At 69.4% G+C, this 55,203-nt stretch carries 56 protein-coding genes and 2 pseudogenes (1 of these 58 only partly in view); 26 read left to right on the top strand and 32 right to left on the bottom strand.

All coding sequences use genetic code 11. The annotated features are described in order from the left end of the window. Nucleotides 1-223: the start of a cytochrome c oxidase subunit II gene (locus C469_RS14305; RefSeq protein ID WP_008007838.1), read on the bottom strand. 293 nt of this gene lie to the left of the window's left edge; only the first 223 of its 516 coding nucleotides appear in the window; its start codon is at nucleotides 221-223; its stop codon lies beyond the left edge, outside the window. A 7-nt stretch (nucleotides 224-230) separates the two neighbouring features. Then, nucleotides 231-407: a hypothetical protein gene (locus C469_RS17295; protein WP_008007836.1), complete on the bottom strand. Its 177-nt coding sequence runs from the start codon at nucleotides 405-407 to the stop codon at nucleotides 231-233. A gap of 97 nt (nucleotides 408-504) precedes the next feature. On the opposite strand from C469_RS17295, the gene C469_RS14300 reads away from it, so the two are divergent. Together C469_RS14300 and C469_RS14295 are read left to right on the top strand one after the other, a co-directional pair. Continuing rightward, nucleotides 505-711, top strand: coding sequence for a hypothetical protein (locus C469_RS14300; RefSeq protein ID WP_008007833.1), 207 nt, complete (start codon nucleotides 505-507; stop codon nucleotides 709-711). Between the two features lie 97 nt (nucleotides 712-808). Further along, nucleotides 809-3,277 carry a heavy metal translocating P-type ATPase gene (locus tag C469_RS14295; RefSeq protein WP_008007831.1) on the top strand — a complete coding sequence of 823 codons (2,469 nt, stop codon included), beginning with the start codon at nucleotides 809-811 and terminating at the stop codon, nucleotides 3,275-3,277. Between the two features lie 79 nt (nucleotides 3,278-3,356). On the opposite strand, the gene C469_RS14290 is transcribed toward C469_RS14295, so the two are convergent. From C469_RS14290 to C469_RS14270, 5 genes are all read right to left on the bottom strand, one after another. After that, on the bottom strand, nucleotides 3,357-3,599 hold the full coding sequence (locus C469_RS14290) for a SelT/SelW/SelH family protein (RefSeq protein WP_008007829.1): 243 nt from the start codon (nucleotides 3,597-3,599) through the stop codon (nucleotides 3,357-3,359). A 112-nt stretch (nucleotides 3,600-3,711) separates the two neighbouring features. Beyond that, nucleotides 3,712-4,788 (bottom strand): sensor histidine kinase, encoded by a 1,077-nt coding sequence (locus C469_RS14285; RefSeq protein WP_008007828.1) that lies wholly within the window; start codon nucleotides 4,786-4,788, stop codon nucleotides 3,712-3,714. A 97-nt stretch (nucleotides 4,789-4,885) separates the two neighbouring features. Next, nucleotides 4,886-6,289, bottom strand: coding sequence for a heme o synthase (locus C469_RS14280; protein ID WP_008007826.1), 1,404 nt, complete (start codon nucleotides 6,287-6,289; stop codon nucleotides 4,886-4,888). 67 nt (nucleotides 6,290-6,356) lie between these two features. Next, a complete protein-coding gene (locus C469_RS14275) occupies nucleotides 6,357-6,848 on the bottom strand; it encodes an adenylyltransferase/cytidyltransferase family protein (protein ID WP_008007824.1) in 492 nt (163 codons plus the stop codon). After that, complete coding sequence (locus C469_RS14270) at nucleotides 6,845-7,366, bottom strand: Mov34/MPN/PAD-1 family protein (protein WP_008007822.1); 522 nt, start codon at nucleotides 7,364-7,366, stop codon at nucleotides 6,845-6,847. Before C469_RS14270 ends, C469_RS14275 begins: the two co-directional genes overlap by 4 nt. A 150-nt stretch (nucleotides 7,367-7,516) precedes the next feature. Between C469_RS14270 and C469_RS14265 the strand changes: the two genes are divergently transcribed. Continuing rightward, nucleotides 7,517-9,463 (top strand): DHH family phosphoesterase, encoded by a 1,947-nt coding sequence (locus tag C469_RS14265; RefSeq protein ID WP_008007821.1) that lies wholly within the window; start codon nucleotides 7,517-7,519, stop codon nucleotides 9,461-9,463. Nucleotides 9,464-9,496: 33 nt separating this feature from the next. Here the strand turns inward: C469_RS14265 and C469_RS14260 are convergent, their stop codons facing one another. Then, complete coding sequence (locus C469_RS14260; protein WP_008007819.1) at nucleotides 9,497-11,281, bottom strand: phospholipase D-like domain-containing protein; 1,785 nt, start codon at nucleotides 11,279-11,281, stop codon at nucleotides 9,497-9,499. Nucleotides 11,282-11,423: 142 nt separating this feature from the next. Beyond that, nucleotides 11,424-12,872: a HEAT repeat domain-containing protein gene (locus C469_RS14255; RefSeq protein WP_049911464.1), complete on the bottom strand. Its 1,449-nt coding sequence runs from the start codon at nucleotides 12,870-12,872 to the stop codon at nucleotides 11,424-11,426. A gap of 170 nt (nucleotides 12,873-13,042) precedes the next feature. Between C469_RS14255 and dpsA the strand changes: the two genes are divergently transcribed. Then, nucleotides 13,043-13,591, top strand: a complete 549-nt coding sequence (gene dpsA / locus C469_RS14250) for a DNA starvation/stationary phase protection protein DpsA (protein WP_008007816.1) — start codon at nucleotides 13,043-13,045, stop codon at nucleotides 13,589-13,591. A 482-nt stretch (nucleotides 13,592-14,073) separates the two neighbouring features. Here the strand turns inward: dpsA and C469_RS14245 are convergent, their stop codons facing one another. Together C469_RS14245 and C469_RS14240 are read right to left on the bottom strand one after the other, a co-directional pair. Continuing rightward, nucleotides 14,074-14,511 (bottom strand): DUF5809 family protein, encoded by a 438-nt coding sequence (locus tag C469_RS14245; RefSeq protein WP_008007814.1) that lies wholly within the window; start codon nucleotides 14,509-14,511, stop codon nucleotides 14,074-14,076. 36 nt (nucleotides 14,512-14,547) lie between these two features. Next, nucleotides 14,548-15,024, bottom strand: coding sequence for a DUF5810 domain-containing protein (locus C469_RS14240; RefSeq protein WP_008007813.1), 477 nt, complete (start codon nucleotides 15,022-15,024; stop codon nucleotides 14,548-14,550). 169 nt (nucleotides 15,025-15,193) lie between these two features. Here C469_RS14240 and C469_RS14235 point away from each other — a divergent pair, with 169 nt between their 5' ends. The 5 genes from C469_RS14235 to C469_RS14215 are packed head-to-tail and all read left to right on the top strand — an operon-like array spanning nucleotide 15,194 to nucleotide 18,335. Beyond that, a complete protein-coding gene (locus tag C469_RS14235; RefSeq protein ID WP_008007811.1) occupies nucleotides 15,194-16,438 on the top strand; it encodes a translation initiation factor IF-2 subunit gamma in 1,245 nt (414 codons plus the stop codon). 1 nt (nucleotide 16,439) lies between these two features. Then, nucleotides 16,440-16,928 (top strand): PIN domain-containing protein, encoded by a 489-nt coding sequence (locus tag C469_RS14230; RefSeq protein ID WP_008007808.1) that lies wholly within the window; start codon nucleotides 16,440-16,442, stop codon nucleotides 16,926-16,928. Nucleotides 16,929-16,947: 19 nt separating this feature from the next. After that, on the top strand, nucleotides 16,948-17,523 hold the full coding sequence (locus C469_RS14225; protein WP_008007806.1) for a DNA-directed RNA polymerase: 576 nt from the start codon (nucleotides 16,948-16,950) through the stop codon (nucleotides 17,521-17,523). Continuing rightward, the gene (gene spt4 / locus C469_RS14220) at nucleotides 17,523-17,720 is read left to right on the top strand and encodes a transcription elongation factor subunit Spt4 (RefSeq protein ID WP_008007804.1); all 198 of its coding nucleotides are present in this window, start codon (nucleotides 17,523-17,525) and stop codon (nucleotides 17,718-17,720) included. Before C469_RS14225 ends, spt4 begins: the two co-directional genes overlap by 1 nt. A 36-nt stretch (nucleotides 17,721-17,756) precedes the next feature. Continuing rightward, complete coding sequence (locus tag C469_RS14215; protein WP_049911463.1) at nucleotides 17,757-18,335, top strand: GTP-dependent dephospho-CoA kinase family protein; 579 nt, start codon at nucleotides 17,757-17,759, stop codon at nucleotides 18,333-18,335. A gap of 47 nt (nucleotides 18,336-18,382) precedes the next feature. Here C469_RS14215 and C469_RS14210 read toward each other — a convergent pair whose 3' ends face one another. Further along, nucleotides 18,383-18,970 (bottom strand): hypothetical protein, encoded by a 588-nt coding sequence (locus C469_RS14210; protein ID WP_008007800.1) that lies wholly within the window; start codon nucleotides 18,968-18,970, stop codon nucleotides 18,383-18,385. 158 nt (nucleotides 18,971-19,128) lie between these two features. On the opposite strand from C469_RS14210, the gene C469_RS14205 reads away from it, so the two are divergent. The 4 genes from C469_RS14205 (at nucleotide 19,129) to C469_RS17645 (ending at nucleotide 21,822) form a co-directional block, all read left to right on the top strand. Then, a complete protein-coding gene (locus C469_RS14205; protein ID WP_008007798.1) occupies nucleotides 19,129-19,437 on the top strand; it encodes a 30S ribosomal protein S24e in 309 nt (102 codons plus the stop codon). 10 nt (nucleotides 19,438-19,447) lie between these two features. Continuing rightward, nucleotides 19,448-21,190, top strand: a complete 1,743-nt coding sequence (locus C469_RS14200) for a bifunctional N(6)-L-threonylcarbamoyladenine synthase/serine/threonine protein kinase (RefSeq protein ID WP_008007796.1) — start codon at nucleotides 19,448-19,450, stop codon at nucleotides 21,188-21,190. Between the two features lie 90 nt (nucleotides 21,191-21,280). Further along, on the top strand, nucleotides 21,281-21,574 hold the full coding sequence (locus C469_RS14195) for a DUF5808 domain-containing protein (protein WP_008007794.1): 294 nt from the start codon (nucleotides 21,281-21,283) through the stop codon (nucleotides 21,572-21,574). Nucleotides 21,575-21,687: 113 nt separating this feature from the next. Next, nucleotides 21,688-21,822: a hypothetical protein gene (locus C469_RS17645; RefSeq protein ID WP_008007792.1), complete on the top strand. Its 135-nt coding sequence runs from the start codon at nucleotides 21,688-21,690 to the stop codon at nucleotides 21,820-21,822. Here the strand turns inward: C469_RS17645 and C469_RS14190 are convergent. The 4 genes from C469_RS14190 to pyrH form a co-directional block, all read right to left on the bottom strand. Continuing rightward, on the bottom strand, nucleotides 21,819-22,808 hold the full coding sequence (locus C469_RS14190) for a sensor histidine kinase (RefSeq protein ID WP_008007791.1): 990 nt from the start codon (nucleotides 22,806-22,808) through the stop codon (nucleotides 21,819-21,821). The two genes, C469_RS17645 and C469_RS14190, sit on opposite strands and share 4 nt — an antisense overlap. A gap of 77 nt (nucleotides 22,809-22,885) precedes the next feature. Further along, nucleotides 22,886-23,155, bottom strand: coding sequence for a DUF7573 domain-containing protein (locus C469_RS14185; protein WP_008007788.1), 270 nt, complete (start codon nucleotides 23,153-23,155; stop codon nucleotides 22,886-22,888). After that, entirely contained in the window at nucleotides 23,156-24,901 is a 1,746-nt protein-coding gene (gene lysS / locus C469_RS14180) for a lysine--tRNA ligase (protein WP_008007787.1), read from the bottom strand. Continuing rightward, nucleotides 24,898-25,623 (bottom strand): UMP kinase, encoded by a 726-nt coding sequence (pyrH, locus tag C469_RS14175; RefSeq protein WP_008007785.1) that lies wholly within the window; start codon nucleotides 25,621-25,623, stop codon nucleotides 24,898-24,900. Before pyrH ends, lysS begins: the two co-directional genes overlap by 4 nt. Before the next feature lie 114 nt (nucleotides 25,624-25,737). Between pyrH and C469_RS14170 the strand changes: the two genes are divergently transcribed. From C469_RS14170 to C469_RS14160, 3 genes are all read left to right on the top strand, one after another. After that, nucleotides 25,738-26,625, top strand: a complete 888-nt coding sequence (locus tag C469_RS14170) for a molybdopterin synthase (RefSeq protein ID WP_008007783.1) — start codon at nucleotides 25,738-25,740, stop codon at nucleotides 26,623-26,625. Nucleotides 26,626-26,961: 336 nt separating this feature from the next. Next, nucleotides 26,962-27,222 (top strand): DUF7123 family protein, encoded by a 261-nt coding sequence (locus tag C469_RS14165; RefSeq protein WP_008007782.1) that lies wholly within the window; start codon nucleotides 26,962-26,964, stop codon nucleotides 27,220-27,222. Nucleotides 27,223-27,440: 218 nt separating this feature from the next. Further along, complete coding sequence (locus C469_RS14160) at nucleotides 27,441-28,592, top strand: site-2 protease family protein (protein ID WP_008007780.1); 1,152 nt, start codon at nucleotides 27,441-27,443, stop codon at nucleotides 28,590-28,592. 32 nt (nucleotides 28,593-28,624) lie between these two features. On the opposite strand, the gene C469_RS14155 is transcribed toward C469_RS14160, so the two are convergent. From C469_RS14155 to C469_RS14140, 4 genes are all read right to left on the bottom strand, one after another. Beyond that, entirely contained in the window at nucleotides 28,625-30,298 is a 1,674-nt protein-coding gene (locus C469_RS14155; protein WP_008007778.1) for an ABC1 kinase family protein, read from the bottom strand. 3 nt (nucleotides 30,299-30,301) lie between these two features. Next, complete coding sequence (locus tag C469_RS14150) at nucleotides 30,302-30,721, bottom strand: Hsp20/alpha crystallin family protein (protein ID WP_008007777.1); 420 nt, start codon at nucleotides 30,719-30,721, stop codon at nucleotides 30,302-30,304. A gap of 66 nt (nucleotides 30,722-30,787) precedes the next feature. Next, a complete protein-coding gene (locus tag C469_RS14145; protein WP_008007775.1) occupies nucleotides 30,788-31,513 on the bottom strand; it encodes a hypothetical protein in 726 nt (241 codons plus the stop codon). 301 nt (nucleotides 31,514-31,814) lie between these two features. Continuing rightward, nucleotides 31,815-32,657, bottom strand: coding sequence for an alpha/beta fold hydrolase (locus tag C469_RS14140; RefSeq protein WP_008007773.1), 843 nt, complete (start codon nucleotides 32,655-32,657; stop codon nucleotides 31,815-31,817). A gap of 223 nt (nucleotides 32,658-32,880) precedes the next feature. Here C469_RS14140 and C469_RS14135 point away from each other — a divergent pair, with 223 nt between their 5' ends. Together C469_RS14135 and C469_RS14130 are read left to right on the top strand one after the other, a co-directional pair. Beyond that, nucleotides 32,881-33,132 carry a DUF7127 family protein gene (locus tag C469_RS14135; RefSeq protein WP_008007771.1) on the top strand — a complete coding sequence of 84 codons (252 nt, stop codon included), beginning with the start codon at nucleotides 32,881-32,883 and terminating at the stop codon, nucleotides 33,130-33,132. Further along, a complete protein-coding gene (locus C469_RS14130; protein ID WP_008007768.1) occupies nucleotides 33,129-35,396 on the top strand; it encodes a CDC48 family AAA ATPase in 2,268 nt (755 codons plus the stop codon). The genes C469_RS14135 and C469_RS14130 overlap by 4 nt, the downstream gene beginning before the upstream one ends. 31 nt (nucleotides 35,397-35,427) lie before the next feature. Here the strand turns inward: C469_RS14130 and C469_RS14125 are convergent, their stop codons facing one another. Further along, entirely contained in the window at nucleotides 35,428-35,667 is a 240-nt protein-coding gene (locus C469_RS14125; RefSeq protein WP_008007765.1) for a hypothetical protein, read from the bottom strand. A 425-nt stretch (nucleotides 35,668-36,092) separates the two neighbouring features. Here C469_RS14125 and C469_RS14120 point away from each other — a divergent pair, with 425 nt between their 5' ends. Continuing rightward, entirely contained in the window at nucleotides 36,093-39,245 is a 3,153-nt protein-coding gene (locus tag C469_RS14120) for an adenosylcobalamin-dependent ribonucleoside-diphosphate reductase (protein ID WP_008007764.1), read from the top strand. Between the two features lie 765 nt (nucleotides 39,246-40,010). Here the strand turns inward: C469_RS14120 and C469_RS14115 are convergent. The 4 genes and pseudogenes from C469_RS14115 to C469_RS14105 all read right to left on the bottom strand — a co-directional run bounded on the left by C469_RS14115 (nucleotide 40,011) and on the right by C469_RS14105 (nucleotide 41,878). Beyond that, complete coding sequence (locus C469_RS14115) at nucleotides 40,011-40,463, bottom strand: hypothetical protein (protein ID WP_008007762.1); 453 nt, start codon at nucleotides 40,461-40,463, stop codon at nucleotides 40,011-40,013. A 142-nt stretch (nucleotides 40,464-40,605) separates the two neighbouring features. Beyond that, the gene (locus C469_RS17290) at nucleotides 40,606-40,761 is read right to left on the bottom strand and encodes a hypothetical protein (RefSeq protein WP_008007761.1); all 156 of its coding nucleotides are present in this window, start codon (nucleotides 40,759-40,761) and stop codon (nucleotides 40,606-40,608) included. 98 nt (nucleotides 40,762-40,859) lie between these two features. Further along, nucleotides 40,860-41,579: pseudogene (locus C469_RS14110) on the bottom strand (aldo/keto reductase); the annotation flags it as partial. A 101-nt stretch (nucleotides 41,580-41,680) separates the two neighbouring features. After that, complete coding sequence (locus tag C469_RS14105; RefSeq protein ID WP_008007757.1) at nucleotides 41,681-41,878, bottom strand: hypothetical protein; 198 nt, start codon at nucleotides 41,876-41,878, stop codon at nucleotides 41,681-41,683. 102 nt (nucleotides 41,879-41,980) lie between these two features. On the opposite strand from C469_RS14105, the gene C469_RS14100 reads away from it, so the two are divergent. Continuing rightward, on the top strand, nucleotides 41,981-43,615 hold the full coding sequence (locus C469_RS14100; RefSeq protein ID WP_008007754.1) for a cryptochrome/photolyase family protein: 1,635 nt from the start codon (nucleotides 41,981-41,983) through the stop codon (nucleotides 43,613-43,615). A 35-nt stretch (nucleotides 43,616-43,650) separates the two neighbouring features. On the opposite strand, the gene C469_RS14095 is transcribed toward C469_RS14100, so the two are convergent. Further along, complete coding sequence (locus C469_RS14095; protein WP_008007752.1) at nucleotides 43,651-43,896, bottom strand: hypothetical protein; 246 nt, start codon at nucleotides 43,894-43,896, stop codon at nucleotides 43,651-43,653. A gap of 90 nt (nucleotides 43,897-43,986) precedes the next feature. Beyond that, nucleotides 43,987-44,166, bottom strand: coding sequence for a DUF7470 family protein (locus tag C469_RS14090; RefSeq protein WP_008007750.1), 180 nt, complete (start codon nucleotides 44,164-44,166; stop codon nucleotides 43,987-43,989). Between the two features lie 91 nt (nucleotides 44,167-44,257). On the opposite strand from C469_RS14090, the gene eif1A reads away from it, so the two are divergent. Beyond that, nucleotides 44,258-44,548: a translation initiation factor eIF-1A gene (eif1A, locus tag C469_RS14085; protein WP_008007748.1), complete on the top strand. Its 291-nt coding sequence runs from the start codon at nucleotides 44,258-44,260 to the stop codon at nucleotides 44,546-44,548. 56 nt (nucleotides 44,549-44,604) lie between these two features. Further along, nucleotides 44,605-45,519 (top strand): ATP-grasp domain-containing protein, encoded by a 915-nt coding sequence (locus C469_RS14080; RefSeq protein ID WP_008007746.1) that lies wholly within the window; start codon nucleotides 44,605-44,607, stop codon nucleotides 45,517-45,519. A gap of 15 nt (nucleotides 45,520-45,534) precedes the next feature. On the opposite strand, the gene C469_RS14075 is transcribed toward C469_RS14080, so the two are convergent. Then, nucleotides 45,535-45,912, bottom strand: coding sequence for an Hsp20/alpha crystallin family protein (locus tag C469_RS14075; protein ID WP_008007745.1), 378 nt, complete (start codon nucleotides 45,910-45,912; stop codon nucleotides 45,535-45,537). Between the two features lie 321 nt (nucleotides 45,913-46,233). Here C469_RS14075 and gap point away from each other — a divergent pair, with 321 nt between their 5' ends. Then, nucleotides 46,234-47,286, top strand: a complete 1,053-nt coding sequence (gene gap, locus C469_RS14070) for a type I glyceraldehyde-3-phosphate dehydrogenase (protein WP_049911462.1) — start codon at nucleotides 46,234-46,236, stop codon at nucleotides 47,284-47,286. A gap of 145 nt (nucleotides 47,287-47,431) precedes the next feature. After that, nucleotides 47,432-48,655, top strand: coding sequence for a phosphoglycerate kinase (locus C469_RS14065; RefSeq protein WP_008007742.1), 1,224 nt, complete (start codon nucleotides 47,432-47,434; stop codon nucleotides 48,653-48,655). A 35-nt stretch (nucleotides 48,656-48,690) separates the two neighbouring features. On the opposite strand, the gene lrp is transcribed toward C469_RS14065, so the two are convergent. Then, nucleotides 48,691-49,152 carry an HTH-type transcriptional regulator Lrp gene (gene lrp / locus C469_RS14060; protein WP_008007741.1) on the bottom strand — a complete coding sequence of 154 codons (462 nt, stop codon included), beginning with the start codon at nucleotides 49,150-49,152 and terminating at the stop codon, nucleotides 48,691-48,693. Nucleotides 49,153-49,278: 126 nt separating this feature from the next. Between lrp and glnA the strand changes: the two genes are divergently transcribed. Further along, entirely contained in the window at nucleotides 49,279-50,649 is a 1,371-nt protein-coding gene (glnA, locus tag C469_RS14055; protein ID WP_008007738.1) for a type I glutamate--ammonia ligase, read from the top strand. 612 nt (nucleotides 50,650-51,261) lie between these two features. On the opposite strand, the gene C469_RS14050 is transcribed toward glnA, so the two are convergent. The 3 genes from C469_RS14050 to C469_RS14040 all read right to left on the bottom strand — a co-directional run bounded on the left by C469_RS14050 (nucleotide 51,262) and on the right by C469_RS14040 (nucleotide 54,769). Next, the gene (locus C469_RS14050; RefSeq protein WP_008007736.1) at nucleotides 51,262-52,248 is read right to left on the bottom strand and encodes a phosphatase PAP2 family protein; all 987 of its coding nucleotides are present in this window, start codon (nucleotides 52,246-52,248) and stop codon (nucleotides 51,262-51,264) included. A gap of 15 nt (nucleotides 52,249-52,263) precedes the next feature. Beyond that, a complete protein-coding gene (locus C469_RS14045; protein WP_049911461.1) occupies nucleotides 52,264-53,550 on the bottom strand; it encodes a YihY/virulence factor BrkB family protein in 1,287 nt (428 codons plus the stop codon). A 91-nt stretch (nucleotides 53,551-53,641) separates the two neighbouring features. Then, nucleotides 53,642-54,769 (bottom strand): tRNA (guanine(26)-N(2))-dimethyltransferase, encoded by a 1,128-nt coding sequence (locus C469_RS14040; RefSeq protein ID WP_008007732.1) that lies wholly within the window; start codon nucleotides 54,767-54,769, stop codon nucleotides 53,642-53,644. 207 nt (nucleotides 54,770-54,976) lie between these two features. Here C469_RS14040 and C469_RS14035 point away from each other — a divergent pair. Further along, nucleotides 54,977-55,203, top strand: a pseudogene (locus C469_RS14035) (hypothetical protein); the annotation flags it as partial.

Here is a 55,203-nt window from a genome sequence, read left to right as displayed (position 1 = left end):
AGGCGACGACGTACGCCTCGTACTCATTTTCGCCGACCTGTTCGACGCGGGGCTCCGAGAACCGCTCGTCCTCGTCGAGCCCGCCGGCGTCGATCGCCGGCTCGCTGTCGCTCACCATCGCCACGCCGGGACCGACGGCGCCGTACGTGACCGATCCGAGGAGGAGCAGTATTAACAGCACCGACGCCGCAAGCCAGAGCTTCTCGTAGGCGTGTATATGCATGTCGTGATCACCCCACGACGACGAGATCACGGCCGAGGAACTCGATGTAGTAGATGTACACCCACGCGAGCACCAGGATCACGAAGTAGATCCCGATGAGCGTGAGAGTGCCGATCGGATCGAACTCTTCTGTGTCACCGCTCACGTCGTCCGCGGGCGCGTGTGCGGTCTCGTTCCGGCCCATAGAGCGCATTATTGATAAACAACCATATAATGTCTACCCGTTCTCGAACCCTGAAAACACGGGTGTTATATATGCCCAGCGGGCCGTTTGTTACGGCATGAACTTCTCGCTTCAACAGGCCGTGCTCTTAGTGCTCGGCGGACTCGTCCCCGCGGCGGTGTTCATCGCGGACCGAGCGGAGGTCTTCGTTGCGATCACGCTAGTGAACGTGCTGCTCATCTGGGCGAGTCTCCGGATCGCGACCGGCGGAAGCCTGCCGGGGATCGGCGGCGACGACGACGCGCCGGACCACGAACACGCGTAGTCGCTCGAACTGACGCCGCGCCGACGGAACTCCCCCGATCGAGACTCGGGGACTCGAGACGCGGACCGTCCCCGCGAACCCCCGGACGCGAATCCACATGCCACCCTGTACACTCTGTGACCTGCCGACCGGGGACGACCCCCACACGGCCCCGGACGTCGACGGCGAGTTCTGCTGTCGGGGCTGTCTCGCGGTCGCGCGGTCGCTCGGCGACGCCGAGGGGCTCGACGGCCTCGACGAGGTCGAGGAACGCCGCCCGGACGCGGAGCCGGACGACGAGTTCGACGGCGAGACGGCGTTCCTCCACGTCGACGGGATGCACTGCGCGACCTGCGAGTCGTTCCTGGAGATGACCGCGGGCGAACAGCCCGGGGTCGCGGCCGCGGAGGCGAGCTACGCCACCGACACGATCCGGGTCGACTACGATCCGGACGCCGTCGGCGCAGACGAGCTCCCCGAGCGCCTCTCGGTCGCCGGGTACTCGGCGAGCAACCGGGCCGACCCGGACTCGGAGAGCGACGACGCCGTCGTCCGGTTCCTGATCGGCGGCGGCTTCTTCGGGATGATGGCGATGCTGTGGTACGTCGTCTTCCTCTACCCCACCTACTTCGGCTACGACCCCTTCCTCGATCTGGGCGGGGTCTCGGGGCTGTACCTGTTCACGCAGATCTGGGTGTTCGCCTCCATCGTCCTGTTTTACACGGGATACCCGATCCTGCGAGGCGCCTACGTGAGCCTCCGCGCGCGACAGCCGAACATGGATCTGTTGGTGTCGCTCGCGGCGGTGAGCTCGTACGCGTACAGCACCCTCGCGATGTTTCTCGGTCGGACCGACCTCTACTTCGACGTGACGATCGCCGTCATCCTGGTAGTCACCGCCGGGAACCACTACGAGTCGCTGATAAAACGCCGCGCGACCGGCGCGCTGTCGGAGCTGACGACCGCGGCGGACCGGGAGGTCCGGACCGAGGCCGGCGAGACGGTCGCGGCCGACGCGGTCGACCCGGGGGACCGCCTGCTCGTGCGCCCCGGCGAGCGCGTCCCGTTCGACGGGACCGTCGTCGAGGGGAGCGCCGCGGTCGACGAGGCCCTGGTCACCGGCGAGTCGCTCCCGGCGACGAAACGGGAGGGCGACGCGGTCCGCGGCGGCACCGTCGTCACCGACGCACCGGTGGTCGTCGCGGTGGGCGAGGACGCCGAGAGCACCCTCGACACGCTCGTGCGGATGCTGTGGGAGATCCAGAGCTCGCGGTCGGGGATCCAGCGGCTCGTCGACAAGCTGGCGACGGTGTTCGTCCCCCTCGTCGTCGCCGTCGCGGTCCTCGCGGCCGGCGCGACGCTCGCGCTCGGCGCCGCGCCCGTCGAGGCGGCGCTGGTCGGGCTCACGGTGCTCATCGTCTCGTGCCCCTGCGCGCTCGGGCTCGCGACTCCCCTCGCGGTCGCGGCCGGGATCCGGGACGCGGCCCGGCGGGGGATCGTGATCGTCTCGGACGCCGTCTTCGAGGAGGCCGCCGACGTCGACACGGTCGTGCTCGACAAGACCGGTACCCTCACCGACGGAGAGATGCGGCTGCTCGACACCGAGACGGACGGGTCTGACCCGGAGACCGTCCGGACGCGGGCCGCGGCGCTGGAGCGCGCCTCGGTCCACCCGATCGCCGAGGCGATCGTGGACGGGGTGTACGGTGATGCGCCGGACCGCGACGCCCCCGCCGCCCGCCCGGCTTCGGCGACCGACGGCGGCGCGGTGGTCGACGAGGGACCGTCACCCGACGACGGTACCACGACCGACGGCGACGCGGCGACCCCGACCGAGCCGTCCCCCGCCGCCGCGGACGTGACGGTCACGGACAGGGGGGTCTCCGGGCGGATCGACGGCGACGAGGTCGTCGTCGGGCACCGCTCGCTGTTCGGGGGGGACGCGTGGAGCGTTCCCGAGCGGCTCGACGCGGCCGGTACGGATGCCCGCGAGGCGGGTCTCGTCCCCGCGTACGTGGGCTGGGGAGGAGCCGTCAGGGGCGTGCTCGTCGTCGGCGACGAGGTGCGGGACGGCTGGGAGTCGGTCGTCGACGAGCTGGCGGCGGACGGGCGCCGGGTCGTCGTGCTCACCGGCGACTCGCCGGCCGCGGCCCGGCAGTTCGAGGAGCACCCGGCCATCGACGAGACGTTCGCGGAGGTCCCGCCGGAGGCGAAGGCCGAGACGGTCCGGCGGCTGACCGCGACCGAGCGCGTCGCCATGGTCGGCGACGGGAGCAACGACGCGCCGGCGCTCGCGGCGGCCGACATCGGGATCTCCGTCGCGAGCGGGACCGACCTGGCCGCCGACGCCGCCGACGCCGTCCTGCTGGAGGACCGCCTCTCGGCGATCCCGGAGCTGTTCGCGGTCACCCGCGGGACGAACCGCCGGCTCAAGCAGAACCTCGGGTGGGCGTTCGTCTACAACGCGGTCGCGATCCCGATGGCCGTCTCGGGTGTCCTCAACCCGCTCTTTGCCGCGGTCGCGATGGCGACGAGCAGCCTTCTCGTGGTGTCGAACTCCGCGCGAGCCGTTTATAAAGGCAAGTAGCGGAAGGAGGCGACTGCGAGGGCGTCGCCCCGTTACAGCGATTCGAGGGGAAAGCCCACGAGTTCAGTCGAGGGAGAAGTCACGCCGCCGCGCCGACGTACGGCTTGACCGCGCGGACGATGGCGTCCACGTCGTACTCGTCTTCCGTCTTGTCGAAGACGACCTCGCCGTCGGCGCGCACGACGAACACGCCGTCGTCGCCGGTCACTAACGCGACTTCGTCGATCTCCTCGCCGAACTGCTTGAGGACCGCCTCCGAGACGTCTTGCGCGCGATTCAACATGCCACACGGGACGCAGTACTCGACTTCGATGCGGGTCATACGGCCTCGTGTTCGCACCGAACGAACTTAAAAACGCACCGCTGCGCGCCGTCGTTGACTCCTCCCCTCGCCGGTCCTCCGCCCGCTCCCCTCCGTTTGCCGGTCCCTATCCTCACCGATCGATGCCGCGAATCACGAACCGCGCGCCCCCCTCGTCTCCATCCTCGACCCGCAGCTTCCACCCGTGTGCCTCGGCGATCCGGTCCGCGATCGCGAGTCCGAACCCCGTCCCGTCGGGCGACGACGTGAACCCGGTCTCACGCACCCGATCGACATCCGACTCCGGGATTCCGGCGCCGTCGTCCTCGACGTAGAAGCCGTCTTCGCCGTCGAGCGCGCCCACGCGGACGGTCACGTCTCGGCCGCCGTGTTCCACGCTGTTCCGGAAGAGGTTCTCGAAGACGTGCGACAGCCGGTCGCGGTCGGCTCGAACCGTGACCGAGCGGTCCACGCGGAGCGTCGCGTCCGCCGTGTCCACGCGCGACCAGCACTCGCGCGCACACTCGGCGAGGTCGACGTCCTCGACCTCGTCGACGCTCTTTCCCTCGCGGGCGAGCGTGAGCGTCTCCTCGATGATCTCGTCCATGCGATCGAGCGCGGGCTCGATCTCGGCCAAGTGTTCGTCGTCCGGGTGCGCCCGCGCGGCGAGGTCGGCGCGACCGCGGACGACGCTGAGCGGGTTCCGGAGGTCGTGCGACACGACGCTCGCGAACTCCTCGAGCCGGTCCCGCTCGCGGCGGAGCTCGGCCTGTCGGACGCGACTCCGCTCCGCCGTGACCTCGCGTTCGATCGCTCTCGCCTCGAACAGCCCGATGAGCAGTCCGATCCCGCCGCCGAACCCGACCGCCCAGCGGGCCCAGCCGAACACTTGAAACGTCGACTCCGTCGGTAGCGTCGCCATGAATCCGACGTTGATGAGCAGGAATACGCTCCCGCCAGCGAAACACCACTGGTTGAGCCGGGGATACCGCGCGGCCGAGAGTTCGGACGCGGGGATCCAGCGGACGACGTACCCGAACCCGAACACGACGAGGACCGACGAGAGATATCCCACCCAGTAGCCGCTGGGAACGGGAACCGTCCCGAGCGAGACGGTCGCGAGTTCCGCGACGAGCGAGACGGTGAGCACGACGCCGAGAGTCCAGACGGGCCACAGCGATCGAGTGGCCGCTCTCGGCGATACGTCCATTCGATTACCACGGCTTTCTCGCGGAGCTATATAAACGGCACACGATCGGGTATCACGCCCGAGAAATCGACGGCACTCGATGACGGTCGCGCCGCGATCAGACCACGAGCGCGTCGAACACGACGGCGAACAGCAGGAGGCCGAGGTAGGCGTTCGACGCGTGGAACGCGCGGAACGCCGCGGCCTCGGTCTGCTCGTAGTGAAGCCGGACGACCATCCAGAGGAACAGGGCGCCGACGGCGACGCCCACGGCGGCGTAGAGCGCGCCGAGCGGCTCGGCGACCGCCGCGAGCGCGACCGCGGCGACGAGCGTCGCGCCGAGGTACCAGACGATGTGCCGGCGCGTCGTCGTCTCTCCGCGGACCACGGGCATCATCGGGAAGCCGCCGCGCTCGTAGTCGTCCTTGTAGGCCAGCGCGAGGTTGTAGAAGTGCGCGGGCGTCCACAGGAAGATGACCAGCGCGAGCAACAGCCCGCCGCCGCCGACCTCACCGGTCACGGCGGCCCAACCGATGAGGGCCGGGAGCGCGCCGGCGGCCCCGCCGATAACGGTGTTCTGCACTGTGTTCGGCTTCAGGATGAGGGTGTACACGACGCTGTAGAACACGATCGCGACGAGGCCGAGCGCCGCCGTCAGGAGATTGACCGTCCAGAACAGGCCGACGGAGACGAACGTCAGGAGCCCGCCGAACGCGAGCGCGTTCGGGACCGGCACGAGGTCGGTCGCCAGCGGGCGGTCGTTCGTGCGCTGCATCCGCTTGTCAACGTCGCGTTCGAGCACGTGGTTGAACGTCCCGGAGGCGCCGATCGAGAGCGCGCCGCCGACGAGCGTCGCGGCGACCGCGTACGGCGTGAACCCGGGGCCGCCGGCCAGCGCCATCGCGGCGGCGGCGACCAGACAGAGCAGCCACATCAGCCGCGGCTTCATCAGCCGGAAGTACGCCGCGGCGGTCGCCTTCAACCGGGGAACCGTCGCAGTCGGCACGTCCGGATCCGGCGCCTCCTCGACCGGCGGGAGGTCGTCGGTCCCGGGCTGGAAATCGACCGGGGCGTCGTCCGGGTCGCCGGTCTCGGCCTCCAGCCACCACGCGAGTCCGGCGAGCACGGCCGCGAAGATTGCCACGCCGAGGAGGAGGTGAAGGGATCCCAGCGCGGCCGGGAGCCCGCCGACGGCGACGAGCGCGCCCACGCCGGCCTGCACCGGGTACACGAGCAGGGCGGCGGTGAGCGCCGCTCGGATCCGGCGGCTCGTCCCGTCTCGCCACGCGAGCGCGGCGGACAGCGCCACGAGGGCCCCCACGACGACCGCGAGCAGGCGGTGGCCGAGCGCCACCCACCCGGCGGTCTCGACGGGGAGCGCGGCCCCGTTGCCGCAGGCGGGCCAGCCCGTGCAGGCCGCGGTCGCCTCCGTGAGCGAGGTGGTGGCGCCGACGACGATGAGCAGGTACACGCCCATCGCCGCCGCCGCGAGAACCGCGGGGAATCGGTCTGGTATCGTCACTTGTACGATTTTAGGAACCGATCCATATAGGTTCCGCGCTTCGCCGCATCGATCGCGGCCGTCGCTGCTACTGCGGTCGCTCTCCCGCCTCGTCGCGGTGGCCGCGGTCGTCGCGGTCGCCGTCGCAGCCGGCTCCGCGCCGCTTCAGGACCCGATCGACGATATCCCCGCTGGAGAGGAGCTCGTCCTCGTACCGGGGATCGCGTCCTGACGCGCGCTCGACCCGGCAGTCGATGCCGCGCTCCGCGAGCGCGTCGGCGATGTCGGCCTCGTCGTGGTGCTGGTCGAACCCCAACACGATCACGTCGGGATCGAGGCGCTCGATGGGAACGAACACGTCCTCGGGGTGACCGAGGTGCGCCTCGTCGACCGCGGCGAGCGCGGCGACCATGTCGCGGCGCTGCTCGGCACAGAGGACCGGCGCCGGCTTGTGCGTGACGTTGGTGCGGCGGGCGACGATGGCGTGGAGCTCGTCGCCGCGCGTCGCCGCGTCTTCCAGGTAGTGAACGTGGCCCGGGTGAAGCAGGTCGAAGGTCCCCTGCGCGACGACCCGAGTCATCGGAACCACGAGAGGAAGCCGCCGCCCTCGCGTCGCTCCTCGCCGATCTCGCGGTCGATGTCCTCCTGCGTGAAGTCGAAGAAGTGCTCGTCGGGGACCTCCACGTCGAGCACGTCGAGGGTCGTCTGGTTCCCCTCGTTGTCGAACGCCTTCCAGTCGCCCCACCCGTACGGAGCGCCGACGATGATGTGGACTTGCCCCTGTCCGAACGTCGCGAGGTCGGCGTCGCTCGGCCGGAGCACGCCGTTCGGGTGGGAGTGAACCGAGCCGACCGCGCGCATGTCGTTCGGCTTCATGTGGGTGCGGACGCTGGCGCTCGTCGGGTTCGACTCCGTGCCCGGGATGACGAGCACGTCGGTGATCACCTGTCCGTCTCGGTCGAGGTCGAGCTTCCGGGCGTCGTCCGCGCGGAGGAACCCCATGTACTCGTTGGGGTGGCTCTCCTCGCTCGCCTCGAGGACGAACTCCATGGTCTCCCGAGCGATCCCGAGGAGTTCGTCCGAGCGGAACAGTCGCATACGCGAGGGAAGGCGCCGTCGCCCCATATGGATTCCGGACCGCGGAGCGGACGACCCCGGACGCTACCGCGGTGCGTCGGCCGCGCATCCGCGACGACTGCGGAGACGCGAGAGAACAGGCTTAACACCGGCCGTTCCCGATGAGCGTCCATGAGCGAGAACACCGCCGGGGATTCCGGCACGCGGGGCGATTCGAGCCTCGAACCCGACGCCGACGCGGCGGAGGGGGCGGCCGACGACCGGCCGACCGTCTACGATCTGGCACCGGACTGCACCCTCGAGGACGCCGAGGTCGACGCGCTGTACCACGCCGAGGTCAACGGCGTCGTCGATTACGGAATTTTCGTCGACGTCTCGGACGCCGTGAGCGGGCTCGTCCACGAGTCGAACCTCGACGGCACCTACGCCGTCGGCGACCGGCTCGTCGTCCGGCTGACCGAGGTGAAAGGGAACGGCGACGTGGCGTTCGACGACGAGGACCTCGACGACTACCGGACCGAGACCGTCGCCCACGAGCCGACGGTCTCCCGCGTCCGCGGGCTTTCGCCCGGCGACGAGGTCACCGTCGAGGGAGAGGTCGTGCAGGCGAAACAGACGGGCGGCCCGACGATATTCGCCGTCGCGGACGCCTCCGGCGTCGTCTCGTGTGCCGCCTTCGAGGAGGCCGGCGTCCGGGCGTACCCCGAGGTCGCGGTCGGCGACATGGTCCACGTCAGCGGGACGATCGAGACCCGCGAGAACGCCCTCCAGCTGGAGGTCGACTCGCTGAAGCGGCTCCCCGAAGAGCGGGCGACCGAGGCCCGCGAGCGCTTCGAGGCGGCCCTCGACGAGCGCGCCGCGCCCGCCGACGTCGACCCCCTCGTCGAGTGGGAGGCGTTCGAGCCGATCCACGACGACCTCCGCGAGCTGGCGCGGCTGCTCCGGCGCACCGTGCTCGCCGGCCGCCCGATCCGCGTCCGTCACCACGCGGACGGCGACGGGATGTGCGCGGCGATCCCGGTTCAGCTCGCCCTGGAGAACTTCGTCCGTGACGTACACGAGGACCCGGACGCGGCCCGCCACCTGTTCAAGCGGCTCCCGAGCAAGGCGCCGTACTACGAGATGGAGGACGTGACCCGCGACCTGAACTTCGCCTTGGAGGGACGCGCCCGCCACGGCCAGAAGCTCCCCTTCCTCCTGATGCTCGACAACGGGTCGACCGAGGAGGACGTGCCCGCCTACGAGAACCTCGCGCACTACGACATCCCCATCGCGGCCGTCGACCACCACCACCCGGACCCCGAGGCCGTCGAACCGCTGCTCGACGCCCACGTCAACCCCTATCTCCACGGCGAGGACTACCGGGTCACGACGGGGATGATGTGCGTCGAGCTCGCCCGACTGATCGACCCGTCGATCACCGAGGAGCTGGAGCACGTCCCGGCCGTCGCCGGGCTCTCCGACCGCTCGAAGGCAGAGGCGATGGACGACTACGTCGCGCTCGCCGAGGAGGCCGGCTACGACAAGTCGGACCTGTTCGACATCGGCGAGGCGCTCGACTACGCCGCCCACTGGCTGCGCTACTCCGAGGGGAAGACCCTCGTCAACGACGCGCTCAACGTCGGCTGCGAGGACGAGGAGCGCCACGAGGAGCTCGTCGAGTTCCTCTCCGAGCGGGCCGACCGCGACGTGCAGCGCCAGCTCGACGCCGTCGACGACCACGTCGAACACGAGCGGCTCGCCTCCGGGGCGCACCTCTACCGCATCGACCTCGACGAGTACGCCCACCGGTTCACCTACCCCGCGCCCGGGAAGACGACGGGCGAGCTCCACGACACTCGGGTCAAGGAGACGGGAGACCCCGTCATCACCATCGGCTACGGTCCCGACTTCTGCGTGCTTCGGTCCGACGGCGTTCGGCTCGACATCCCGAACATGGTGACCGAGCTGAACGAGGAGCTCCCCGAGGCGGGCGTCTCCGGCGGCGGCCACCTCGTCGTCGGCTCGATCAAGTTCGTGAAGGGACGCCGAAGCGCCGTCATCGAGACGCTCGTCGAGAAGATGGCCGAGGCGGAGATCGACGAGGCGCTCTCGTCGACCGCCGCGATCGACGACTAATCTCCGTCTCGCCGACCGATTCACCAACCGTCGCTACGCGAACGTCACCTCCCGTCGCGCGACAGCGCCGGCACCCGCGACGGCGGTCGCCAACCCGCCGAGCAACCCGATCGGCAGGTGGACCCCGCCGCCGCGCCAGTCCGCCGCGTACGCCCGAGCGTAGAAATCGGCGACCGCTTCGTCCTCGACCGCGAGTAACACCTCTCTGTTCTCCGTCGCCGCGCCCTCGTTCCAGTTGAGGCTCCCGACCACGGCGTCGTCGTCGACGACGAGTCCCTTCGCGTGGACTTTTCCGAATCGGCCGCGCGGCTCCGAGATAGTCACCTCGATCGGCTCGTCGTCGAGCTCGTCGACGAGCGCGCGGTTCGTCTCCCGGTCGTACCACGCGCCGGACACCAGGAGGTGGACGTCGACGCCGCGGTCGGCGGCCCGTCGGAGCGCGCGGACGATCCGGTTGTCCGGTCCGCCCGTCTGCGGGACCACGCCCAACACGCGGTCGTCGGCGGCGTCGATCCGCTCGACCAGCCGATCGGCGGCGTTGCCCGGGGTCGTCAGGAGTTCGACGTCCGCCGTCGTCGCCGCCGGCGGCTCGAATCGCGTCGGATACGACCCGTTTGCCGCCCCCGACGCGTGGAACTCGGTCTCGTTTCGGAACGACGACCACGAGCGGGCGTCGGGGGCCGCGGCGTCCTCCCGGAAGAGGGTGGCGAGGTCGTCTGCGGCCGTCTCGTTCGTGGCCGTCTCGTTCGTGGCCGTCTCGTCCGCGGCTGTCTCGTCCCCGCCCGAAGACCGGGGACCCCCGGTAACGACGCCCCACCCGCGGTTGGTTCGCCCGCCCGTCCCGGACGGCTTCCAGTTCTCCGTGAGGACCACCGCGCGGTCGTCGGCCACCGCGTACTTGGCGTGGTGGAAGCGGAACCGCTCGGGGTCGCCGTCGAGCACGCGGACCTCGACGCCGGCGGCCGCGATCCGGTCGAGTAGGCGCGCGCTCCGGGCGGAAAAACCGCCGACCGGCGAGCCCTCGACGAGGACCTGCACGTCGACGCCGCGGTCGGCGGCGGCGACGAGCAGGTCGGCGACGCGCTCCGACCCGAGCGTGTAGCCGGCGAGCAGCAGACGATCGTCGGCCGCGCGCAGCGGATCGACCGGCATCCCCGGACTGTCCGGCAGCACGAACGGTCTCACGGTCGCGTTCTCCGTTTCGGTCGCGGGCCGCGAGTCGTACCCCCGCGGTCGCCACTCGCCCCAGTCCGCGCGCCAGCGGTGTCCCTCTGGCGCGCGGTCGTACTCGACCACGGCGACCGCCGTCCCGTTTCGGCGAAGCTCGATCCGGTCGCCGGACGCGGCGAGCGGGAAGTAGCCGTCGAGCGCGCGGAGCGCCGGTTCCCCGACGCCGCCGCTGCCAGCGATCGCGTTTTCGTCGTCGAGCAGCGCCGTCGTGTTCGCGGGGTCCATCGAGAGCGCGACGACGCCGCTCGCGTTCGCCGGGATCTCCGCCTCGTGGTAGCCGTCCGAGAGCGACCAGTTCCCGCGCTCGGGGAGCCGGACGACGAGGTACTCGCCGCGATTCTCCGCCGCCGTCGGGTTCGGAAAGAGCTCGACGATCCGCGGCTGCATCGCCACGAGCGTCCGGTTCTCCGGCCCGTCGTTCGACTGTGCCACGACGCCTCCGGGATCGGTCCCGGCGAGCGCCCCACCCGTTCCGCCGTCATTCGCGGCCGCGATCGGCGCGGCGCCCGTCAGGAGGAGCAGCGCGAGCGCGACGGCGGCGACGCTCGCGGTCGACTCGCTCGCGGGACGGGGCGAATCAGGCGACACGGGGGGTCTGCCCGCGGCATTAGATAAGAACGATCGGTCGAATGACGGACGGTGTCGGACTGAGCTCGGACGGCCGGTGCCGGACTGAGCTCGGACGGCCGGTGCCGGACTGAGCTCGGACGGCCGGTGTCGGGCCGAGGATTCAGGCGGTCGGTGCCGCCTCGTCGAGCGCGCGCTCGGCCTTCTCGGCCTCGGTGGACACGATGAAGGAGTGCTCGTCGCCGTACTCGGCGACCGCTTCGAGCGCCTCGCGCGTGCCGATCTGGCGGAGCGCCCAGCCGGCGGCGGCGCGGACGTCGTCGGAGTCGTCCCCGGCGAGCGCGTCGGCGAGGGGATCGATCGCGCGGGTGTCGCCGATGAGGCCGAGCGCGCGGGCGGCGTGGGGCCGGACGAGGTCCTCGGTGTCGCCCTCGGGGTCTAACTGGTTCGCGAGCGGCTGGACCGCATCCGCGGCGCCGATCTCGCCGAGGGCCTTGAACACGGTCTTCTGGAGCTGCGGGTTCGAGTCCTCCGGAACGTACTCGACGAGGGTCTCGGTCGCCTCCTCGGCGGCCATCTTGCCGAGGATACGGATGGCCGGTCGGTCGCGCTTCTCGGCGCGGCCGAGCAGCTCTTCGACCGACGCCTCGGTCTTCCCGCGTTTCCCCATGCGTTCGAGGGCCTCGAGGCAGTGGCGCTCCATGAAGTCGGACTGCAGCGAGTCGAGCGCGAGCAGGATCATGTCGACGTTGCCGCGCGCCTCGTGCTCCTTCAGCGCGGCCCACTCGACCGGGAAGTCCTTGTAGTGGCCGAGCACGTCGTAGTACCCCTGCGCGCGGAGCTGCTCGTGGGTCTCGAGGTCGTCCCACTCCTCGGCCTCGTCGAGTCCCGCTTCGAGCTCGTCGGTCGCGTCGAGGAGCGCCGCGATCGTGTCGCTGTCGTCGTCGGGGTCGAGGCCGGCGTCCGCGACCGCCTCGGCCACGGCGTCGAGCGCCGCGACGAGGTCTGCGAGCCGGTCGTCGTCGGTCTCCTCGGCGGCCCCGTCGGGGTCCTCCGCGTCGGTCGCGTCCGTATCGACCGTGTCCGGATCGATCCCGGCCGCGTCGACCTCGTCGTCGACGGCGTCAGCGGCCGCGTCGACGAACGCGACCACCGCGTCGGCGGCGTCGTCGCGCCCGGCGGCGGTCCACTCGGTCTCCTCGAGCGTCGAGGCCGCCGCTTCGATCGCGTCGACAACGTCGTCGGCGTAGGGGCCGCGGGCCTCCTCGACGCCGTCGCGGAGCTCCGCGATCCGGTCTTCGAGGTCGCCGCGCGGGTCGTCGGCGTCCTCGTCGTCCTCGTCCGGTTCGGGGAGATCGGCCTCGTCGAGCCCCGATTCGGCGTCGTCGAGGAGCGCCTCGACGTCGTCGAGATCCGCCTCGGTCTCGGCGTCGTCGAGGCGCTCCGCGATCTCGTCGAGGTACTCGTTCAGGGACTCCTCGGTCGCTTCGTCGGGAAGCGTGGGCGCGGCGGCCGCGTCCGTCGACTCGCCGGCGCCGCCCGCCTCCTCCGCGTCGTCCGCGGCGTCGGCCCCCTCGGAGGCGTCGGCCGGGTCGTCGTCGCCGTTGCTCATACACCACGAACTGCGCGCGTAGTCCATTAAGACGTTTCCCTTCGCGGGCGGAGTCGACGCGGCGACGCCGACCGGCGTTGTAAGCATAGAAAAAATATTTTCGATATTTAGAACATGCCTTGTTATAGTAAAAACCATTAAGTGTCCAGCGCGCGTACGTTCAGGTAGACATGAGCACGCAGAAAGAGGCCCGACAACGGTACGGTGACGTTCACGAGAGCGAAGCGCTTCGTATCCCGGAAGAGAAGGCCGAGCAGCTCGTCGACGCGCTCAATTCCGACCTCGCGGCGACGTACGTCCTCTACCACCAGGTGAAAAAGCACCACTGGCTCGTCGAGGGCGCCGAGTTCCACGACATCCACCTCTACCTCGGTGAGGTGGCCGCCGACCTCGAGGAGGGCGCCGACGTGATCGCCGAGCGCGCGCAGGCGCTCGGCGGCGTGCCCCTCTCGGGCGGCGCGAACTACGAGGAGCACGCGCCGGTGAGCCCCGAGGACGCCGACGCCTACGACATCCGCACCTCGCTGGAGAACGACCTGGAGATCTTCGGCGACATCACCGAGCAGCTCCGCGAGCACATCCGGCTCGCCAACAACCTCGGCGACTACAACACCGAAGAGCAGCTCCGCGAGGTCCTCATGGACGTCGAGGAACACGGCCACCACATCGAGCACTACCTGGAAGACGACACCCTCGTCACGCAGGGCACGCTCGAGTAAGCGTCGGCGACCTTCCGGTAGCCGTATCCCGCGGTTGCGGCCCCGAATCTCCCCGTTTTTTCGTCAGACACAGCCGACTGTCGAAGACCGCTTCTCGATCGATTGCGGGAGCGGGTATAGCGAATTGGTGAAGCGGTTATTTATAAACGATCGAGTAATGTTGCTGGCGGCTGTGTATCGGTGATCGACGCCGCTTCGGTGAACACCTCCAAAGCCCCAGCCTCGTCGGTCGCCTGTGGCGATCGACTCCCTCGAACGGTGCTCTTTCGCGTCCTTCGGGCGCTCGCAGGCGCACGCCACCGCCTCGTTCATTTATAACCGATCGTCGCGCTCGCTCATCCCTTTTTAAATACTGTATCGCCGCTACCGATCTGCAATACCCACTCCCGCTATCGTTCACCGCTGTGTCCGTACTGACCGCAGCCGGGTCTGGACGGATCGTCGACGAAGGATTTCAACGGCTTCCCTTTATATATTCTCGCCTACCGCCCGGACTCGTAGAACTCCTCGCGGTACACCCGTCCGAACGCGTTCCGGCGGAGGGTGCTGGCGGCCGCGTCGGGCTCGTCTTGGAACGTCGCCGCGATCACGGTGTCGGCGAACGGGATCGGGTGCCACACGACGTTGTCGACGTTGTCGGAGCCGATCCGGACCACGTCGTCCGCGTCGAACTCGCTGTCGGCGAGCCACTCGTCGAACTCCCCGTCTTCGCCGACGTGGACCGCGAGCATTTCGGCGAACGTCGCGTCGCGCGCGGTCCGGATCACCTCGGGCGTGACCCGCTCGTCGTACTCGTCGGCGTCGAACGACATCGCCTTCGTCGCCTCGCGGACGACGACCTGCGCGACCGGGCCGACCTCCTCGTAGCGCTCGAGCGCGTCGGCGCGCGTCTCCGGGGCGAACGTGCCTCTGGTGTGCATACCCGCCGTTCGCCGTCGACTGAAAAGGGCGTTCCGTTACGCGGACGGGTCGTCGGGGTCGTCGCTTTCGCTGTCCCCGTCGCCCGCGTCGTCTTCACCGCCTCTCGCCTCCTGCGCCATCTCGCGGGCCTCGCGGATAGCGTCGGCCACTTCCGGACTGGTCTCGCCGGTCACGTCGACGGCGCCGGACCTGCCGTCCGCGGTGTGACCCGCGTGTCCGTGACCGGCGTGGTCGTGACCGCCCGACCCGACGCCGTCGTGCGCCCCGAGGTCGACGTCCGGGCGTCCGCGGTCGACGGTGTCCTCGAACACCTCGTGGTACTCGGCGTCCTCGGCGTGGGGGGTCACCTCGGCGGCGAGCCCCGCGGGCTCCCGGTCGCTCCAGTCGGGGACGCGCTCGTCGAGCCACGCCTCGTGGTCGCCGGCGTGTAGCATCGCCGTGAACGCGAGGTGATGCGCGAGGTGTTCGCCGTCGCGCTGCGGGGTGTCGCAGACGGGGCACGCGTATCCCATTGTGAGCCGGAGTTGGCGCGTGAGGCGTAAATCGGCGTCGGACCGTTTTCACGGAGGCGGCGACGGGCCCGCCGGCGCTCCCGTGAGCCTCCCTCGCACCTATAACAGCAACTTTATCACTCGCACGGGGCGAAATTCGGGTAAGACTACTCCGTTAGGAGGTCCAACAGTGACTGAAGCCAACACACAACCGGAGGTGAACATCGGTCTCGTCGGTCACGTCGACCACGGGAAGACGACGCTCGTGCAGGCGTTGTCCGGCTCGTGGACCGACCAGCACAGCGAGGAAATGAAACGCGGCATCTCGATCCGGCTGGGATACGCGGACGCGACGTTCCGGCGCTGTCCCGGCGTCGACGCGCCCGAGTGTTACACCGTCGACGAGGAGTGCGAGGACGGCTCCGAGAGCGAGCCGGTCCGGACGGTCTCGTTCGTCGACGCCCCCGGCCACGAGACGCTGATGGCGACGATGCTCTCTGGCGCCTCGATCATGGACGGGGCCGTGCTCGTCGTGAGCGCGACCGAGGACGTCCCGCAGGCGCAGACGGAAGAGCACCTGATGGCGCTCGACCTCATCGGGATCGAGAACGTCGTGATCGCGCAGAACAAGGTCGACCTGGTCGACCGCGACCGCGCCGTCGACAACTACCGGCAGATCCAGGCGTTCGTCGAGGGCACCGTCGCGGAGGACGCGCCGATCGTCCCCGTCTCCGCGCAACAGGAGGTCAACATGGACCTCCTCATCGACGCGATCGAGACGGAGATCCCGACCCCGGACCGCGACCCCGGCGAGAACGCCCGGATGTACGCGGCCCGCTCGTTCGACATCAACCGCCCGGGCGCGACCGCGGCGGACCTCAAGGGCGGCGTCGTCGGCGGCTCGCTGGTCAGCGGCGAGCTGTCGGTCGGCGACGGGCTGGAGATCCGACCGGGCCGCGAGGTCGACGAGGAGGGCCAGACGGAGTGGCGCCCCCTCGAAACGACGGTGCGCTCGCTGCAGGCCGGCAGCAACGACGTGGAGTCCGCCCGGCCGGGCGGGCTGCTCGGCGTCGGCACCGGGCTCGACCCGAGCCTGACGAAGGGCGACGCGCTCGCCGGCCAGGTCGCCGGCGAGCCCGGCACGCTCCCGCCGACCCGCAACGAGTTCGAGATGCAGGTCGACCTCCTCGACCGCGTCGTCGGCAAGGAGGACGACGAGAGCGGCGAGAGCGACATCGAGGAGATCAACACCGGCGAGCCGCTGATGCTCACGGTCGGCACCGCGACCACGGTCGGCGCGGTGACGAGCGCGCGCGACGGCGAGTGCGAGGTGAAGCTCAAACGCCCGGTCTGCGCCGAGGAGGGTGCGCAGATCGCGATCAACCGGCGCGTCGGCGCGCGCTGGAGGCTCATCGGCGTCGGGACGCTGTCGTAGCGTGACCGACGACGCCCGCGCGGACGGATCGGACGCCGACCTCAGTGGCGGCGGCACCGAGGCCGACGACGCCCGTCTCGAGGCGCTCACCGGAGACGGCCCCGACGGCGCTCCGGTCGTCGCGCTCGACGCGAGCGCGCTGATGGCGCCGGTCGAGGCGAACCTGCGGCTGTTCGAAGAGCTTGACCGGCTCCTCGGGGGCTACGACGCCGTGGTCCCGACCGCGGTCGTGTCGGAGTTAGACCGGCTGCAGGGCGGGAACGGCGCGGAGGCGACCGCGGCGAGCGTGGGCGCGGACCTCGCGGGGCGGGCGGAGGCGGTGGCAACGGACGAATCGTACGCCGACGACGCGTTAGTCGAGCTGGTCACCGAGGGCCGGATCGACGGCGTCGTCACCAACGATCGACCGCTGGCGAACCGGGTGCTGGAGGCGGGCGCACCAGTAATCGGTTTAAGGGGTCGGAACGCACTGGCGATAACGGAACCCTAGCGGACGCGGACAACCAATCATGTACAAACGAGTTCGACTCAAGGATACGGTCGAGGTACCGCCGAAACACCTGGCGGACGTCACCGACGAGCGGGTGAAAGCCCTGCTGCAGGACAAACTGGAAGGACGAATGGACGAGGACGTGGGGAGCGTCGTGAGCGTCATCGAGGTCCACGACATCGGCGACGGCGCGGTGTTACACAACCGCCCCGGCGTCTACTACGAGGCGGAGTTCGACGCGCTGACGTACGACCCCGACATGCAGGAGGTCGCCGACGGGACGGTCGTCGAGACGGTCGAATTCGGTGCCTTCGTCGGCATCGGCCCGGTCGACGGCCTGCTCCACGTCTCGCAGATCACCGACGAGTACCTCACGTTCGACGGGGCGAACCAGCAGCTCGCCTCCTCGGACTCCGATAAGACCCTCGGCGTCGACGACGCCGTCCGAGTCCGCGTGGTGACCAAGAGCATCGACGAGCGCAACCCGCGCGACTCGAAGATCGGGCTCACCGCGAAACAGCCCGGCCTCGGGAAACACGAGTGGCTGGAGGGCCAGCGACAGCACCGCGAACAGACCGGTGAGGAGGCCGACTGATGGCCGAGGACCGCCTGGCGTGCCGTGAGTGTCACCACGTCAACGACCCGGACTCCCAGACCTGCGAGCACTGCGGGTCGTCGTCGCTCACCGAGGACTGGGCGGGCTACGTCATCATCACCCAGCCCGAGGAGAGCCAGATCGCCGAGGAGATGAACGTCACGAAGGCCGGCTCGTACGCGCTGAAGGTTCGGTAGCGACCCCGAAACGGTAGCGTCGAGGTTTCACATTCCATGCTCACTCTTCCAGACTCCATGCGCGACGCGTTCAAGGAGCCGCTCGGCCCGGTGACGACGGACGCCGACGAACTGCTCGCTGACGCGGCGGAGACCCGCGGCGAGCGGGCCGCGCCCGACGCCCCCGTCATCGCGGTGGGCGACGTGGTCACGTACCACCTGCGGGAGGCGGGTCGCGTCCCCGACGTCGCGCTGATCGACGGGAAGACCGAACGGGAGGCCGTCGACGCGGCGATCGAGTCCGCGCTCGCGGCCGCTGACGACCGCCGGATCCGGGTCGAAAACCCCGCCGCGTCGCTGTCGGCGGACTTACTCGAGGCGCTCGGCGAGGCGCTCTCGGACGCCGACCCCGTCATCATCGAGGTGACCGGCGAGGAGGACCTGGCCGCCCTGCCGGCGATCCTCGCCGCGCCCGACGGCGCGAGCGTCGTCTACGGCCAGCCCGGCGAGGGAATGGTCCGCGTCGCGGTCACGCCCGAGTCACGCGCGAAGGCGCGAGAGCTGTTCGAGGCGCTCGACGGCGACGTCGAGGCGGCCTACGGGTTGCTCGGGCGCGTTCCCGAAGACGGTCGGTAGCCGGTGACCGGGGGCGCCGAGCTCGTCCCGTCCGCTTCCGAGCCGACTCACTGCGAGCCGACGTACACGCTCGACGCGAGGGCGCCGAGGCCGACGACGAGTCCGGCGACGGCGGCGATCCGCGGCGTGGCCGGAATCTGCTCGTAGACGAGGTACGGCTGGATCCCGAGGCCGATCAGTCGCTGGACCGCGGCGGTCCCCCAGTGGCCGCTCGCGAGGAGCGTGCCGCCGCAGACGACGCCCAACGTCCCGGTGACGAAGCCGAATCCGGAAGCCGCGTCTTCGGCGGCTATCAGCGTCCACACCGCCGAATCCGGCGGATCTGGATGGCGGTCGAGGTACAGCGCGACCGCGGTGAGTCCGACGACCGCGGCCGTCAGAGCGGCGGTGCCGACGAGCACGGCCGCGGCGGCCCCGAGCCGAGTCGTCGTCGGGTCTCCCGCGAAGTACGTCTCTCGGACGGGTCCCGGGAGCGTCGCCGCGATCGGTCCGCCGAGCGCCGCCAACAGCGCGATGAGACCGCACAGGCGGAGCTTCCGCTGGAGGGACAGCGGAACGATGACGTGTTTCGACCGCAGCAGGTCGTATCGGGTCCGCTCTGCGGGCTCGACGAACGGATCCGTGTCGCCGGACATCCGATCGACGGTTCGTCCCGGCCGGACTAAACCGTGTCTCCGGTGAGCGATCGGGAGCGACGGATCGGAGATCGCGGCCGTGAGGGAAGCGATCCCGGCCGCACCCCCGCTTCGAAATCCTTTTACAGCTTTCGAGGGGATATACGCCTAACTGAACCATGGACGTCGATATCATCTCCGAGGAGGAGAACCCGATGTTGCACCGCACGGACATCCGTTTCGAGACGACCCACGAGGAGGCGACGCCCTCCCGTCTGTCGGTCCGCGACTCGCTCGCGGCCAAGCTGGACAAGGGCTCGGAGGAGGTCGTCGTCCACGAGCTGGACACGAAGTTCGGCATGCGCAAGACGATCGGCTACGCGAAGGCGTACGACACCGCGGAGGACGCGCTCGACGTCGAGCAGGAGTACATGCTCGAACGTAACAAGATCGGCGGCGAGGGCGACGCGGACGCCGAAGAGGCCTAACGCTCGCTGAATGCGCGTTCTCGGCATCGAGGGGACCGCGTGGTGCGCGAGCGCCGCCCTGTACGACGCCGAGACCGACTCCGTTCTCATCGAATCGAACCCGTACGAGCCGGACAGCGGCGGCATTCATCCGCGCGAGGCCGCCGAACACATGTCCGAGGCGATCCCGGAGGTCGTCGACGCCGTTCTCACGGCGGCCGAGGAGGACCACGGACCGGACGCGATCGACGCGGTCGCGTTCTCTCGAGGACCGGGACTCGGCCCCTGTCTCCGCACCGTCGCCACCGCCGCTCGCTCGCTCGCGGGAGCGCTCGACGTGCCGCTCGTCGGCGTCAACCACATGGTCGCGCACCTGGAGATCGGTCGCCACCGCTCCGGCTTCGAGAACCCGGTGTGTCTGAACGCCTCCGGCGCGAACGCCCACCTGCTCGGCTACCACGACGGGCGCTACCGCGTGCTCGGGGAGACGATGGACGCCGGCGTCGGCAACGCGATCGACAAGTTCACGCGCCACGTCGGCTGGGACCACCCCGGCGGGCCGAAGGTCGAGGCGGCGGCGCGGCGGTACGCGGCGGGGAGCGACGGCCCGGGCGACCTCCTTGACCTCCCGTACGTCGTCAAGGGGATGGACTTCTCCTTCTCCGGGATCAGCTCCGCCGCCAACGACGCGTCCGACGACGGGGTCCCCGTCGAGGAGATCTGCTTTTCGCTCCAGGAGCACGTGTTCGCGATGCTAACGGAGGTCTCGGAGCGCGCCCTCTCGTTGACGGGCGCGGACGAGCTCGTGTTGGGCGGCGGGGTCGCGCAGAACGACCGGCTCCGCGAGATGCTGGCGTCGATGTGCGCGGCCCGCGGCGCGGAGTTCCACGCGCCGGAGCCCCGTTTCCTCCGCGACAACGCCGGGATGATCGCCGTGTTGGGCGCGAAGATGACGGCCGCGGGCGACACGCTCTCGATCCCGGAGTCCGCGATCGACCCGAACTTCCGCCCGGATCAGGTGCCCGTGACGTGGCGGAGCGACGGGTCGGTCGCCCGCGGGCGCGCTCCCGGAGCGAGCGACGGAACCGACGCCGACCGGCGGGGTGCCGAAGCGACGGTGGAGATCGTCGCGGTCGGTGAGGGAGGCGACGGAAGCGGAGGCGGCGATCGGAGCGGCGCCGCGGCCGACCGTCGCGTGATCAAGCGCCGCGTCCGGAAGGCGTACCGCCACCCCGAACTCGACCGGGCGCTCAGGCGCGACCGGACCGTCGCGGAGGCACGGCTGACGAGCGAGGCGCGTCGAGCGGGGGTGCCGACGCCGCTGGTGTACGACGTCGACGTGCCGGAGGCGACGCTGACGCTCCAGCACGTCGGTGACCGCGACCTCGCCGCGGCCCTCGACGGGGGGACCGAACGGGCGGCGTCGGTGGGCCGTCATCTCGCGCGGCTCCACGACGCGGGGATCGTCCACGGCGACCCGACCACGCGGAACGTGCGGGTCGGGTCGGGGGGATCCGACGGGAGATCGACGGTCGCGACCGACGGACCGACCGACGACGACCGAACCTCGCTCATCGACTTCGGACTCGCGTACCACACCGGCCACGTCGAGGACCACGCGATGGACCTCCACGTGTTCGAGGGGTCGGTCCGCGCGACCGCGAGCGACCCGGACCCGCTGATCGAGGCGTTCGAGGCGGGGTACGCGGCCGTCGGCGACGACGACGTTCTCGCCCGACTCCGCGACGTGGAGGGGCGCGGCCGGTACCGGTGAGCCGCTGCAGGGGACGACCGGGGCGTCGGCGGGCCTCGGGCGACGGCGAGTTGCGCCACGCTTTATATGCCCGGCGAGTGATGTACCGGTATGGCAGACAAACCGTCTTCGGGGGAGATCCTGGGGATCCCGTACAACTTCGAGCGGCCGAGCCTCGGCCGGCTGCTCTCGTCGTACTGGCAGCCCGGCAAGGGGATGTTGGTGGAGAAGCCGTTCGGCATCGGCTACACGCTGAACCTCGCGAACTGGCGCTCGTGGATCGTCCTCGCCGTCGCCGGCGGGCTCTACTACCAGCAGACGCAGTCCGGCGGGGCCGCGGGCGCGCCCGACGACGACGCGGACGCGAGCGACGAACCGGTCGAAGTGATCGTCGACGACGACTGAGCGTCGACGACCCACCGCCGGTGACGGCGCTCGTTTCCGACCGCCGCGCCTCGATTTTCAAACGCGATTTCGGGACGGTTTCTTTTAAATACTAGAACCGTGTACTCGGAGTAATGAAAGTCCAGTTCGAGTGCTCGTGCTCGGAGGAGATCTCCGAGTTCACCCGCGGGGAGACGAGCCGCGGGGTCCACGTCGAATGCGGCAGCTGCGGCGCGGTGTACGCGGTGACGATCACGGAGCTCGACTAGGGTCGCGTCCCGGATCGGTCTCGTTTTTCGCCCCGGATTTTCGTTTGGGGCTCGCTTCGCGTCTCTCTTTCCGTGCTGACGGCAGGCGCTGTCGGGCCGTCGGTCGACTCGAATCGGAGCCGGACCGTCGTCCCGTCGTCGGTCGTCTCGAACCCGACCGTCCCGCCCTGCGTCTCGCACATCCACTTGACGAGCCACAGCCCGATACTGCTCGCGTGCGACAGCGGCGTCTCCTCCTCGGCGCGCAACACCGCCCGCTCGTCGTCGGGGATCCCCGGACCGTTGTCACGGACCTCCAAGCAGACCGTCGACCCGTTCTCCGTGACGCGAGCGTCGACCCGGCGCACCGACTCGTCGTTGTGCGTGACGGCGTTTTCGAACACCTCTCGGATCGGGTACTCGATCGACTCGTCCGCGCGGACCCACGCCTCGGCGGGCGCGTCGACGGTGAGAGACACGTCCGCGCGGTCGACGCCCGCGGCCGCCTCGCGGACCGCGTCGACGAGGTCGATCCGCCCGCTCGGCGGGGCCGGCGAAGCGTCCTCGATGACGCGCAGCTTCTCGCTGATCTCGACCACGTCGTCGGTCGTCTCCCGGATTGTCGCCAGACACTCCTGCCCCCGCTCGTCGTCGATCCGGTCGGCGAGCAGGTCCGTGTACCCCTGAATCACGTTGAGGTCGTTCCGCACGTTGTGCCGGAACACCCGGCTCAACACCTGCAACTGCTGGTTCGACGTTTCGAGTTCGCTCCGAGCGGCGACCGCGCGGCGCCGCTGGTACGCCGTCGCGCCGTAGAGGACCAGCGACGAAGCGCCGACGAACACCCACCCGTCGACGGCGTGGATCGGCGTCCACGCCGAGAGCGACCCGACCGCGACCGCGACCGCGAGGTCGGCGACGCCGACGAACAGCGCTCCGAGACAGAGATACGCGACGGCGAGCTGCCGCGGAGACCGGCCGAAGACGAAGTCGGGTTCTAATTTCATTTATATTTCACTAAACGTCACGCGTTCGTTGTCGTAACTAACGACACTCCCCGTTCCGTCTTAAACCTTGACTCGAACTACCACGACTTGCAATCGGGACAGACGCGGTCGCCGTCGTCGAGCCAGCGCCGCTCGGCGCGCTCGCTGCACCGCTCGCAGTCGGCCCCGCCGGCGGTCCACGTCGCCGTCGCCGTCGCGGGGGTCGGGTCGTCGACGGCCGGGATGTCGTCCGGGGCGTCGGCCGGCTCAGATGACGAGCCGGCGCCGTCGGCGTCGGCGGTTGCCTCACCGTCCGCGCCGTCGGCGTCGACCCCACCGAACTCGTCGAGCGAGCGGTCCTCGGGCATCTACGCCTCCCGCCGGAGCCGCGCAACGACGTAGTCGCGCTCCAGTTCGCCGAGGAACTCGCCGAGCCGCGGTCCCTGCGTGTCGTCGAAGAAGAGCCGGTAGCCCGCCGCGAAGAAGTCGCTCACCTCCACGTCGTGCGCGCGCGCCGTCTCGTACATCTCCGCCTGGATCGCGTCGCCGTCGTGGCCCGCGGCGACGAAGTCGGCGAGGTCGTCGAGCGCGGCCGCGACGGCCTCGTCGAACTCCGCGTCGGGCAGCTCCGCTTGGAGCCGATAATCGTACTCGTTTCCGGTGCGCTCCGCCCAGTTTCGCGCCTTCTCGACGCGGGCCAGCGCGGCCGCGACGGTCTCGTCGGAGGCGTCGTCGGGGATGTGTCCCTCGTCGCGGGCGAGCCGCTCGCGGAAGTCGGGGTCGTCGACCATCCCGAGCACGGCCGCGAACGTGTACGGGAGCCGGACGGGCTTCTCGGTGGGCGGGTCGTCCGCACGCCCGACGACGAACGGGTAGGCGCGCTCGGCGAAGGCGGTCAGGTCCTCGTCGTCGACCTCGCCGAAGTAGGCGCGCTCGAACCGGTCGAACCGGTCGACGAGCTGGTCGAGGCGCTCGACGTCGAGGTCGCGGGCCTTCTTCGGGTGGAGCGCGAAGAAGTACCGGAGCACCGCGGGCTCGAGCAGGTCGAGCAGCTCAGGCACGGTGACGATGTTACCGGCCGACGAGGAGAGCGGCTCGCCGTTGAGCGTGAACCACTCGTACACCATCGGAACGGGCGGTTCGATCCCGAGGACGTTCCGGGCCACGTCGACGCCGGAGGGCCACGACCCCTCCGCGTGGTCCTTCCCGAACGGCTCGAAGTCGACGCCGAGCACGTCCCACTGGCCGGGCCACTCCAGCCGCCACGGGAGCTTCCCCTCGCGGAACGTCGCGGTCCCCTCGTGGCCGCACCCCTGGATGACCTCGTCGCCGACCTCCATGTCGGTACAGACGTACTCGACGGTCTCGGCGTCGAGGTCGACGCTCGTCACCGTCTCGGTGATCTTCCCGCACTCGGCGCACACCGGGTTGAAGGGGACGTACTCACCGTCGACCTTGTCCTGGTACGTCGAGAGCACCTCGCGGACGCCGTCGAGGTCCGAGAGGACGGTCCGGGTCACGTCGTCGAAGGCGCCGTCGGCGTACAGCTCCGTGTTCGAGACCATCTCGACCGGAATCTCCAGCCGCTCGGCGTCGGCCTTCAGCAGGGCGGCGAAGTGGGCGGCGTACGAGTCGCGCTCGCCGAACGGGTCCGGGATCGCGGTGTACGGCTTCCCGAGGTTCCGGCCGAGGGCGCCGGCGTCGACCTCGCCGAGCCCGACGATCTCCCCGTCGGCGTTCGCCAGCTTCCGCGGGAGCTTCCGGAGCGGGTCCTTGTCGTCGGAGGTGAACACCTGCCGGACCTCGTGGCCGCGCTCGCGCAGCACCGCCGCGACGAAGTAGCCGCGGATGATCTCGTTGAAGTTCCCGAGGTGCGCGACCCCCGAGGGTGAGACGCCGCCCTTGATCACGATCGGTTCGTCGGGGTCGCGCGCCTCGATCTCGTCGGCGACCACGTCGGCCCAGAAGGCGCGGAACCCCCTGTCTTCGCCCTCGTCGCCCTCGGTTCCGTCGCCCGTCGCGCCGTCGGCCCCGCGTGCCTGTTCGGAGAGGATGTGCGGGGAGTCGTCGGGCGTCGAGTCCGCCGTCGCGTCGGGGGCGTCGCCGGCGCTCACGCGTCGCCCGCCCCCGTCCAGTAGGTCGGCTCCCCGCTCCCGGTCGGAACCACGTCGGTACCGGTGTGCTCGCCGCGCAGCACGGCGTCGACGACCGCGCTCGGATCGGTGCCGTCGAGGACGATCGAGCGGATCCCCGCCCGGTCGATCAGCTTGGCCGCGAGCAGGTCGACGGGGGCGGACGCCCCCGCGTTCCGGCTCATCGGGAGGACGATGTCGACGAGCTCGGAGGGGGACAGCGACGCGAACTGGGTCGCGTCGTCGTCGACGTTGGGATCGGCGTCGTAGACGCCGTCGGCGCTCGTAGCGTACACGAGGAGATCGGCGTCGACCGACTCCGCGAAGGCGGCGGCGACGGCGTCGGTGGTCTGTCCGGGAGTCACGCCGCCCATCACCGCGACCTCTCCGCGGCGGAGCGCCGCCACGGCCTCGTCGTACCCGGCCGCGGGCGAGAGGTTCGCGCGGTCGCCGAGCGCGGCGATCAGCAGCCGGGCGTTGAGTCGGGTCGTCCCGATGCCGAGCTGGTCGAGCTCGACCTCGTTCGCGCCCAGATCGCGCGCCGTCTCGATGTACTCTCGCGCGACGCCGCCCCCGCCGACGACGACGCCGACCTCGCAGCCGTCGGCCGCTAGTCGCTCGATCGCCTCGGCGTAGGCGGCCACCCGGTCGGGGTCCAGATCGGGCGCGAGCACGCTCCCGCCGATAGAAACGACGACTCTCATTACCGTCGAATATCCCTGTCGCGGTCTTAAGGATTATCAAGCGAGACCGGGTCGCTTCCGGCTGCCCCCTGTCTCCCGGGAAACGCCTAAGCCGCTCGCAGCCCGCTCTCGGGTATGCAACCGATATCGATCGTCGGCCCGGGGGCGCCCGACCTCGCGGCGTCGCTCGCGGACCGACTCGACGGGCGGGTGGCGGTCGTCGACTGCGGGGGAACAGCCGACGGCGACGGCGACACCTCCGGACAGACGGCCGATCCCGAGGCGACAGACGGGGGCGTCACGGCGGGACAACGCGGATTCGACGGGGACGGAGGCAGGCCCGACACGACCGCCGACACGGCGATCGCGCTCGACGCCGACGGCTCTTGGACGGGTCGCGGCCGCGTCGACGGGCTCGACGACCTCCTCGACGGACTCGCGCCCGATCACGACTCCCTCGTCGCCGTCGGCGAGTCCCGTCTGCGCCTCCCGACGGTCCTGCTCGGCGCGGGCGCGGAGCGGTCGGACGTGCCAGGCTCGGTCGTCGCCGCCGCGGATACGCCAGACGGCGTCGACCTCGATCGACTCGTCGGGGACCTGGCCGACGCGGAGCCGTGGATCACTCGAGAGGCGTTGGTCCGCCGGGTGGAGGCGTCCGCGGACGCGGACCGCGCCGGCGCTATCGCGACGTTCACCGGACGCGTCCGGGCGCGCGACGCCCCGGACGACGACCGGACGACTCACCTCGCGTTCGAGAAGTACGAGGGGGTCGCCGCGGAGCGGATGGACGCCATCGCGGCCGAGTTAGCGGAGCGCGACGGCGTGTTCGAGGTCCGGATGCACCACCGGACGGGCGTTATCGAGGCGGGCGAGGACATCGTGTTCGTCGTCGTCCTCGCCGGGCACCGTCGGGAGGCGTTCCGGACGGTCGAGGACGGGATCGACCGGCTGAAAGACGAGGTGCCGATATTCAAAAAGGAGGCCACGGAGGCCGAGGAGTTCTGGGTCCATCGCCGGGAATAGGCGGGGCGGACGCGCGGCGGCGGCGCGTCGCGATCGCTCGGAAGGCGGCGTCGAGCGCGCGCGGACGAACGCTTCGGACGCCCAGATGGCGCAATTGTTGCCGGGAAATGGCGGATCTCCGAGCCGACAGCGCCGGATCTGACCGAACGCGAGTAGTCCGAATCGAACTGTTCTCTAGTCGTTATGAAATGTCTACGGCGTTCTGAAACCGTTATGAACGATTCGTCTGACACCTTTTAGCTCCTCGTCGCGGCCTGAAACGCCATGAAAGCCACTGAACACCCTCCAACGGTCGTACCTTTATAACACCCTCCGAGGACAAGCGGTGAGTGTACCATGAGCGCGACTGCAAATCCCTCCACGACCGCGACCGCGACCGACGACCTCAGCAAGGAAGAGCGGCTGAAGCGGTACCTGCTCGACCGCGCCGAGGACGGTGAGATGTACTTCAAAGGGAAGTTCATCTCCGAAGACGTCGAACTCTCGCCGAAAGAGATCGGCGCGCTGATGGTGAAGCTCCGGGACTCCGCCACGGAGCTCACCGTCGAGAAGTGGTCGTACACGGGCGCGACGACCTGGCGCGTCGAGCCCGCCTGACCGCCGGAAGCGCCGCCGCCGAACAGCGCGCTCGCGCGCGTCCCCGCACTGACTGCTAACCCCCTTCGACGTTCTTCCCCCCGCTGGCGACCGGCCCCACCGCTCCGCTATTCGCCTTCTCCTCGATCGGCACGCGCCATTCGGCCCTCCTTTCGAAGCGACGGGCGGACGCCTCGCCCGACGCGGGGTTTATACTCGCCGACCAGCTACGACCGACGATGTCAGAACACGAGGACGGGGAGCCGTCGGGGCCGTCCGACGTTCCGCGTCCGGAGCCGCTTCGGACGTTCTTCCGGATCGACGAGATCCGCCGGGAGGACGGCCGTGTTCGGTACGTCGGGGAGTCGTACATCCCGGAGCGCACGCTGTTGCGGAAGCTGGTCCCGCGGTTCCGCGACGCCGGGTACGACGTCGACGTGGAGGCGGTCGAGGGCGGCCACGTCGTCGTCGCGACCCCGTTCACCCGCGGTCGAGACGGGGTCCCGTGGGTCAACGTGGCCATGTTCGCGGCGACGATTCTGTCGACGCTGTTCGTGGGCGCGTACGGGTGGTACTACATCGGCTGGGAGGCGATCGCGGCGAACCCGCTGGTTATGCTGCGGGCGTGGCCGTTCACGGCCGCGGTGCTCGGCGTCTTGATGACCCACGAGCTCGGCCACTACGTCGCCGGACGATACCACGGCGTCGACGTCTCGCTGCCGTACGTCATCCCATTTATCTTCCCGTTCGGCACCCTCGGAGCCGTCATCCGGATGCGGGGACGGATGCCCTCCCGAAAGGCCCTGTTCGACATCGGGGTCGCCGGCCCGATCGCGGGGCTGGTCGCGACCGTCGCCGTCACCGCGATCGGGCTCTCGCTCGACCCGATCCGCGTCCCGGCCGAGCTCGCGAACGCCTCGGGGTCGGTGATCCGCTTCAACAACCCGCCCCTCCTGGGAATCATCGCCGATCTCGTCGGCCAGCCGACGGCGTACGACGACCCGGGACTCACCGCGCACCCGGTGGTGATCGGCGGCTGGGTCGGGATGTTCTTCACCCTGCTCAACCTCCTGCCGGTCGGCCAGCTCGACGGGGGCCACATGGTCCGGGCGATGCTCGGCCCGCGGCAGGAGACGGTCGCGGCGCTGGTCCCCGGCGCCCTTTTTTCGATCGCCGCGTACCTCTACTTCTGGCGCGGCTTCGGGATCGACCAGTCGGTGGGGCTGTGGGCGTTCTGGGGCGTGTTCTCGCTCGTGATCGCGTTCAACGGTCCCGCGAACCCCGCGGACGAGGAGCGGCTCGGGTGGCTCCGGCTCGCCGTCGGGCTCGGGACCTTCGCCGTCGGGGCGCTCTGTTTCCTCCTCGTTCCGATCGAGGTCATCTCGACGTGAGGAGTCCGTCTCGCTGATCTCGCGCGGTGGAGCTAGTCGTCGCGCCGATTTTTCATCCCCTGTCTGGTGAACTGGGGCGTGGTCCGGAGCCCGCGCTTCTTCCGGAAGGAGCGGTAGAGCGCGATCGCCAGCGGGACCGCGAGCAGTAGCACGACGCCCGCGAGCCGCCACGCGTCGGCGAACGAGTAGAGGATCGTCGCGGAGAGGACGCCGACCGCGAGCAGCACCGAGTAGGCGATCCGCATCGCGAGCTTGTCGAGGACGTTCGAGTCGTCCTCGATCGTGACGTCGACGTGGAGGTCGCCGCGGTTCGCACGCTCGAGGAAGTCGTCCGCCTTCGGCGGGACCGTGAACAGCGCCTCCGCCGTCTTCTGGGCCTGCCGGCCGGCGTCCTCGGCGAGGTCGCGGGCGGTCTGCTCGTAGTACCCCTCCTCCTTGAGGTACTCCGTCGCGGTCGAAATGAAGTCGAACTCGGGGTCGAGCGTGACGCAGACCCCCTCGACGACGGTGGCGACGCGCAACACGAGCGCGAGGTTCGGCGGGAGTCGGAGCGGGAACTCGTAGATGGTCGACTCCACCTGCTCGATGATCTGGTTCACCTGGTACTGCTCGATGTCCTCGCCGCTGGCGTCCGCGATGGCCAGCTCCATCACGTTCCCCATCACCTCGCGGTCGGCCTCCGGCGAGAGGGTGCCCATCGCGATCAGCGTGTCGAGGATGCCGTCGATGTCCTGCCGGGCGACCGCGACGTAGAAGTCGACGATCTTCCCCTGGATGAACGGGTCCACCCGCCCCGCCATCCCGAAGTCGTAGAAGATCACTCGCCCGTCCTCGTCGACGGCGAGGTTCCCCGGATGGGGGTCGGCGTGGAACACGCCGTCCTCGATGATCATCTGGAGGTACACCTCCTGGAGCGTCTCGGCGATGGCGTTCCGGTCTGTCCCCGCCTCGTCGAGGGCGTCGACGTCGCTGATCTTGGTCCCGGGGACGTACTCCATCGTGAGGACGCGCGGGCCGGAGACCGCCTCGAAGGCGGTGGGGATCCGGATCCGGTCCTCGTCGGCGAAGTTGGCGCGGATCTCTTCGAGCATCTCGCGCTCGCGCTTGTAGTCCATCTCCTCGCGGATCGTCTTCGCGAACTCGTCGGCGAGGTTCTCCAGGGAGAACGCCCGCCCGCTACCGATGAACCGCCGGACCAGCGGGATCGACCACCGGATCGTCCGGAGGTCGGCCTCGACGAGCGACTCGATCCCCGGCCGACGGACCTTCACCGCCACGTCGGTCCCCTCGTAGCGGGCGGTGTACACCTGTCCGAGGCTCGCGCCGCTTATCGGCTCCCGGTCGAAGTCGTCGAACGTCTCGTCGACGGGGCCGAACTCGTCTTCGAGGACGACCCTCGACTCCTCCCACGGGGCCGGGGGAACGTCGTCCTGGAGCCCCTCCAACACCTCGATGTACGCCGGCGGGAGGATGTCCGGCCGGGTCGAGAGGATCTGGCCGAGCTTGATGAACGTCGGGCCGAGCGTGAGCAGGATGTCGAGGAGGACGGCGGCGCGCTCGCGCTGCGTCTCGGCGTCGACCTCGCGGCCGCCGCCGAACAGGAAGTATCGCTTTCGGTCTCGCCAGTACGCGACGATCAGCGGCGAGAACTGTCGCATGACGACGACGAACCGCCAGTAGGCGCGGAGGTTCACCAGCGTGACCACCCGTCAGGCGGTGCCGTCGCCGGCCGCCTCGTCGGTATCCGCGTCGGAGCCGGCGTCGACGCCGCCGTCCGCCTCGTCGACCGGGATCGTGCGGGAGGCGCCGTCGGTCCGCTTGGGGATCGTCACTTCGAGGACCCCGCGGTCCATCTCGGCGTCGGCGCCGCTGCCGTCGGCGTCGCCCGGGAGGGGAAGCTCCGCGTCGAGGAACAGCGGCCGGTCCTCGCGCACGTAGCGGAACCCCTCGGGCACCCCCTTCTCCCGGCGCCCCTCGATGACGATCCGGCCGTCCTCCGCGAGGACCTCGGTGGTCTCGGCGGTGGCGCCCGGGAGGTCGACGACGAGCACGTAGCCCTCGTCGGATTCGAGCAGGTCCGCAAACACCGCGTCCGGGAGATCCCGGAGCGCGTCGCGTAACGCTGACATGCACACGGGTACGGTCGCCGCGGCGAAAAAGGTGTGGAAAGGGCGAACGGGTCCGATCGGGCCGGCTCAGTCGAAATCGAGGTCGATCTCGCTGAGGTCCGCGCCCTGTGACTCGCCCGGGAGGATGTCGCCGAGCCCGGCGCCGAACGCGGCGGCCGACCAGACGACCGCCACGCGAGAGACCCGTTCGAGCGCGGTGGGATCCCCCTCGTGGAGCCGGCCCCAGAGGGACAGCATGAACGCGGACGTGACGAGGGAGACGAGCAGGGTCCCGGCGTAGCGCCGCGGGACGACGCCGAGTATCGGGTGGCTGATCTCGATCTGCCGGAAGTCGGCGAAGTACAGCAGCCCGGCGGTCATGACCAGCACGAACCCCACGTGCGCGAGCAGGAAGACCGGCACGCCGCCCGGCGTCACCGCGGCGAACCACGTCGCGATCTCGAAGACGCCCCCCTCGACGAGCAGCGGCAGCGCGAAGAGGACCGAGCCCACGAACGCCTCGGCCATGTCGCGGGAGGTGTACTTCGTGATCCGCGTCGTGAACGCCGAGCTGCCGGGCATCCGCTCGACGAGCGAGATGGTCTGCCGCACCTTCTCGCGCTCGTGTCCCTCGTCGACGGTGTCGCTCAGGGCGTCGAGCTTCGCGAGCAGGTCGTTGATGTCCGGGTCCGCGGGGCCGTGCGTCGGGGCGTCGGAACCGGTGTCGCCCTCGCGGGACCCGGACCCGGAACCGGTGTCGCCCTCGTGGGACCCGGAACGGTCGGAACCGCCGTCGAAACCGGAGCCGTCCATTGGCCACCGATCGCGGCCGGTGTTTAAAAATGGTGCCGGCGGTCGGCGGGGCGCCGAACGATTTAAGTACAGTGCTGTGTTAACGTATAACACGAGGTGAGTACGGACGACATCCGAGACCGAGACCGACGCCAATCGACGATCGAGAGGTATCGCGTCGAGTTCTGTCCAGACGGCTTCCAGGCACAGGCCGCGTCTCCGTCCCGGGGCGCTCCCCGGACGACCGCTTCGCTCGCCGTATCCTTTTAAACCGTAGCGACGACGAGCGCCGCCTCGGTCGCGCGACGCCGGACTCCCCGGCTTACCCCGAGATCCGCGAGCAGAACGCCGCCAGCGCCGCGTTGAACGCGGTCGGCCGTTCGAGCATCGCGAGGTGCGCGGCGTCCTCGATGACCGCGCGCTCGCAGTCGTCGATCCGGTCCGCGAGGTAGTCGTGATACGCCACGGGCGTGAGCGCGTCGTGCTCGCCGACGACCGCGAGCGACGGGACCGCGATCTCGCCGAGCCGGTCGCGGACGTCGAAGGCGTGGCAGGTGCGGAAGTCGCGCTCGGTGACGGCGCGCCCGCACTCGCGCATTCCGGCGCGCGACAGCTCGACGTACTCCGGCGGCGCGTCGTGGAACAGCCGGTCGGGCTCGTGGAGCAGGTCGATCGCCCGGTCGAAATCGGTCGCGAGCGCGTCGCGGAGAGGCTCGGCGACGGCGAGCTTCGCGCCCGTGCCCGCGAGGACGAGGCCGTCGAGCGCGAGGTCGCGCGCCAAGGCGACCCGCAGGGCCGCGGCCCCGCCCAGCGAGTTGCCACAGAGAACGGTCGCGCCCGTCGCCTCGGCGACGGCGACCACGTCGTCCGCGTACGCGTCGAGCGCGTCGGTTCCGGCGGGGCCGTCCGTGCTGTCGTCGCTGTCGTCGCTACCGTCGCCGCCGCTGTCGTCGCCGGCGACATCCCCGCCGTCGATGTCGTCGCTGTCGCCGTGGCCCGACAGATCGAGCGCGACGACCGGAAAGCGGTCGCTCAGGCGTGCCTGCGCCTTCCAGACGTCCTTGCTCCCGCCGCTCCCGTGCACGAGACAGACCGTCGGTCCGTCGCCGCCGCGGTCGGAGACCCGGTAGGCCGTGTCGCGGCCGTGGTGCGTGACCCGCTTCATACCCGTTCTCCCGCGCGGGAGTTCATAAACGTCCGGCGGGCGGCGGCGCCGTCGCGGACGGGCGATCCGACGGCGGACGGCCCCGCCACCGGACGCGGATCGGCAGACGGATCCGGGCGTCGACGACCCCGAACCGCAACACTACCGATGCGCCCGTAATATCTCACGTCATGCGGTTTTTAGCGATATATTTAAATACTCTCGCGCCTAACTTGTAGTTAGCATGAATCACCAACAGACCCGATCGACCGGCGACGGTCCGCTGCTCCGCCGGTTCGAGTACGAGGACGGGTGGATCGTCGCCGCCGATCTGGGCGCCGACGCCGAGGACGTCTCCGTCGACACCGTCGGCGAGACCGCGATCGTCGTGATCGAAGGCGACGGCGAGCCGGTCGAGTCGGAGTTCGAGCTCCCGGGCGACGCCGACTCGGTCACCGTCGAGAACGGCGTGGTCACCGTGGAGGGCCAGCGATGAAACTCACGGTCAGGCCCCTCAAGCAGAAGGACGCCGGGCGTCGCCTCGCGGCGATCGACCGCGTCGCGGCCGAGGAGCTCGGGCTCTCCGGCGGGGACATCGTCCGCGTCGAGGGACAGGACGGCGCCGCGATCGCGCGCGTCTGGCCCGGCTACCCCGAGGACGACGGGACCGGCGTCGTGCGCATCGACGGCCGGCTCCGCCAGGAGGCCGACGTCGGGATCGACGACCGCGTGACCGTCGAGTCGGTCGACGTCTCGCGGGCCGAGTCGGTGACGATCGCGTTCCCGAGCCAGCTCCGCGTCCGCGGACAGATCGCGCCGTTCATCCGCGACAAGCTCTCCGGCCAGCCGGTGACCGAGGGGCAGACGATCCGCACGTCGATGGGCTTCGGCCTGATGGGCGGGCAGTCGCAGGCGGTGCCGATGAAGGTCGCCTCGACGACTCCCTCGGGGACCGTCGTCATCACCGACGACACCGAGATCGAGATCTCGGAGGTCCCCGCCGAGGAGCTGGCCGACCGGAGCGACGGGGGCGACGGCTCGGGCGAGGGCCCCGACGTGACCTACGAGGACATCGGCGGGCTCGACAGCGAGCTCGAACAGGTCCGCGAGATGATCGAGCTGCCGATGCGGCACCCGGAGCTGTTCAAGCGGCTCGGCATCGACCCGCCGAAGGGCGTTCTGCTCCACGGGCCGCCGGGCACCGGGAAGACGCTGATCGCGAAGGCCGTCGCCAACGAGATCGACGCGAACTTCCACACGATCTCCGGCCCGGAGATCATGTCGAAGTACTACGGCGAGTCGGAGGAGAAGCTCCGTGAAGTGTTCGAGGAGGCGTCCGAGGAGTCGCCCGCGATCATCTTCATGGACGAGCTCGACTCGATCGCGCCCAAGCGCGAGGACGCCGGCGGCGACGTGGAGCGCCGCGTCGTGGCCCAGCTGCTCTCGCTGATGGACGGGCTCGAGGAGCGCGGCGAGGTCGTCGTCATCGGGGCGACGAACCGCGTCGACGCCATCGACCCCGCGCTCCGGCGCGGCGGCCGGTTCGACCGCGAGATCGAGGTCGGCGTCCCCGACCGCGACGGCCGCAAGGAGATCCTGCAGGTCCACACGCGGAACATGCCGCTGGTCGACGAGATCGACTTGGACGAGTACGCCGACAACACCCACGGCTTCGTCGGCGCGGACCTGGAGTCGCTGGCGAAGGAGTCGGCGATGCACGCGCTGCGGCGCATCCGCCCCGAGATCGACCTCGAGAGCGACGAGATCGACGCCGACGTGCTGAACTCCATCCAGGTCACGGAGTCCGACTTCAAGGAGGCGATGAAGGGGATCGAGCCCTCCGCGCTCCGCGAGGTGTTCGTCGAGGTCCCCGACGTGAGCTGGGACCAGGTCGGCGGCCTGGAAGAGACCAAAGAGCGGCTCCGCGAGACGATCCAGTGGCCGCTGGAGTACCCCGAGGTGTTCGAGGAGCTCGACATGCAGGCCGCCAAGGGCGTGCTGATGTACGGTCCGCCGGGCACGGGGAAGACCCTGCTCGCGAAGGCCGTCGCCAACGAGGCGGAGTCGAACTTCATCTCGATCAAGGGGCCGGAGCTGCTGAACAAGTTCGTGGGCGAGTCCGAGAAGGGCGTCCGCGAGGTGTTCAGCAAGGCCCGCGAGAACGCGCCGACGATCGTGTTCTTCGACGAGATCGACTCGATCGCGACCGAGCGCGGCAAGAACTCCGGCGACTCCGGCGTCGGCGAGCGCGTCGTCTCCCAGCTGCTGACGGAGCTCGACGGGCTCGAGTCGCTGGAGGACGTGGTCGTCATCGCGACGACGAACCGCCCGGACCTGATCGACTCGGCGCTGCTCCGGCCCGGCCGGCTGGACCGCCACGTGCACGTCCCCGTACCGGACGAGGACGCGCGCCGGAAGATCCTGGAGGTCCACACTCGGGACAAGCCGCTGGCCGACGACGTCGACCTCGACGCGATCGCCCGGAAGACCGAGGGGTACGTCGGCGCCGACATCGAGGCGGTGGCCCGCGAGGCGTCGATGAACGCCTCCCGGGAGTTCATCGGCAGCGTGTCGCGCGAGGAGGTGGGCGAGTCCGTGGGGAACGTCCGCGTGACGATGCAGCACTTCGAGGACGCGCTCGACGAGGTGAACCCGAGCGTCACCCCCGAGACGCGCGAGCGCTACGAGGAGATCGAAAAGCAGTTCCGGCGGTCGGAGGTCGACCGCGCGGAGACCGAGCCCGGCACCGCGTTCCAGTAGTCGGAACGCCGGGTCGTCGGAGCCGCGTTTTTTAGATGAGTCCCGCCGTCGACAGCAGGAAGAACGCGGCGACGACGACGATCCCGATCGTGACGAGCCGCCACGCGAGCTTCAACACGAACTTCCCGACGACGATGATGATGGCGACGGCGACGAGCGCGACGAGCAGTTGCCCCGGTTGACTGGCGAGGAGTCCGGCCTGCACGGGAAGCGACGATGCCAAGGCGGCGAGCGAAGCGGTCATGTCCGGGGCCACGGCGAGGCCGGGCATAAGCTTGTGGGGACGAGACCGACCGATCCGGTTCTGTGATTCTGATAGGTTTGTGGCGAGAACTGCCGTGAAGCCAGACGATCGATCACCGGAGTGGCCGCGGCGAGGCCGCCGACGGACTCCGTTACCGCGAAACTTCTCGGGAAACAACCCCCCTTCTGTTCCGGTGGGAAGACGCCGTCCTGTCGCGCTTTTCTCGAGCACGGTTCAGTTTCACTCCGGTCTAGCTACGCTTATGTGTCCGGAGTCCGTTCCTTGCCGACGTACCGAAATCCGGCGTCAGACGCGCGGAACGAACTTGCATAACGAATCGTACATGAACGCTGTCGGGTCCGAACATCCGAACGTACAAGGGCCCGCCTCGCTAGTACACCAACACTACAGATGATCCATATCTCACACCGACCCAGCGGGGTGGCCGTCGAATGAGCAGCGACGGCGTCGCCGCCGACGAACTCGAACTGCCGATCAAACGCACCACGGGCGAGACGATGGAGGAGCGCCTCACGGCCAACGCCTACCACAACATCCTGCCCGCGCGCTACCTCCGGAAGAACGCGGACGGGGAGCCGATCGAAGACCCCGAGGAGCTGTTCGACCGCGTCGCGCGCAACGTCGCGCTCGCGGAGGCGGTCTTCGAGGCCGAGAACCAGGACGTCGAGGTCACGGTCACGCCCGACCAGCTGAAGCCCGACCACCCGCGCCGCGACGAGCTCGCCGAAGAGGTCTTCGGCGCAGGGACCACGGCCGAGGACAACGCTGAGACGACGCTCACCGCGCACAACGTCAACAAGTTCGCGTACGACACCGTCGTCCCCGAGCTCCCCGAGAGTGTGCGCGAGCACGTCGAGGCGACCGCGGACCGCTTCCGCGACGGGATGGAGCAGCTCTCCTTCATGCCGAACTCGCCGACGCTGATGAACGCGGGCGACGAGCTCCAGCAGCTCTCCGCCTGCTTCGTCGACTCCCCCGGCGACGACATCACCGACATCCACCAGACCGCCAAGGAGGCGGCCGAGGTGTTCCAGTCCGGCGGCGGCATGGGGTACGCGTTCTGGAAGCTCCGCCCCTACGGCGACTCCGTCGGCTCGACGGGCGGCATCGCCTCCGGCCCGATCACGTTCATGCGGACGTTCGACCAGATGTGCGAGACGATCGCGCAGGGCGGCGCGCGCCGCGGCGCCCAGATGGGCGTCATGCGCGTCTCGCACCCGGACGTCATCCAGTTCATCCACTCGAAGAACAAGGACGTCTCGCTGGCCCACTCGCTGCGCCTGAACGACCCCGACGACTTCACGCACAACTCCTTCGCGGACGCCTTGGAGGAGGCCCGCGACCTCATCGACGAGGACGGGAAGGTGCCCGAGCACCTCCGGAACGCCGTCGAGGGCCACCTGTCGAACTTCAACATCAGCGTCGGCGTCACCGACGACTTCATGGAGGCGCTGTACAACGACGAGGAGTTCACCTTCACCAACCCGCGCACGGAGGAGCCGCACGTCGCGACGCCGGAGACGAAGGAGATCTACGACATGTTCGGCCTCGGCGAGCACGTCGAGGTCGGCGAGGTCCTCTCGATCCCGGCCCAGGAGCTGTGGGACGACATGATCGAGGGCGCCCACGAGAACGGCGAGCCGGGCGTCATCTACCTCGAACGGGTGAACAAGGAACACTCGTTCGACGTGGAGGAGAACCCCGACCACAGAATCCTCGCGACGAACCCCTGCGGCGAGCAGCCGCTCGAGGAGTACGAGGCCTGTAACCTCGGTCACATCAACCTCTCGACGCTCGCGGCGCGGGACGCCCCGGACTGGCGCGTCTGGTCTGCCGAGCACGCCGACGAGTACGAGTCGCAGGAGGCGGCGATGTCGGCGTTCCTCGAGGAGGCGATCGACTTCGAGGAGTTCGACGAGCGGATCGATTACGGCACTCGCTTCCTCGAGAACGTCGTGACGATGTCGGACTTCCCGGTCGAGAAGATCGAGCAGAAGGTCCGCGACATGCGGAAGATCGGGCTCGGGGTCATGGGGCTGGCACAGCTGTACATCCAGCTTGGCATCCAGTACGGCACCGAGGAGGGCAACGAGGTCGCCCGCCAGCTGATGACCCACATCAACCACGCGTCGAAACAGACCTCCCACGAGCTCGCGACGGAGCGCGGGACGTTCAACGACTGGGAGGACTCGAAGTACGCGGACCCCACCGAGTACCGCGAGTGGTTCGAGCACTACACCGGGCTCGACGCCGACGAGTGGGAAGACGGCTTCCCGATCCGCAACCACAACACGACGACGATCGCGCCCACGGGCACGACGTCGATGATCGGCAACACCACCGGCGGCTGTGAGCCCATCTACAACGTCGCCTACTACAAGAACGTCTCCGACGACGTGCAGGGCGACGAGATGCTCGTCGAGTTCGACGACTACTTCCTGCGGACCTTAGAGGAGAACGACGTCGACGTCGACGCCGTCAAGCGGGAGGCGCAGGAGCAGATGGCCGCGAACGAGTTCGACGGCGTGGACGGGCTGGAGACGGTCCCGGACGCGATCGGCGAGCTGTTCGTCGTCACCGGCGACCTCTCGGGCAAGCAGCACGCGTCGGTCCAGTGCGCCTGCCAGGAGGGCGTCGACTCCGCCATCTCGAAGACGTGTAACTTCCCGAACGACGCCACCGCCGAGGAGATGGAAGAGGTGTACCGCTACATCTACGACCACGGTGGGAAGGGCGTCACCGTCTACCGCGACGGCACCCGCTCGAAGCAGGTGCTCACGACGCGTGCGAAGAACACGGAGTTCGCCGACGAGAGCGAGGCGGCCGAGGCCATCGTCGAGCAGATCGGCGAGGTGTTCGGCGGCATCGAGGCGTTCCTCGACAACGAAGACGTCCAGCAGGCGATCGACGCGGAGATCGCGGACCTGCTCGAAGCCAGCGAGCAGCCCCGCATCGACTACAGCGAGCGCAGCCCGCGCCCCGACTCCCTGAACGGCGTCACCCAGCGCGTCGAGACGGGGTACGGTAAGCTGTACGTCACCATCAACGAGGACGAGAACGGGCTCCCGTTCGAGCTGTTCGCGAACATCGGCCACTCCGGCGGCTACACCAACTCCTTCACGGAGGCGCTCGCGAAGGTCATCTCGACGGCGCTCCGCTCGGGCGTCGACCCCGAGGAGATCGTCGACGAGCTGCAGGGCACCCGGAGTCCGAAGGTCGCGTGGGACAAGGGCGAGCAGATCCAGTCGATCCCGGACGCGATCGGCACCGCGCTCCGCCGCTACCTCGACGACGAGATCGACAAGGGGATCCCCCAACAGCAGAGCCTCGACGACGTGGAGGGCGCCGCCGAGCCGCCGAGTCAGACCGACGGCGGCGCGGTCGACGCCGATGCCGCGACCGATGTCCCGAGCGCGAACGGCCCCGGTCCGGCGGCCGACGACGACGCGGCCGGCGCGGACGACGCGATGCAGGAGCTCATCGCGGCGGGCGAGTCGCCCGAGTGTCCCGACTGCGGCGGGATGAACCTCTACTACTCCGAGGGCTGCAAGACGTGCGAGTCGTGCGGCTGGTCGGAGTGTTAGACGGATCGGGCCTGCGGTAACGAGCGGTTGACGCCGGGATTTTTTGAGATCTGTGCGGACGCGGACGTGAGAGATAGCGGGAGTGAGTATTGCAGATCGGTGGTGGCAAGATCGTATTTAAAAAGACATGAGCGACGGAAATGATCGTTTATAAATGGCAGGTGCGGNGATAGCGGGAGTGAGTATTGCAGATCGGTGGTGGCAAGATCGTATTTAAAAAGACATGAGCGACGGAAATGATCGTTTATAAATGGCAGGTGCGGTGGCGCGCCCCGGTGAGCGGCCCGGAGGCCGCGAGCCGACGGTGCGAGGGACGCCGCGAGCGCAGCGAGCGGCGAGGCTGGGGAGGTGTGAGGTGCTGTACGGGTGGGATTCAAANGGCCGCGAGCCGACGGTGCGAGGGACGCCGCGAGCGCAGCGAGCGGCGAGGCTGGGGAGGTGTGAGGTGCTGTACGGGTGGGATTCAAAGGGGCAGCCGGCGAGGCGGGCGCAGGCGACGTAAGCACCGCAACGAGGGAGCGCCAGCGACCGAGTGAGGCGCGCAGCGAGCGTGCGCCCGCCTCGTCGGCTGGGGCTTTGGACGTGTTCACCACAGAGTCGTCGATCACATATAAACAGCCGACAGCAACGCCACTCGATCAGTTATAAACAACCGATCAACCGAATTGAGACACATATTCCCGCCGTCAGTCAACTGACGAGCGTACCGCTTCGGCGCGTCGAAAAACGCGGAAGAAATCGCGACCGCAGAGAACCGCCGCCGACTCAGTCGTCTTCGAGCGCCTGCGCGATGCGCTGGAGCTGGCGGGTGGCGTCGCGGACCTCGTCGCGGAGCTGGCGCACCTCGCGCACGAGCTCCTCGTTGCCGCCGTCGTCGCCGCGGCCGCCGCGCTCGCCCTGCGCGCCGGGGCCGCCGCCCATCCCCGGCGGGCCGCCCGCGCCGCCGGGACCGCCGCCGCCCATCATGCCGGACATCATCTGCGCGAAGGGGTTTCCGCCGCCGCCACCGCCCATTCCCGGCGGGCCGCCGCCGCCCATCATCTCCTCGGGGTCGGGCCGGTCGCCCTCCTCGCGCTCCTCCTCGCGTCGCTCGCGGATCTCCTCGACGCGCTCGCGGAAGGACTTCTCCTCGCCGTCGTCGCCTTCAGCGTCTCCGCCGTCGGCCCCAGCGCCGCTGTCGCCCTGTTCTTCGGCGTCGGTGGTCTCGTCGTCTGCCATGGACCTCGGTTCGGTAGCCCGGCCGAAAAGGGTTGTTGCTCCGGCTCTCGACGGTGCGTTTATAAACGAGCATCGAGCTGCGGCGGACAGACGGGCTCGGACGCGCCTCGGCACCGGGTCGGCGCTGGCGCCGGCGCCGGCGTCACGTTCGAACCATGCGGCGGCAGTTCGGACACTCCGCCGTCTCCGCGTCGCGACCCGCCGCCGGGACGTGATCGCCGCAGTTCGGACACCGGGTCCGACTGCGCGCGTACTCGGTGCTCGACCGGACGGCGGAGCGCTCGGTGTCGTCGGCCATACACACTTGTCAACGAGTACCACACAAATAGCTTGTCGATATATTCCTAAAACACCACTTAGGCGGTTGAGAGGGGTCGAACCCGTCGCTCCCGCGACTCACTCGTGGCCGGAGACGCGGACCGGCTCGTACGGCTCCTCCAGCCACTCGACGTCGGAGCCCGACAGATCGATGTCGAGCGCCTCGACGGCGTCTTCGAGGTGGTCGACGCTCGTCGTCCCGACGATGGGCGTGTCGACCCACTCCTTGTGGAACAGCCACGCCAACGCGATCTGCGCCATCTTCACGCCCTTCTCGTCCGCGAGTTCGGCGACGCGCTCGTTGACGGCCGGGCCGCCGCCCTCCCGGTACGGGTGTTCGTAGAGGTGTTCCTCGGTCTCGCCGCGGAGCGTGGCGTCCACCTCCCCGTGCGGGCGCGTGAGGTACCCGCGCGCCAGCGGGCTCCACGGCATCACGCCGATCCCCTCCTTCTCACAGAGGGGGAGCATCTCGCGCTCCTCCTCGCGGTACGCGAGGTTGTAGTGGTTCTGCATGGTGGCGAACCGCTCGTACCCCTCTCGCTCGCTGGTGTGGAGGGCCTCGGCGAACTGGTGGGCCCACATCGAGGAGGCGCCGACGTGGCGGACCTCGCCGCGCCGCACCGCGTCGTCGAGCGCAGCCAGGGTCTCCTCGATCGGCGTCTCGTAATCCCACCGGTGGATCTGGTAGAGATCGATCGTCTCCATGCCGAGCCGGTCGAGGCTGTTCTCCAGCTCCTGTTCGATCGCCTTCCGCGAGAGCCCGCCCGAGTTCGGGTTCGACTCGTCCATCTGGAAGTACNGCCATCAGAGATGTGTATAAGAGACAGCCATACGACGAGCAGACGGAGGGAGACCAAAAAGCTACTCGCGTTCGCCGGATCGGTCGCTCCGAGACCGGCCTACTCGTCCCGGAACGACGCCGTGTACACGAGGAACGCGCCCGTTAGCAGCACGAACGCGAGGAAGGTCACGAGCGCGAGCACGTTCGCGACGGGGGCGAGCGGGGCGAGGAACGGCTCCCCGGTCGAGTCGAGCACGAGCACGGCGAGGAGGGCGGCGATCAGACCGAGGAGCCAGTTCGTGAGGATGTCGTCCATACCCGGCACCTCACCGAGGCCGATTAAAAAGACGGGTGGTGTGGCCCGAGTCGCCGTCGCCCGGCCCGTAGAGCTACGTCGACCGCGCCCGTGGTACGTCGCATGAGCGACGACGCCGTCCTCTGGCTGCTGGGCGACCAGCTCAACCCCGACCTCGACGCCCTCGACGACGCCGATAGGGTGCTGCTGATCGAGGCGCACGGCTTCGCCGATCGGAAGCCGTACCACGCCCACAAACTGACGCTCGTGTTCTCGTCGATGCGCCACTTCCGCGACGCGCTCCGCGACCGCGGCCGCGACGTGACGTACGTGAAAGCGGAGTCGTTCGGTGAGGGCCTCGACGCGTTCTTCGACGACGAGTTCGACGGCGCGCCGGCCGACGCCGACCTCCGGCTCATGCGCCCCGCGAGCCACGGCGCGGGCGACCGACTGCGCGACCTCGTCGCCGAGCGCGGCGGATCGCTCGAACTGCTGGACAACGAGCTGTTCTGGACGACGCCCGCCGACTGGCGCGAGTGGGCGGGCGGGCCGGACGGAGAGGCGCCGGAACCGATCGTCGGCGCGGACGGGAGCGCCGACAGACGCTACCGGCAGGAGAACTGGTACCGCCACGTCCGCCGCGAGACGGGCGTGCTGATGGAGGGCGACGAGCCGGTCGGCGGCGAGTGGAACTACGACGACCTGAACCGGGAGACGCCGCCCGACGGCTGGGAGCCGCCCGAACGGCCGCGGTTCGAGCCCGACGACCTCACCCGCGAGACCCACGCGTGGGTCCGCGAGCGGTTCGACACGTGGGGGACCGACTCGCTCGCCGGCTTCGCGTGGCCGGTCACCCGGGCGGAGGCCCGAGAGGCGCTCGACGCGTTCGTCCGCGACCGACTCCCGTCGTTCGGACGGTACGAGGACGCGATGGTCGAGGGAGAGCCCTTCCTCTCGCACTCGCTGCTCTCGCCCGCGATCAACCTCGGACTGCTCGACCCGCGCGAGCCGGTTCGCGCGGTCGAGGCCGCCTACGCGGAGCGCGGAGTCGAACCGGGCGCGTACGATCCGACGGGCGACGACGCCGGCGGGACCGACCGCTCTCCGGTCCCGCTCAACGCGGCGGAGGGGTTCGTCAGACAGGTGATCGGGTGGCGGGAGTTCACGCGACACGTCTACCGCGAGGCGATGCCGGCGCTGGCGTCGGCGAATCAGCTGGACCAGTCTCGGCCGCTCCCGCCGGCCTACTGGGACGGCGACACGGAGATGCGCTGTCTCTCCGAGGCGGTCGGTCACGTCCGCGAGTACGGCTACGCCCACCACATCGAGCGGCTGATGGTGCTCTCGAACGTCGCGCTGCTCTACGGGACGGACCCGGCCGAGCTGAACGAGTGGTTCCACCTCGGCTTCGTCGACGCCTATCACTGGGTCACGACGCCGAACGTCGTCGCGATGGGGTCGTTCGGGACCGACGTGCTCTCCTCGAAGCCGTACGCCGCCTCCGGGAGCTACGTGAACCGCATGAGCGACTACTGCGCGTCCTGCCCGTACGCGGTCTCGCGGACCACCGGGGAGGGGGCGTGTCCGCTCAACGCGCTCTACTGGGACTTCCTGGCCGAAAAGGAGGAGGCGCTGCGCGGAACCGGGCGGATGGGACTGATGTACTCGCACCTCGACGACAAAGACGAGTCGGAGCTGACCACGATCCGCGAGCGGGCGGTCGCGGTCAGAGAGATGGCAGCGAGCGGAGAGTTATAAAACCAGTTCGCGTTCGACACCCGTGTCGGGTCCGCTCACTCGGCAGCGGCGAGCCGCTGCAGCCGGGGGAGCGCCTGCTCGTAACCGAGCGCGACGACCCCGACGTACAGCGCGAGCAGGCCCATCCCGACCGCCCACGCGCCGAGCACGAGGTCCCCGCCGGTGACTGCGTCGAGTCCGACGCGTTCGAGCACGACGCCGATCGCCGACGCGGCGCCGGCGCCGACGACGACGGCGAGCAGTTCGAGCAGTTCGACGGCGGCCGCGGGTACGTCGACCATACCGAGCCGCGGCGGCCGCGGATTATTACTCTTTCGGGAGCGCGGCGAAGGCGCACGTTCGCGGTGCTCCCCGCGATACGTCGACTGAGGCTACTTGAGGCCGAACGCCCGCATCGTCGAGTCGGCGATCCCCTTCGCGATCAGCGCGAGCCCGGCCAACAGGATCATGACGGCCGCGCCGACGATCGGGTCGTGGACGGTCAGGATCCCCACGGCGACGAGGACGACGGCGACGCCGGCGATGCCTTCGGATCCGAGGGTGTCGCGCATACCCCCGATCGCCGCCGTCGCGATTTAAAAAGGGCGTTTCCGCGCGGAGAGCGGCCCTTTTATTTCGGGGAGCGCGTATCACCGCGTACGCATGAGCAACGGAGACGGCGGCGGTCGAAACGACCTCCGGATGCCCGACGACGACGAGGTGTTCGCGGAGGTCGTCGAGATGCTCGGCGCGAACCGAGTCAGAGTGCGCTGTGCCGACGGGAAAGAGCGGACCGCGCGGATCCCCGGGCGGATGCAGAAGCGCGTCTGGATCCGCGAGGACGACATCGTCCTCGTCGAGCCGTGGGACTGGCAAGACGAGAAGGGCGACATCGCGTGGCGCTACGAGAAGAGCGAGGCCGAACAGCTCCGCGAGGAAGGCCACCTGCAGTGAGCGGGACGCGGCGCGTCCCTCGCGATTCTTAAGTCCGAACGGTCCCGAGCGGGCGTATGCTCCGGCTCGCGATGACGACGGACGCCGAGACGTTCGACCGGGTGCGCGGGCCGCTCGCCGACCGCGGTATCGCGGTCGATCACGTGCAGGCGAAGGAGCGGTCGCTTCGCGTCTCCGGCGGCGGAGACCGCAAGGCGGGCGGAAACGGGGTCGGAGGAGGCGCTGCCGGCGAGTTCGCCGGCTTCGACGCCGGCTTCGTCTACCCCTCGCGGCTCATGGAGGGCGCCGTGGTCGACGCGCGGCTGTCGGTCCCGTGGGTGAACGACCGCGAGGCCGTCCTCACCTCCCGGAACAAGGCCGGCGTGCTCGCCGCCGTCGACGCCGCCGGGCTCCCGACGCCGCGGACGACGCTGGTGTCGAACCCCGTCGACGAGGCGGTCGTCGCCGAGGCCGTCGACTCCTTCTCGTACCCGGTCGTCGTCAAGCCGAACTCCGCGACCCGCGGGGTCGGCGTCGCGACCGCGAACGACCTCGATTCGCTCCTAGGCGTCGTCGACTACCTGAACCTCGTCCACGACTACCGCGCGACCGGCGACAAGTCCTACCTGATACAGGAGTTCCTCCCGGACGCGCGCGACTACCGAGCGATGGTCGTCGACGGCGCGTACGTCGGCGCGGTCGAACGGGAACTCCCCGCGGACGCTGTCGAGGCGGGGCGGTGGAAACACAACGTCCACCGCGGCGCCGAGGCGACGGGAGTCGATCTCCCGGACCGCGCCCGTGAACTCGCCGAACGAACGGCCGGGACGCTCGGGATCGACTACCTCGGCGTCGACCTACTGGAGACGGGCGGGCGGCTGGTCGTCAACGAGACGAACGCGCGACCGACGGTCGACGCCGCGACCAAGTACGAGCCCGACTTCTACGACCGGCTCGCGGGGGTCATCGAGCGGACCGCCGCGGGAGAATAAAAAGGGAGGCCGCGGCTACTCCAGGTCGATCGAGGCGGAGTCGTCGTCGCGGTCGAACGCGACCTCGAGCACCCCGTTGTTGAACGTCGCGTCCGCCGAGTGCTCGTCGACCGGGACGGGGAGCTCGACGGTCTCGTCGTACTCCCGCCGGTCGGACGCCGCGGAGATTGTGAGCGCCTCCCCGTCGCACTGCAGGGAGAGCTCCTCCTTCGAGACGGCCGGGAGGTCGGCGACGAGTCGCACGCCGTCGTCGGTCGTGTACGCGTCCACGTGCGTCGCCGACCCGAAGCCGGCGTCCTCGCTTCCGGGTTCCCCGTTGGCCATCTCGTTCATCATCCGTTCGATCTCCTCGAAGAAGTCCCCGAACGGATCGTCACGGTCGTCTCTATCCATACCTCACGTGAGGGTGGTGACCCCGATAAGCCTTCTGTCCACGACCGTCTTCGCCGCCGTTCGGAGCCGTGCGGGCGGTACGCGGCGTCTCTGTCGGCCGGCCGCTCGCTTCTCTGTCGCCTGGTCGTTCCCTTCTCTGTCGCCTGGTCGTTCCCTTCTCTGTCGCCCGATCGCCGCCCTCGACGCCGGGAATTGCCGGCAGTCGCGAGGGTCTCGGGACCGGCCAACTGAGTGCGGACCGAACGTAACGAATACGAACGATAGTGACCGTCTCGCGTCGACTCGGTCGGATTTAAGTATCTGGGCTCACTTTTTTCGAACATGAGTAAATCATACCTCGCTGCGGGTGACGACGTGAGCGACGACGAGGTCGTCCGGGTGGGCCTCAACGGGTTCGGTCGGATCGGACGGAACGTGTTCCGAGCGGTGCTGGAGTCGCCGCGCATCGAGCTCGTCGGCATCAACGACGTGATGGACTTCGACGACATGGCGTACCTCGCGAAGTACGACACCGTCATGGGCCGGCTCGACGGCGTCGAGCGCGACGGCGACGCGCTGACGATCGGCGGCACCTCGGTCCCCCTGTACAACGTTCAGGACCCCGCGGACCTCCCGTGGGACGAGCTCGACGTGGACGTGGCCCTGGAGTGCACAGGTGTCTTCCGGACGCGTGAGGACGCGAGCGCCCACCTCGAGGGCGGCGCGGACACCGTGATCATCTCGGCGCCCCCGAAGGGCGAGGAGCCGGTCAAACAGCTCGTCTACGGCGTCAACCACGACGAGTACGAGGGCGACGACGTGCTCTCGAACGCCTCCTGCACCACGAACTCCATCACGCCGGTCGCGAAGGTGCTCGACGACGAGTTCGGCATCGACGCCGGCACTCTCACCACCGTCCACGCTTACACCGGCTCCCAGAGCCTGATCGACGGCCCGAAGGCGAAGACCCGTCGCGGCCGCGCGGCCGCCGAGAACATCGTGCCGACCTCGACCGGCGCCGCGGGCGCCGCGCAGGAGGTCCTCCCGCAGCTCGACGGCAAGATCGACGGGATGGCGATGCGCGTCCCGGTCCCGAACGGCTCCCTCACCGAGTTCGTCGTCAGCCTCGACGAGACCGTCACCGCGGAGGAGGTCAACGCCGCCTTCCGCGACGCCGCCGACTCCGGACCGCTCGCGGGCGTCCTCGGCTACACCGACGACGAGGTCGTCTCCAGCGACATCGTCGGCCTCCCGTTCTCCAGCTACGTCGACCTGCAGTCGACGAACGTTATCGCCGGCGGGAAGCTCCTGAAGATCCTCACCTGGTACGACAACGAGTACGGCTTCTCGAACCGGATGCTCGACATGGCCGCGTACGTCCAGGACGAGGCCTAAACGACTGACCGCGGCCGACGGATGACCGGCCGGAACTCCCGACGGACGGCCCGCCGCTCCCGACGGGCGGGCGGCCCGACACCCCCGCCGGCAACGGTCCCCCGGAGAACCACTTCTTAAATATCTCATCGACGACCACTCACCCATGGCCACGTTCGACACCATCGACGACCTCCCGGCAGACAAACGCGTCCTCGTTCGGCTCGACCTCAACTCGCCGATCGAGGACGGAGAACCGCAGGACAACCGCCGCTTCGAGCGCCACGCGGAGACGGTCCGCGAGCTCGCCGAGGCGGGCCACCGCGTCGCGCTCATGGCCCACCAAGGCCGCCCCGGCCGCGACGACTTCACGTCGCTTTCGGGTCACGCCGAGATCCTCGCCGACCACGTCGACCGAGACGTGGCGTTCGTCGCGGACACGTACGGCGACGAGGCGCTGGAGGCCATCGACGCGCTCGGCGCGGGCGAGGTGCTCCTCTTAGAGAACACCCGGATGTGCGACGACGAGCTCCCCGAGGAATCACCGGAAAAGAAGGCCGAGACCGAGTTCGTCCAGACCCTGGCGCCGCATTTCGACGCGTACGTCAACGACGCCTACTCGGCGGCCCACCGAAAGCACGCCTCGCTGGTCGGGTTCCCGCTCGTCCTCCCCTCGTACGCGGGGCGCGTGATGGAGACGGAGTACGAGGCCAACACCGCCATCGCGACCCGCGAGTTCGACGGACCGGTGACGATGGTCGTCGGCGGGACGAAGGCGACCGACGTGATCGGCGTGATGGACGCCTTGGACGACCGGGTCGACCGCTTCCTGCTCGGCGGCGTCGCCGGCGAGCTCTTCTTACGCGCGGCGGGTCACCCGGTCGGTCACGACGTGTCGGGGCTGGACCTGTTCGACGAGCAGTGGGCGGAGAACCGCGAGCTGATCGAGTCGGTGCTCGACGAGCGCGGCGACGCGATCCGGCTCGCGACCGACCTCGCGTACGAGGGCACCGACGGCGACCGCGCGGAGGTCGCCGTCGACGACATCGGCGAGAAGGAGACGGGGTACCTCGACGTGGGCTCGGAGACGGTCGCGGCCTACGAGCCGGCCATCCGCGAGTCCGACGCGGTGTTCGTGAAGGGCGCGCTCGGCGTCTTCGAGGACGAGCGGTTCGCGGACGGGACGGTCGGCGTGCTCGAAGCGATCGCCGAGACAGACTGCTTCTCGGTCGTCGGCGGCGGCGACACCTCACGGGCGATCGAGATGTACGGGCTCGACGAGGGCGACTTCTCGCACGTCTCCATCGCGGGCGGGGCGTACATCCGCGCGCTGACGGGCGAGCCGCTCCCGGCCGTGGAGGTCCTGGAGGCGGCGGCCGGGCGGCGGTAAATAAAAGGCGGTCTCGTCGTCGCGGGCTCGACGGTCTACTCCTCGTTGAGGTCGAGGTCGAACTGCTCGTTTTCGGTGACGGCGTTGAGGACGACGCTGGTGTTCGACTCGCGGATGTCGGCGTCGGTGAGGATCGACTTGATCTGGTCGTTCATCCCGTCCGTGTCGGTGAACTTGCCGATGGCGATCACGTCGTAATCGCCCGTGACCTCGTAGACGCTCACCATCTGCTTCTCCTGGCGGAGCTTCTCGGTCACGTCGGGGAGCGCGCTCCCCTCGACCTTGAGCTGGAGCACGGCGGTCACGTCGTAGCCGAGCTTGTCGTAGTCGACGATGGGCGTGTACCCCCGGATTACGCCCTCGTCTTCGAGGTCGCGGAGGTGGTTCGATACCGTCGTCACCGAGACGTCGAGGTCGTCGCCGAGGCTCCTGAGACTCGCCCGTCCGTTGCTGAGAAGGGAGTTGACGAGTTTCGCGTCGAGATTTTCGTACGTCATCACACCTATCAACGTCGTCAGGGGTTTATAATTTTACGAACGTCCAGCATTCTTGCGCGACTGGCGGTTCATGCGCCAAGCGATAAGGCCTTTATACTGGCAGATAACGAATGAAGCGTCCAGAACATGACGGACGAACACGCGAAACCGGACGGCGGCCTCACGGCCGAAGAACAGGCGGTACTCGACGAGATCGAGGAGAAGAACGTCGACTTCCTGCGGCTCCAGTTCACCGACATCCTCGGCGTCGTGAAGAACGTCTCCGTACCAGCTCACCAGGCGGAGAAGGCGTTCACCGAGGGGATCTACTTCGACGGCTCCTCCATCGAGGGGTTCGTGCGCATCCAGGAGTCGGACATGCGGCTCGTCCCCGACCCCGACACGTTCGCGGTGCTCCCGTGGCGCAGCGACGGCAACGGCGACAGCGGGGCCGCGCGGCTCATCTGTGACATCGTCACGACGGAGGGCGAGCCGTTCGCCGGCGGCCCGCGTCAGGTCCTCAAGAGCGTCCTCGAGGAGGCCGAGGAGATGGGCTATTCCGTCTCCATCGGTCCCGAGCCGGAGTTCTTCCTGTTCAAGACCGACGACGAGGGGAACGCGACGACGATCCCCCACGACAACGGCGGCTACTTCGATCTCGCGCCGAAGGACCTCGCGTCCGACGTGCGCAAGGAGATCATCTTCACCCTCGAAGAGATGGGCTTCGAGATCGAGGCCTCCCACCACGAGGTCGCCGAGGGCCAACACGAGATCAACTTCAAGTACGACGACGCGCTCACGACCGCGGACAACATCGCGACGTTCCGCGCCGTCGTCCGCGCGGTCGCGAGCCAGCACGACCTCCACGCGACGTTCATGCCCAAGCCGATCGCCGAGATCAACGGCTCGGGCATGCACAGCCACATCTCGCTGTTCGACGAGGACGGCAACGCCTTCGCCGACGGCGACGACGAGTTCAACCTGAGCGAGACGGCCTACCAGTTCATGGGCGGCATCCTGAACCACGCCCCCGCGTTCACGGCCGTCACGAACCCGACCGTGAACTCCTACAAGCGCCTGGTGCCCGGCTACGAGGCGCCGATCTACGTCGCGTGGTCCGACACGAACCGCTCGGCGCTCGTCCGCGTCCCGGACGCCGCGGGCGTCTCCGCGCGCTTCGAGGTTCGCAGCCCCGACCCGTCCTGTAACCCCTACCTCGGCATGGCGTCGCTCATCGCCGCCGGGCTCGACGGGATCAAGACCGAGGCCGACCCGGGCGACCCGGTCCGCGAGGACATCTACGAGTTCGACGACGCGAAGCGCGAGGAGTACGGCATCGAGACGCTCCCGCCGAACCTCGGTGCCGCCGTCGAGGAGCTGGAGACCGACGAGGTGCTCCAGGAGGCGCTCGGTCCGCACACCTCCGAGAAATTCGCCGAGGCGAAGTCCCAGGAGTTCAGCGAGTACCTCACCCAGGTCTCCGAGTGGGAGGAGGACCGCTACCTCGAGACGTTCTGAGGCGACGGCGCGGTCGCGGTCTCTCGGCGTATTCGACTCTCTCGGCGCGTCCGGTTTCACTTTTCCACGTATTTTTGACCGTCACAGGCTCGTCTCCCGCGAAGACGCGAGATCGATGAACGAGCGATTGCGGGAGTGGGTGTTGCAATTTGTCGGCGGCGATGCGATATTTAAACGGTCGCGAGCGGTTGCGACGATCGCTTATAAATGAACACGGCTGTGCGGTGGCGCGTGCCGACGAGCAGCCGTTAGGCTGCGAGTTGCACGCGCGAGGGAGTCGCTGGCGCCATCGGCGCCAGCGACGAGGCTGGGGAGGTGTGAGGTGCGGTGCCGTGCGGTGCTGGGTGGGACTTCAAAGGGGCAGTCGCGAGGACGAAGCACGGCGACGCAAGCACTGGAAGGAGCGAGCAATGCGAGCGACTGAAGCGCGTAGCGAGCCGCGCGAGTCGTCGCGGCTGGGGCTTTGGAGGCCTTCACGGCGGAGTCCTTGGACGCTTATAAATAGCCGCCGGCAACACCACTCGTTCACTTATAAATAAAGACTCGATCGATCCGCAATACATACTCCCGCTATCGATCGGGACGAGATATCGCGATCTCCGGGAAACCCGCTCAGTTCCGAGCGCTCGACGTCGCCTCGATCCGCTCCGGCAGCGCGGGCAACGCGACGACGGCGACGACGGCCGCGGTCGTCGCGGCCAGCGTGACCCAGACGGAGCCCGAGAGCGCGTACGCGCCCACCCAGAGCCCGCCGGTGACGGCGAGCGCGGGGACCGCGATCCGGACCGGAACCGCCGGCTCGTCGCCGTCGACGAGCCGCCAGCCGATCGCGCCGCCGGCGCCGGTGGCGATCCCGATCCCCGCCTCGACCACCTCGCCGGTGTGCCCGCCCGCGACGGCGACGGCGAGCGCGCCGGCCGAGACGACCGACGCCAACAGGAACGGCAGCGTGGGATCGAGCGCGGCGGTGGCACCGCGGAGCTCGGAACGGTCCCCACTCCGCCGGACTCGCGGGTCACCCGCGAGCCACAGCGCACCGAGCACCACGCCGCTCCCGACGGCCAGCCCCGCGAGCACGTCGACGAGGTAGTGGACCTCGATGACGACCCGCGAAGCCGCGACGGCGAGGGCGACGGCGGCGGCGGCGAGGAGCCGCTTTCGACCGGTCCACGCCCGGTCGTACACGAGCGCCAGCGCGAGGTACGCCGCCGCGCCGCCGGTGGCGTGGCCGCTCGGGAAGCCGAAGCCGTCGGAGAGCACCTGCGCCTCGTACCACGCCGACAGCAGACCGGGGAGCCACGTCGGCACGTCCGCGGGGCCGACCGCGCCGGGGGGGCGGGGGACCGCGAACCACGCCTTCCCGAGCGCCGTGGCGGCGTACGCGCAGGTGACGGCCGCGATCGCGCTCGCGCCGGCGCGCCGCGGCGCGGCCGCGAACCGGTCGCTCGCGAACCAGTAGCCGACCGCTAACAGTCCGAACAGGAACCACGGGTCGGCGAGGTGGGTGACGGCCGCGAAGACGACGACGACGACCTCCGGGAGCGCGTCGACGAGGGCGGTCTCGCCGATCCCGCGCTCGGCGGTGACGAGTCCGGTCACGCGTCGATCACTCGATCAGTCGTCGCCCCGGTCGCGGGCGTAATCGATCGCCTTGCCGGGCGTCTCGAGCAGGTTGAGGCCGATGCCGACGATGATGAAGAGCGTGTACAGCCCCAGCGTCGACAGCCCGAGGATGAGCATCGCGGCGATGGCGTAGAGCCCGTCGAGGAAGGAGAACGCGCCGAGTATCAGCACCGTCCCGTATAAGAGCACGAGGTACGGTCCCCAGCCGCGGGCGTGGCCGCGCCGCATCCGCGACCGGACGTACCGCTTCAGCTCCGACTCGACGGCCGGCTTGTCGACGGTGCGTCGCTCGACGTCGTCCTCGAACGCGTCGAACTCCGACCGCAACCGGCTCACCTCTTCCTGTAGCGCCGCCACGTCTGGCGCCCCCGCCGGGCGCTCCTCGTCGCCGCCGGCGTCGCCCGCGCCGTCCGACTCACCGTTCATACCCGTGGGTCGGTCGCGGCCGTGTTGTAACTGCCGGTCCGCGTCGTCGTCGGGAACGGTGATATCGCCGTCCCGTCCCGCCGCGACGACGTTGACGACGCCGCCGACCACGACCACGACGGCGGCGAGGTAGAGCCACGTGACGAGCAGTAAGATCCCACCGATCACGCCGTACACCTGGTACTGGCCGGCGCCCGCGGCGTACACCTGAAACCCGGCCTGCAGCAGCGTCCAGCCGACGGCGGCGAAGGCGGCCCCGGGGAGCGCCTCTCGGACGCCGATCGCGGGCTGCGGCAGGAGGTAGTACATCGGGAGGAAGACGACGGCGAGGAAGGCGGGCAACGCGAGGACGCTCGCCGCTTCCACGAGCGGGACCGCGTCGGCGGCCGCGACGAACGCGCCGACGGCGACCATCACGCCGATCCCGACGCCGACGCCGAGGACGACCGAGCCGGCGTCGGTGAGCTGTTTGACGATGTCCGGCGGCTCCTTGACGCCGTACAGCTCGGCGAACGCCGTGTCGAGCGCGCGGAACACCTTCAGCGTCGACCAGAGCAACACCGCGACGCCGAGTATGCTCGCGCCGGTCCGGCCGCCGGCGGAGGAGATCGCGTCGCCCACGGCCTCCTCGCCGGCGGGCGTGAGGAAGTCGCCCGCTCCCGAGACCAGTTCGACGGCGATCGCCTCGCCGAAGGCGGCGGTCGAGACGACGACGAGCAGGAGGAGCGCGGGGATCAGCGAGACGAACGCGTAGTAGGCGATCGCGGCGGCGAGGAACGTCACCTGCCGGTCGAGCGCGACGTCGACGACGCGGCGGGCCGTACCGAGGGCGGTGATCGAGTGGCGAGACACGATGCCGGCTTCGAGCGACGGCGACAAAAACGGGGCGGATGCGGGCGGACGGCGGTCAGAGAGAAGCGATTCGCGTCGTCAGCCCGCGGCGTCAGTCGTCGCCGCCGAGGACCGCCTCGCGCATCTCCGGGATCGACGCCGTGCTTTTGACCGCCGTGCCACGGTAGTGCGCGCGGCTCGCCTCGTGGCCGGCCCCCCGGAGGCGCTCGACGAACTCGTCCATCCCGATCGCGGGCTCGCTCCACTCCTTGTACAGGCGGTGCTGGTCGTAATGCGTGGGGGTGTCGAGCTCGCGCGCGACGGTCCCCAGGAGCTTCCGCGCGCGTTTCGCCTCGCCCATGTCGTCGGTGACGCGCTCGCGGACCGCGCGGGCGAAGTCGGCGTCCGCGACGGGGCCGAGCCAGAGCGGTCCGGCGGTGAGCACCCGGTCGCTCCCGCAGACGGGGCAGGCGTCGACGGGGTCGGCGATCAGCCCGCGGGTCGGTTCGCGCCAGAGGCAGTCCTCGCAGTTGTCGACGTACCCGAGCTCGTCGATACAGCTGTCGGCCGCCTGCGCGCCCGACTCCAGTTCGAGGTAGGTCCGCGCGTAGTGGCGCGAGACGTGCGAGACGACCGGGCGGGCCGCCTTGTCGTAGCGCGCGGCGGTCCGGACCAGCGCGGAGATCAGCGTGCGGAGCCCCATCTCGGGGTGGTAGTCGGTGTTGCGCGGGACCGCGCCGTACTTGCGGATCCCGCTGTTGAGGTGTGCGCCACACAGCGGTGCGGTGTCGGTGGCGGTGACGCAGACGAGGTTGCGCGCGTTCGCGAGCGCGGCGTCCGCGAAGGGGATCGGCGTCCCGTACGGGTCCAGGTCGACCACGTCGAACGGTCCCTCGTCGTACAGCAGCGCGTTGACGTCGCGGCGGACGGTCTCTCCGTCGAGGTCGTTCGCGACGAGGTTCTCGCCGGCCAGCTCGACGGCGTCCGGGTCCACGTCGGCGCAGGTGACATCGTACCCCTCGGCGGCGGCGCGGACGCCTCGGACCCCGGAGGCCGCCATCGCGTCGAGGTACGACGCCGCGCGCGGCTCGCGGTCGCGGTACGCGCGCAGCACCGCGACGGTCACGTCGCGGTTCAGCTCCTGCGTGGGGTTGAAGAAGACCCCGCCGCCGGTGCCCTCGCTGGCCCCGTCGCGGGCCTCCGGAACGGAGACGGTGAGACCGCCCTCCTCGATATCCATACCCCGCGTTCGGCCATCCGCCACAAAAGGACCCCGCTCCGCGTCCCGTGCGGAATATTCACACGACCGTCGCCGCCGGGAAGCGGGAGTTTTAGCCCGTCAGCGCGGAAAGGGGAGTACACTTATGAGTACGACACGGAGCCGACGAGCGAGCACCGGCGGCGGAGCGACCCGCGGACGCGTCGCGTTCTCGGAGGCGGATCGGCGATGGTGAGTCCCGCTCGCGTCGACGCGGTCACCGACATCGCCTACGGCGCGCTTATCGCCTTATCGATCGTGCTCATCGCGACGCTCGACGCCAACAACATCGGGGTGGCGTTCGGGGTCGGTGTGTTCACTTCCTACGTGGTCCACGTCGTCTGGAAGATGGCCCGCTTCGACCCCGACTGGATGACCCGCGAGGTCGCCGATCAGGCTGTCTCTTATACACATCT

The sequence above is a fragment of the Halorubrum lipolyticum DSM 21995 genome (assembly GCF_000337375.1).
Lineage (GTDB): Archaea > Halobacteriota > Halobacteria > Halobacteriales > Haloferacaceae > Halorubrum > Halorubrum lipolyticum.
The sequence above is the reverse complement of the archived record's forward strand: the minus strand, read 5'-3'. Positions and strand labels throughout refer to the sequence as shown.

Bases quoted from the DNA above. Each gene is read 5' to 3' on its own strand.
- C469_RS17295 (WP_008007836.1), bottom strand. From the start codon at position 407: ATGGGCCGGAACGAGACCGCACACGCGCCCGCGGACGACGTGAGCGGT.
- C469_RS14300 (WP_008007833.1), top strand. From the start codon at position 505: ATGAACTTCTCGCTTCAACAGGCCGTGCTCTTAGTGCTCGGCGGACTC.
- C469_RS14295 (WP_008007831.1), top strand. From the start codon at position 809: ATGCCACCCTGTACACTCTGTGACCTGCCGACCGGGGACGACCCCCAC.
- C469_RS14290 (WP_008007829.1), bottom strand. From the start codon at position 3,599: ATGACCCGCATCGAAGTCGAGTACTGCGTCCCGTGTGGCATGTTGAAT.
- C469_RS14285 (WP_008007828.1), bottom strand. From the start codon at position 4,788: ATGGACGTATCGCCGAGAGCGGCCACTCGATCGCTGTGGCCCGTCTGG.
- C469_RS14275 (WP_008007824.1), bottom strand. From the start codon at position 6,848: ATGACTCGGGTCGTCGCGCAGGGGACCTTCGACCTGCTTCACCCGGGC.
- C469_RS14270 (WP_008007822.1), bottom strand. From the start codon at position 7,366: ATGCGACTGTTCCGCTCGGACGAACTCCTCGGGATCGCTCGGGAGACC.
- C469_RS14265 (WP_008007821.1), top strand. From the start codon at position 7,517: ATGAGCGAGAACACCGCCGGGGATTCCGGCACGCGGGGCGATTCGAGC.
- C469_RS14255 (WP_049911464.1), bottom strand. From the start codon at position 12,872: ATGAGCAACGGCGACGACGACCCGGCCGACGCCTCCGAGGGGGCCGAC.
- dpsA (WP_008007816.1), top strand. From the start codon at position 13,043: ATGAGCACGCAGAAAGAGGCCCGACAACGGTACGGTGACGTTCACGAG.
- C469_RS14245 (WP_008007814.1), bottom strand. From the start codon at position 14,511: ATGCACACCAGAGGCACGTTCGCCCCGGAGACGCGCGCCGACGCGCTC.
- C469_RS14240 (WP_008007813.1), bottom strand. From the start codon at position 15,024: ATGGGATACGCGTGCCCCGTCTGCGACACCCCGCAGCGCGACGGCGAA.
- C469_RS14225 (WP_008007806.1), top strand. From the start codon at position 16,948: ATGTACAAACGAGTTCGACTCAAGGATACGGTCGAGGTACCGCCGAAA.
- spt4 (WP_008007804.1), top strand. From the start codon at position 17,523: ATGGCCGAGGACCGCCTGGCGTGCCGTGAGTGTCACCACGTCAACGAC.
- C469_RS14215 (WP_049911463.1), top strand. From the start codon at position 17,757: ATGCTCACTCTTCCAGACTCCATGCGCGACGCGTTCAAGGAGCCGCTC.
- C469_RS14210 (WP_008007800.1), bottom strand. From the start codon at position 18,970: ATGTCCGGCGACACGGATCCGTTCGTCGAGCCCGCAGAGCGGACCCGA.
- C469_RS14205 (WP_008007798.1), top strand. From the start codon at position 19,129: ATGGACGTCGATATCATCTCCGAGGAGGAGAACCCGATGTTGCACCGC.
- C469_RS14200 (WP_008007796.1), top strand. From the start codon at position 19,448: ATGCGCGTTCTCGGCATCGAGGGGACCGCGTGGTGCGCGAGCGCCGCC.
- C469_RS14195 (WP_008007794.1), top strand. From the start codon at position 21,281: ATGGCAGACAAACCGTCTTCGGGGGAGATCCTGGGGATCCCGTACAAC.
- C469_RS17645 (WP_008007792.1), top strand. From the start codon at position 21,688: ATGAAAGTCCAGTTCGAGTGCTCGTGCTCGGAGGAGATCTCCGAGTTC.
- C469_RS14190 (WP_008007791.1), bottom strand. From the start codon at position 22,808: ATGAAATTAGAACCCGACTTCGTCTTCGGCCGGTCTCCGCGGCAGCTC.
- C469_RS14185 (WP_008007788.1), bottom strand. From the start codon at position 23,155: ATGCCCGAGGACCGCTCGCTCGACGAGTTCGGTGGGGTCGACGCCGAC.
- pyrH (WP_008007785.1), bottom strand. From the start codon at position 25,623: ATGAGAGTCGTCGTTTCTATCGGCGGGAGCGTGCTCGCGCCCGATCTG.
- C469_RS14170 (WP_008007783.1), top strand. From the start codon at position 25,738: ATGCAACCGATATCGATCGTCGGCCCGGGGGCGCCCGACCTCGCGGCG.
- C469_RS14165 (WP_008007782.1), top strand. From the start codon at position 26,962: ATGAGCGCGACTGCAAATCCCTCCACGACCGCGACCGCGACCGACGAC.
- C469_RS14160 (WP_008007780.1), top strand. From the start codon at position 27,441: ATGTCAGAACACGAGGACGGGGAGCCGTCGGGGCCGTCCGACGTTCCG.
- C469_RS14150 (WP_008007777.1), bottom strand. From the start codon at position 30,721: ATGTCAGCGTTACGCGACGCGCTCCGGGATCTCCCGGACGCGGTGTTT.
- C469_RS14145 (WP_008007775.1), bottom strand. From the start codon at position 31,513: ATGGACGGCTCCGGTTTCGACGGCGGTTCCGACCGTTCCGGGTCCCAC.
- C469_RS14140 (WP_008007773.1), bottom strand. From the start codon at position 32,657: ATGAAGCGGGTCACGCACCACGGCCGCGACACGGCCTACCGGGTCTCC.
- C469_RS14135 (WP_008007771.1), top strand. From the start codon at position 32,881: ATGAATCACCAACAGACCCGATCGACCGGCGACGGTCCGCTGCTCCGC.
- C469_RS14130 (WP_008007768.1), top strand. From the start codon at position 33,129: ATGAAACTCACGGTCAGGCCCCTCAAGCAGAAGGACGCCGGGCGTCGC.
- C469_RS14125 (WP_008007765.1), bottom strand. From the start codon at position 35,667: ATGCCCGGCCTCGCCGTGGCCCCGGACATGACCGCTTCGCTCGCCGCC.
- C469_RS14120 (WP_008007764.1), top strand. From the start codon at position 36,093: ATGAGCAGCGACGGCGTCGCCGCCGACGAACTCGAACTGCCGATCAAA.
- C469_RS14115 (WP_008007762.1), bottom strand. From the start codon at position 40,463: ATGGCAGACGACGAGACCACCGACGCCGAAGAACAGGGCGACAGCGGC.
- C469_RS17290 (WP_008007761.1), bottom strand. From the start codon at position 40,761: ATGGCCGACGACACCGAGCGCTCCGCCGTCCGGTCGAGCACCGAGTAC.
- C469_RS14105 (WP_008007757.1), bottom strand. From the start codon at position 41,878: ATGGACGACATCCTCACGAACTGGCTCCTCGGTCTGATCGCCGCCCTC.
- C469_RS14100 (WP_008007754.1), top strand. From the start codon at position 41,981: ATGAGCGACGACGCCGTCCTCTGGCTGCTGGGCGACCAGCTCAACCCC.
- C469_RS14095 (WP_008007752.1), bottom strand. From the start codon at position 43,896: ATGGTCGACGTACCCGCGGCCGCCGTCGAACTGCTCGAACTGCTCGCC.
- C469_RS14090 (WP_008007750.1), bottom strand. From the start codon at position 44,166: ATGCGCGACACCCTCGGATCCGAAGGCATCGCCGGCGTCGCCGTCGTC.
- eif1A (WP_008007748.1), top strand. From the start codon at position 44,258: ATGAGCAACGGAGACGGCGGCGGTCGAAACGACCTCCGGATGCCCGAC.
- C469_RS14080 (WP_008007746.1), top strand. From the start codon at position 44,605: ATGCTCCGGCTCGCGATGACGACGGACGCCGAGACGTTCGACCGGGTG.
- C469_RS14075 (WP_008007745.1), bottom strand. From the start codon at position 45,912: ATGGATAGAGACGACCGTGACGATCCGTTCGGGGACTTCTTCGAGGAG.
- gap (WP_049911462.1), top strand. From the start codon at position 46,234: ATGAGTAAATCATACCTCGCTGCGGGTGACGACGTGAGCGACGACGAG.
- C469_RS14065 (WP_008007742.1), top strand. From the start codon at position 47,432: ATGGCCACGTTCGACACCATCGACGACCTCCCGGCAGACAAACGCGTC.
- lrp (WP_008007741.1), bottom strand. From the start codon at position 49,152: ATGACGTACGAAAATCTCGACGCGAAACTCGTCAACTCCCTTCTCAGC.
- glnA (WP_008007738.1), top strand. From the start codon at position 49,279: ATGACGGACGAACACGCGAAACCGGACGGCGGCCTCACGGCCGAAGAA.
- C469_RS14040 (WP_008007732.1), bottom strand. From the start codon at position 54,769: ATGGATATCGAGGAGGGCGGTCTCACCGTCTCCGTTCCGGAGGCCCGC.